54 protein-coding genes and 2 pseudogenes (2 of these 56 running past the window's edge) are annotated in these 57,671 nt (G+C 50.2%); 29 read left to right on the forward strand and 27 right to left on the reverse strand.

Annotation, left to right across the window (positions count from 1 at the left end; genetic code table 11):
- From AACU94_RS09610 to ttcA, 8 genes are all read left to right on the forward strand, one after another.
- Nucleotides 1-13, forward strand: partial view of a hypothetical protein gene (locus AACU94_RS09610; protein ID WP_000632298.1) — the final stretch only. Its footprint begins 263 nt before the window's first position; only the last 13 of its 276 coding nucleotides appear in the window; the start codon falls outside the window, past its left edge; its stop codon occupies nucleotides 11-13.
- Nucleotides 14-114: 101 nt separating this feature from the next.
- Entirely contained in the window at nucleotides 115-3,258 is a 3,144-nt protein-coding gene (recE, locus tag AACU94_RS09615) for an exodeoxyribonuclease VIII (RefSeq protein WP_000105107.1), read from the forward strand.
- 11 nt (nucleotides 3,259-3,269) lie between these two features.
- Entirely contained in the window at nucleotides 3,270-4,322 is a 1,053-nt protein-coding gene (locus AACU94_RS09620; RefSeq protein ID WP_001004418.1) for a RecT family recombinase, read from the forward strand.
- A 63-nt stretch (nucleotides 4,323-4,385) separates the two neighbouring features.
- Complete coding sequence (ralR, locus tag AACU94_RS09625) at nucleotides 4,386-4,580, forward strand: type I toxin-antitoxin system endodeoxyribonuclease toxin RalR (protein WP_032158083.1); 195 nt, start codon at nucleotides 4,386-4,388, stop codon at nucleotides 4,578-4,580.
- A complete protein-coding gene (locus AACU94_RS09630; protein WP_001602382.1) occupies nucleotides 4,573-4,761 on the forward strand; it encodes a DUF1187 family protein in 189 nt (62 codons plus the stop codon). The genes ralR and AACU94_RS09630 overlap by 8 nt, the downstream gene beginning before the upstream one ends.
- A gap of 99 nt (nucleotides 4,762-4,860) precedes the next feature.
- Nucleotides 4,861-5,076, forward strand: coding sequence for an excisionase XisR (gene xisR / locus AACU94_RS09635; protein WP_000079604.1), 216 nt, complete (start codon nucleotides 4,861-4,863; stop codon nucleotides 5,074-5,076).
- Nucleotide 5,077: 1 nt separating this feature from the next.
- Entirely contained in the window at nucleotides 5,078-6,313 is a 1,236-nt protein-coding gene (locus AACU94_RS09640) for a tyrosine-type recombinase/integrase (protein ID WP_000040841.1), read from the forward strand.
- A gap of 51 nt (nucleotides 6,314-6,364) precedes the next feature.
- Nucleotides 6,365-7,300, forward strand: coding sequence for a tRNA 2-thiocytidine(32) synthetase TtcA (ttcA, locus tag AACU94_RS09645; RefSeq protein WP_135486172.1), 936 nt, complete (start codon nucleotides 6,365-6,367; stop codon nucleotides 7,298-7,300).
- Nucleotides 7,301-7,426: 126 nt separating this feature from the next.
- On the opposite strand, the gene dbpA is transcribed toward ttcA, so the two are convergent.
- From dbpA to zntB, 3 genes are all read right to left on the reverse strand, one after another.
- Nucleotides 7,427-8,800, reverse strand: a complete 1,374-nt coding sequence (dbpA, locus tag AACU94_RS09650; protein WP_135489356.1) for an ATP-dependent RNA helicase DbpA — start codon at nucleotides 8,798-8,800, stop codon at nucleotides 7,427-7,429.
- A gap of 29 nt (nucleotides 8,801-8,829) precedes the next feature.
- The gene (gene ynaL, locus AACU94_RS09655) at nucleotides 8,830-9,003 is read right to left on the reverse strand and encodes a proline-rich small protein YnaL (RefSeq protein WP_276319618.1); all 174 of its coding nucleotides are present in this window, start codon (nucleotides 9,001-9,003) and stop codon (nucleotides 8,830-8,832) included.
- 274 nt (nucleotides 9,004-9,277) lie between these two features.
- Nucleotides 9,278-10,261: a zinc transporter ZntB gene (zntB, locus tag AACU94_RS09660; RefSeq protein ID WP_130208765.1), complete on the reverse strand. Its 984-nt coding sequence runs from the start codon at nucleotides 10,259-10,261 to the stop codon at nucleotides 9,278-9,280.
- A 256-nt stretch (nucleotides 10,262-10,517) separates the two neighbouring features.
- Here zntB and AACU94_RS09665 point away from each other — a divergent pair, with 256 nt between their 5' ends.
- Entirely contained in the window at nucleotides 10,518-11,750 is a 1,233-nt protein-coding gene (locus AACU94_RS09665; RefSeq protein WP_130216110.1) for a sensor domain-containing diguanylate cyclase, read from the forward strand.
- 30 nt (nucleotides 11,751-11,780) lie between these two features.
- Here AACU94_RS09665 and smrA read toward each other — a convergent pair whose 3' ends face one another.
- On the reverse strand, nucleotides 11,781-12,344 hold the full coding sequence (gene smrA, locus AACU94_RS09670) for a DNA endonuclease SmrA (RefSeq protein ID WP_130208769.1): 564 nt from the start codon (nucleotides 12,342-12,344) through the stop codon (nucleotides 11,781-11,783).
- A gap of 653 nt (nucleotides 12,345-12,997) precedes the next feature.
- Here smrA and AACU94_RS09680 point away from each other — a divergent pair.
- From AACU94_RS09680 to uspE, 4 genes and pseudogenes are all read left to right on the forward strand, one after another.
- A pseudogene (locus AACU94_RS09680) lies at nucleotides 12,998-13,140 on the forward strand (AbgT family transporter); the annotation flags it as partial.
- Between the two features lie 10 nt (nucleotides 13,141-13,150).
- A complete protein-coding gene (ogt, locus tag AACU94_RS09685; RefSeq protein ID WP_135486337.1) occupies nucleotides 13,151-13,666 on the forward strand; it encodes a methylated-DNA--[protein]-cysteine S-methyltransferase in 516 nt (171 codons plus the stop codon).
- Nucleotides 13,667-13,860: 194 nt separating this feature from the next.
- Complete coding sequence (fnr, locus tag AACU94_RS09690; RefSeq protein WP_000611911.1) at nucleotides 13,861-14,613, forward strand: fumarate/nitrate reduction transcriptional regulator Fnr; 753 nt, start codon at nucleotides 13,861-13,863, stop codon at nucleotides 14,611-14,613.
- Between the two features lie 150 nt (nucleotides 14,614-14,763).
- Nucleotides 14,764-15,714, forward strand: coding sequence for a universal stress protein UspE (gene uspE / locus AACU94_RS09695; RefSeq protein ID WP_130208771.1), 951 nt, complete (start codon nucleotides 14,764-14,766; stop codon nucleotides 15,712-15,714).
- Between the two features lie 50 nt (nucleotides 15,715-15,764).
- Here uspE and AACU94_RS09700 read toward each other — a convergent pair whose 3' ends face one another.
- A complete protein-coding gene (locus AACU94_RS09700) occupies nucleotides 15,765-16,022 on the reverse strand; it encodes a DUF2534 family protein (RefSeq protein ID WP_130222728.1) in 258 nt (85 codons plus the stop codon).
- Between the two features lie 243 nt (nucleotides 16,023-16,265).
- On the opposite strand from AACU94_RS09700, the gene ynaI reads away from it, so the two are divergent.
- Nucleotides 16,266-17,297, forward strand: coding sequence for a low conductance mechanosensitive channel YnaI (ynaI, locus tag AACU94_RS09705; RefSeq protein ID WP_135489357.1), 1,032 nt, complete (start codon nucleotides 16,266-16,268; stop codon nucleotides 17,295-17,297).
- A gap of 57 nt (nucleotides 17,298-17,354) precedes the next feature.
- Here the strand turns inward: ynaI and AACU94_RS09710 are convergent, their stop codons facing one another.
- The 3 genes from AACU94_RS09710 to mppA all read right to left on the reverse strand — a co-directional run bounded on the left by AACU94_RS09710 (nucleotide 17,355) and on the right by mppA (nucleotide 22,165).
- Complete coding sequence (locus tag AACU94_RS09710) at nucleotides 17,355-19,280, reverse strand: GH25 family lysozyme (RefSeq protein WP_135489358.1); 1,926 nt, start codon at nucleotides 19,278-19,280, stop codon at nucleotides 17,355-17,357.
- 3 nt (nucleotides 19,281-19,283) lie between these two features.
- Nucleotides 19,284-20,270, reverse strand: a complete 987-nt coding sequence (locus tag AACU94_RS09715) for a glycoside hydrolase family 25 protein (protein ID WP_135489359.1) — start codon at nucleotides 20,268-20,270, stop codon at nucleotides 19,284-19,286.
- Nucleotides 20,271-20,551: 281 nt separating this feature from the next.
- On the reverse strand, nucleotides 20,552-22,165 hold the full coding sequence (mppA, locus tag AACU94_RS09720) for a murein tripeptide ABC transporter substrate-binding protein MppA (RefSeq protein WP_135489360.1): 1,614 nt from the start codon (nucleotides 22,163-22,165) through the stop codon (nucleotides 20,552-20,554).
- 182 nt (nucleotides 22,166-22,347) lie between these two features.
- Here mppA and mpaA point away from each other — a divergent pair, with 182 nt between their 5' ends.
- Nucleotides 22,348-23,076, forward strand: coding sequence for a murein tripeptide amidase MpaA (gene mpaA, locus AACU94_RS09725; RefSeq protein WP_135489361.1), 729 nt, complete (start codon nucleotides 22,348-22,350; stop codon nucleotides 23,074-23,076).
- Here mpaA and ycjG read toward each other — a convergent pair.
- The gene (gene ycjG / locus AACU94_RS09730; RefSeq protein ID WP_130216096.1) at nucleotides 23,051-24,016 is read right to left on the reverse strand and encodes an L-Ala-D/L-Glu epimerase; all 966 of its coding nucleotides are present in this window, start codon (nucleotides 24,014-24,016) and stop codon (nucleotides 23,051-23,053) included. The two genes, mpaA and ycjG, sit on opposite strands and share 26 nt — an antisense overlap.
- Before the next feature lie 118 nt (nucleotides 24,017-24,134).
- Here ycjG and tpx point away from each other — a divergent pair, with 118 nt between their 5' ends.
- The gene (tpx, locus tag AACU94_RS09735) at nucleotides 24,135-24,641 is read left to right on the forward strand and encodes a thiol peroxidase (protein ID WP_130216094.1); all 507 of its coding nucleotides are present in this window, start codon (nucleotides 24,135-24,137) and stop codon (nucleotides 24,639-24,641) included.
- Between the two features lie 44 nt (nucleotides 24,642-24,685).
- Here tpx and tyrR read toward each other — a convergent pair whose 3' ends face one another.
- The 8 genes from tyrR to pspA form a co-directional block, all read right to left on the reverse strand.
- Complete coding sequence (gene tyrR / locus AACU94_RS09740) at nucleotides 24,686-26,227, reverse strand: transcriptional regulator TyrR (protein ID WP_130216092.1); 1,542 nt, start codon at nucleotides 26,225-26,227, stop codon at nucleotides 24,686-24,688.
- Nucleotides 26,228-26,373: 146 nt separating this feature from the next.
- Nucleotides 26,374-27,435: a YcjF family protein gene (locus AACU94_RS09745; RefSeq protein WP_130258939.1), complete on the reverse strand. Its 1,062-nt coding sequence runs from the start codon at nucleotides 27,433-27,435 to the stop codon at nucleotides 26,374-26,376.
- Nucleotides 27,432-28,829: a YcjX family GTP-binding protein gene (locus AACU94_RS09750; protein WP_000825763.1), complete on the reverse strand. Its 1,398-nt coding sequence runs from the start codon at nucleotides 28,827-28,829 to the stop codon at nucleotides 27,432-27,434. Before AACU94_RS09750 ends, AACU94_RS09745 begins: the two co-directional genes overlap by 4 nt.
- 118 nt (nucleotides 28,830-28,947) lie before the next feature.
- On the reverse strand, nucleotides 28,948-29,262 hold the full coding sequence (pspE, locus tag AACU94_RS09755; RefSeq protein WP_135489362.1) for a thiosulfate sulfurtransferase PspE: 315 nt from the start codon (nucleotides 29,260-29,262) through the stop codon (nucleotides 28,948-28,950).
- A 74-nt stretch (nucleotides 29,263-29,336) separates the two neighbouring features.
- Nucleotides 29,337-29,558, reverse strand: coding sequence for a phage shock protein PspD (gene pspD / locus AACU94_RS09760; protein WP_096839698.1), 222 nt, complete (start codon nucleotides 29,556-29,558; stop codon nucleotides 29,337-29,339).
- A gap of 8 nt (nucleotides 29,559-29,566) precedes the next feature.
- Nucleotides 29,567-29,926, reverse strand: coding sequence for an envelope stress response membrane protein PspC (gene pspC, locus AACU94_RS09765; RefSeq protein ID WP_000907387.1), 360 nt, complete (start codon nucleotides 29,924-29,926; stop codon nucleotides 29,567-29,569).
- A complete protein-coding gene (gene pspB / locus AACU94_RS09770; protein ID WP_001274965.1) occupies nucleotides 29,926-30,150 on the reverse strand; it encodes an envelope stress response membrane protein PspB in 225 nt (74 codons plus the stop codon). Before pspB ends, pspC begins: the two co-directional genes overlap by 1 nt.
- Nucleotides 30,151-30,203: 53 nt before the next feature.
- A complete protein-coding gene (gene pspA, locus AACU94_RS09775) occupies nucleotides 30,204-30,872 on the reverse strand; it encodes a phage shock protein PspA (protein WP_000511019.1) in 669 nt (222 codons plus the stop codon).
- 166 nt (nucleotides 30,873-31,038) lie between these two features.
- On the opposite strand from pspA, the gene pspF reads away from it, so the two are divergent.
- Nucleotides 31,039-32,016, forward strand: coding sequence for a phage shock protein operon transcriptional activator (gene pspF, locus AACU94_RS09780; RefSeq protein ID WP_023154543.1), 978 nt, complete (start codon nucleotides 31,039-31,041; stop codon nucleotides 32,014-32,016).
- Nucleotides 32,017-32,146: 130 nt separating this feature from the next.
- On the opposite strand, the gene puuE is transcribed toward pspF, so the two are convergent.
- From puuE to puuD, 5 genes are all read right to left on the reverse strand, one after another.
- Complete coding sequence (gene puuE, locus AACU94_RS09785) at nucleotides 32,147-33,412, reverse strand: 4-aminobutyrate transaminase (RefSeq protein WP_135489363.1); 1,266 nt, start codon at nucleotides 33,410-33,412, stop codon at nucleotides 32,147-32,149.
- A gap of 37 nt (nucleotides 33,413-33,449) precedes the next feature.
- The gene (puuB, locus tag AACU94_RS09790) at nucleotides 33,450-34,730 is read right to left on the reverse strand and encodes a gamma-glutamylputrescine oxidase (RefSeq protein ID WP_088376288.1); all 1,281 of its coding nucleotides are present in this window, start codon (nucleotides 34,728-34,730) and stop codon (nucleotides 33,450-33,452) included.
- Between the two features lies 1 nt (nucleotide 34,731).
- Nucleotides 34,732-36,219: an aldehyde dehydrogenase PuuC gene (puuC, locus tag AACU94_RS09795; protein ID WP_135489364.1), complete on the reverse strand. Its 1,488-nt coding sequence runs from the start codon at nucleotides 36,217-36,219 to the stop codon at nucleotides 34,732-34,734.
- A 164-nt stretch (nucleotides 36,220-36,383) separates the two neighbouring features.
- On the reverse strand, nucleotides 36,384-36,941 hold the full coding sequence (puuR, locus tag AACU94_RS09800) for an HTH-type transcriptional regulator PuuR (protein ID WP_001278727.1): 558 nt from the start codon (nucleotides 36,939-36,941) through the stop codon (nucleotides 36,384-36,386).
- A gap of 25 nt (nucleotides 36,942-36,966) precedes the next feature.
- Nucleotides 36,967-37,731, reverse strand: a complete 765-nt coding sequence (gene puuD / locus AACU94_RS09805; RefSeq protein ID WP_064527272.1) for a gamma-glutamyl-gamma-aminobutyrate hydrolase — start codon at nucleotides 37,729-37,731, stop codon at nucleotides 36,967-36,969.
- Between the two features lie 211 nt (nucleotides 37,732-37,942).
- Between puuD and puuA the strand changes: the two genes are divergently transcribed.
- The 9 genes from puuA (at nucleotide 37,943) to sapF (ending at nucleotide 47,024) form a co-directional block, all read left to right on the forward strand.
- Nucleotides 37,943-39,361 (forward strand): glutamate-putrescine ligase, encoded by a 1,419-nt coding sequence (gene puuA, locus AACU94_RS09810; RefSeq protein WP_135489365.1) that lies wholly within the window; start codon nucleotides 37,943-37,945, stop codon nucleotides 39,359-39,361.
- 148 nt (nucleotides 39,362-39,509) lie between these two features.
- The gene (locus tag AACU94_RS09815) at nucleotides 39,510-39,674 is read left to right on the forward strand and encodes a YmjE family protein (RefSeq protein WP_130216151.1); all 165 of its coding nucleotides are present in this window, start codon (nucleotides 39,510-39,512) and stop codon (nucleotides 39,672-39,674) included.
- The gene (gene puuP, locus AACU94_RS09820; RefSeq protein WP_000996861.1) at nucleotides 39,664-41,049 is read left to right on the forward strand and encodes a putrescine/proton symporter PuuP; all 1,386 of its coding nucleotides are present in this window, start codon (nucleotides 39,664-39,666) and stop codon (nucleotides 41,047-41,049) included. Before AACU94_RS09815 ends, puuP begins: the two co-directional genes overlap by 11 nt.
- A gap of 134 nt (nucleotides 41,050-41,183) precedes the next feature.
- Nucleotides 41,184-41,429, forward strand: a complete 246-nt coding sequence (locus tag AACU94_RS09825) for a YmjA family protein (protein ID WP_130208809.1) — start codon at nucleotides 41,184-41,186, stop codon at nucleotides 41,427-41,429.
- A 312-nt stretch (nucleotides 41,430-41,741) separates the two neighbouring features.
- A complete protein-coding gene (sapA, locus tag AACU94_RS09830) occupies nucleotides 41,742-43,385 on the forward strand; it encodes an ABC transporter substrate-binding protein SapA (protein WP_130208811.1) in 1,644 nt (547 codons plus the stop codon).
- Entirely contained in the window at nucleotides 43,382-44,347 is a 966-nt protein-coding gene (gene sapB / locus AACU94_RS09835; RefSeq protein WP_130258933.1) for a putrescine export ABC transporter permease SapB, read from the forward strand. Before sapA ends, sapB begins: the two co-directional genes overlap by 4 nt.
- A complete protein-coding gene (sapC, locus tag AACU94_RS09840; RefSeq protein ID WP_130208813.1) occupies nucleotides 44,334-45,224 on the forward strand; it encodes a peptide ABC transporter permease SapC in 891 nt (296 codons plus the stop codon). Before sapB ends, sapC begins: the two co-directional genes overlap by 14 nt.
- Nucleotides 45,224-46,216 carry a peptide ABC transporter ATP-binding protein SapD gene (sapD, locus tag AACU94_RS09845; protein WP_130258932.1) on the forward strand — a complete coding sequence of 331 codons (993 nt, stop codon included), beginning with the start codon at nucleotides 45,224-45,226 and terminating at the stop codon, nucleotides 46,214-46,216. Before sapC ends, sapD begins: the two co-directional genes overlap by 1 nt.
- A gap of 1 nt (nucleotide 46,217) precedes the next feature.
- Complete coding sequence (gene sapF, locus AACU94_RS09850) at nucleotides 46,218-47,024, forward strand: peptide ABC transporter ATP-binding protein SapF (protein WP_000573415.1); 807 nt, start codon at nucleotides 46,218-46,220, stop codon at nucleotides 47,022-47,024.
- A gap of 52 nt (nucleotides 47,025-47,076) precedes the next feature.
- Here the strand turns inward: sapF and AACU94_RS09855 are convergent, their stop codons facing one another.
- The 5 genes from AACU94_RS09855 to AACU94_RS09875 form a co-directional block, all read right to left on the reverse strand.
- The gene (locus AACU94_RS09855; protein ID WP_135489366.1) at nucleotides 47,077-48,240 is read right to left on the reverse strand and encodes a multidrug effflux MFS transporter; all 1,164 of its coding nucleotides are present in this window, start codon (nucleotides 48,238-48,240) and stop codon (nucleotides 47,077-47,079) included.
- Nucleotides 48,241-48,248: 8 nt separating this feature from the next.
- The gene (locus AACU94_RS09860) at nucleotides 48,249-49,622 is read right to left on the reverse strand and encodes an efflux transporter outer membrane subunit (RefSeq protein ID WP_135489367.1); all 1,374 of its coding nucleotides are present in this window, start codon (nucleotides 49,620-49,622) and stop codon (nucleotides 48,249-48,251) included.
- 3 nt (nucleotides 49,623-49,625) lie between these two features.
- Complete coding sequence (locus tag AACU94_RS09865) at nucleotides 49,626-52,733, reverse strand: efflux RND transporter permease subunit (RefSeq protein WP_167856186.1); 3,108 nt, start codon at nucleotides 52,731-52,733, stop codon at nucleotides 49,626-49,628.
- Entirely contained in the window at nucleotides 52,733-53,854 is a 1,122-nt protein-coding gene (locus AACU94_RS09870; protein ID WP_135489368.1) for an efflux RND transporter periplasmic adaptor subunit, read from the reverse strand. Before AACU94_RS09870 ends, AACU94_RS09865 begins: the two co-directional genes overlap by 1 nt.
- Nucleotides 53,855-54,005: 151 nt before the next feature.
- A complete protein-coding gene (locus AACU94_RS09875; RefSeq protein WP_130208821.1) occupies nucleotides 54,006-54,569 on the reverse strand; it encodes a TetR/AcrR family transcriptional regulator in 564 nt (187 codons plus the stop codon).
- A gap of 513 nt (nucleotides 54,570-55,082) precedes the next feature.
- Between AACU94_RS09875 and fabI the strand changes: the two are divergent.
- The 3 genes and pseudogenes from fabI to AACU94_RS09890 form a co-directional block, all read left to right on the forward strand.
- A pseudogene (fabI, locus tag AACU94_RS09880) lies at nucleotides 55,083-55,870 on the forward strand (enoyl-ACP reductase FabI).
- Between the two features lie 143 nt (nucleotides 55,871-56,013).
- Nucleotides 56,014-57,141, forward strand: coding sequence for a carboxymuconolactone decarboxylase family protein (locus AACU94_RS09885; RefSeq protein ID WP_135489369.1), 1,128 nt, complete (start codon nucleotides 56,014-56,016; stop codon nucleotides 57,139-57,141).
- Between the two features lie 67 nt (nucleotides 57,142-57,208).
- Nucleotides 57,209-57,671, forward strand: the 5' portion of a protein-coding gene (locus AACU94_RS09890) for an exoribonuclease II (RefSeq protein ID WP_135486190.1). It continues 1,472 nt past the right edge of the window; only the first 463 of its 1,935 coding nucleotides appear in the window; it begins with the start codon at nucleotides 57,209-57,211; its stop codon lies off the right edge, out of view.

The raw sequence follows: 57,671 nt of genomic DNA on the forward strand, positions 1-57,671 counted from the left end.
CGGTGAAATCTGAAAGAAATAGCCTGCGTATGGCGCAGGCTATGAACAGTGTGTATCCGGCAAGATCATTCACTGAACAAAACGAATTTTAATCTGAGTTGAGGTTAAAAAACAATGAGCACAAAACCACTCTTCCTGTTACGGAAAGCGAAAAAATCATCCGGTGAACCTGACGTCGTCCTGTGGGCAAGCGACGATTTTGAATCGACCTGTGCCACTCTGGATTACCTGCTCGTTAAGTCAGGTAAAAAACTGAGCAGCTATTTTAAACCTGTTGCCACGAATTTTCCTGTCGTTAATGACCTTCCCCCTGAAGGTGAGATCGATTTTACCTGGAGTGAACGCTATCAACTCAGCAAAGACTCCATGACCTGGGAACTAAAACCGGGAGCAGCGCCAGACGACGTTCACCATCAGGATAATGCACCGGAAATCGAAGAACCGGCGGGAGGCCAGGAAGAAAACACACAGGCAGACGCTCACGGGGATTGCCAGGATTGCGAAGTCTCTGTATCTACTTTGCGGTTCACACAGCGTCTTCTGCACATTTTTACGTATGCGGCCGGGGATCGGAAATACCTGCATCATGCCACCCGAGAACAACGCGAACACATTACTGCTCTTGAGATGGATCAGGAAAACAGCTATGTCCAGAATCTGCTGTTGGCCATACGCGGCATGGCAGAACCAACAACTCTGGATAATGCCGCCCTGCTCCGCCTGACTGATGCAATTAAGGCAGTTTTCTCTATCACGAAAAAACATCAGCCCTATGAATTTAAGAATTTCATTTCAGCCTGGCTGGATACCGAACACATTGATCGCGGTCTTCTGACAAAAGAATGGCGAAAAGGGAATCGTGTTTCACGCATCACTCGCACGGCTTCCGGTGCTAATGCTGGCGGCGGGAACCTCACCGATCGCGGCGAAGGTTTCGTCCACGATCTGACGTCACTGGCGCGCGATGTAGCCACTGGCGTACTGGCCCGTTCAATGGACGTGGACATCTATAACCTTCATCCAGCACACGCTAAACGCATTGAGGAAATTATCGCTGAAAATAAACCGCCCTTTTCTGTTTTCCGCGACAAATTCATCACTATGCCTGGCGGGCTGGATTATTCACGCGCCATCGTGGTTGCGTCCGTGAAAGAAGCACCAATTGGGATCGAGGTCATCCCCGCGCACGTCACTGAATATCTGAACAAAGTACTGACTGAAACCGATCATGCCAACCCTGATCCGGAAATCGTGGATATTGCCTGCGGTCGCTCCTCTGCCCCGATACCACAGCGTGTAACAGAAGAAGGAAAACAGGATGATGAAGAAAAACTACAACCATCTGGAACAATGGCAGATAAACAGGCAACGGCTGAAACAATGGAACCGGACGCAACTGAACATCATCAGGACACGCAGCCGCTGGATGCTCAGTCACAGGTAAACCCTGTTGATGCGGAATACCAGAAAAAGCGGGCAGAACTCCATGAAGGCAGGAAAAACATTCCGCCCAAAAATCCTGTCGATGCAGACAAATTGCTGGCGGCCTCGCGTGGTGAGTTCGTTGAAGGGATTAGCGACCCGAACGATCCGAAATGGGTTAAGGGGATCCAGACTCGCGATTCTGTGTACCAGAACCAGCCAGAAACGGAACAAAACACGCCAGAAACTGAAAAAACTAGCCCGGATGTGAAACAACCTGAGCCAGTAGTGCAACATGAACCGGAAAAAGTCTGCAATGCCTGCGGTCAGACTGGCGGGGATAGCTGCCCTGACTGTGCTGTGGTAATGGGCGACGCAACGTATCAGGAAACCTTTAATGAAGAAAATCTGGATGAATCTCAGGAAAAAGATCCGGAGGAAATGGAAGGCGCTGAACATCTGCACAAGGAGAACGCTGGCAGCGATCCGCATCACAATTGCAGTGATGAAACTGGTGAAGCGTCAGCTCCTGTAGCAACTGAAATCATGTGGCCATCATATTTCGAACCAGGCCGCTATGAAAACCTCCCGAACGAGGTTTATCACTCTGCCAATGGAATAAGCAGCACAATGCTGAAGGATGCTCGTATCAGCCTGATGTATTACCACGGACGGCACATTGCCGGAACTATTCCGAGTGAGGAAAGTGATGCATTGCTGCGTGGGCGGATCATTCACAGCTATGTTCTGGAAACGGATAAGTTCGCTGATGAATATGCTATTCCGGTACCGGTTCCTGAACATGTGGTTACCACTTCTCACGAACTGATCGCCATTATCAAAAAACACAATGCCAGTCTGCCAGCACTGATGACACCAGAGCAGATGAAAGAGTGGATCGAAAGCTACAACAGCACTCTTATCCAGCCACTGTCGGTAAGTGCTGGAGCCGAAGAAACAGGCATCCTTTACGGTTCGCTTCCGGTGGAATTCCAGCGTATTCCGGAGGAGGAGAAACATACTGCATCGGCAATGAAAGCCTGCATTAGAGAATACAATGCAACCCTCCCTCCTCTGTTGAAAACCAGTGGAACACGGGAGCAACTTCTGGAGCAAATTGAAACTATAGATCCAGAACTGGCGAAAAAAGAACGTGCTAAATCTTTGCCTTACAACATCAGTGGCACGAAAGAGCAATTAACCGAAATCGCCCGGAAAATTCGCCCGGAACTGGTTACCCTGGAGGACTGGCAAAAACGCCAGCAAGAAGAAAACGCCGGGAAAACGTTTATCAGTTCAGATATGTATGAACAGGCAAAAAATATTCACGCTGCACTGCAAAACAATACTGATGCAGCAAGGCTACTCAACCACCCGGATCGCAAATCTGAAATCAGCTATTTCGGGTTTGATGAAGAAACCGGGCTGGAAATCAGGGTCCGTCCTGATATCGAAATCCGACTGCCATACGAAAGCATTTGCGCCGACGTGAAGTCAGTCAGCCTCGGTTATGTGCGACAGGAACGACTGAAAGATCGCCTGCACCGTGAAATTATTGAGCGTGATTATCACCTCAGCGCAGCAATGTATTGCGATGTGGCAAACCTGGACAAATTTTTCTGGATCTTCGTCAACAAAGATGCTGGCTATCACTGGGTGGCAGTCGTGGAAGCCTCGCAGGAACTCCTGGAACTTGGTCGACAGGAATATCGCCGGACGCTACGACAGATAAACGAAGCCCTGGAGACAAACAACTGGCCAGCACCGATTACCGAAAGTTATACCGACGAATTAAACGACTTTGATCTTCGTCGTCTTGAAGCACTGAGCATCTGAGGAAGGACACAATGAACGAATTAACTCAACAAGAAAATATTAACTCTAACGTTGCGGTTTTCAGCCCTCAGTCCCTGGCTGCAATTCAGACATTTTCTCAGGTAATGGCTTCCGGCATGGCTACAGTACCGGAACACCTCCGGGGAAACCCATCAGACTGTATGGCCATCACCATGCAGGCGATGCAGTGGCAAATGAACCCTTACGCAGTAGCTCAGAAAACTTTCGTTGTGAATGGTGTGCTAGGGTATGAAGCGCAACTGGTTAACGCCGTAATCAGCACCCGTGGGCCGCTAACCGGGCGTATTGAATATGACTGGTTCGGACCGTGGGAAAAAATCATCGGAAAGTTTGAAATCAGGAAGAACGACAAAGGAAAGGAATATCGCGTCCCGGGATGGAAACTGGCTGATGAAAACGGGATCGGTGTTCGTGTCCAGGCAACACTACGCGGCGAAAGTAAACCGCGCGTACTGGAATTACTTCTGGCGCAGGCCAGAACACGTAACTCAACGCTATGGTCCGACGATCCTCGCCAGCAGCTTGCCTATCTGGCGCTGAAACGCTGGGCGCGCCTTTATTGCCCCGAAGTGATTCTTGGAGTGTACACCAGGGACGAACTGGACGAGCCACAGGAAAAAATCATTAACCCGGTTCAGGAACATAAAAACACATCCGCTTGCCGCGCGGAACGTGAAACAACAATTATTGAGCAGGATGCCGGGGAAAACTGGATCGATGCTTTCCGTGAACGTATTGAGCAGGCACAAAGCACCGGGGAAACAACAGCACTTCGCCAGGAAGTGGAAGAGCATAAAAATACACTTGGCGCTCTCTATACGGAACTTAAAGGAAAAGTGGTTCAGCGTCATCACCGTCTCAATGCTATTGCCCGTATTGAGAAGATGATAAATGACCTTCCTTCTTCAGGTGATCCAGAAGCAGAACAAAAATTTACTGCTCTGGAAAATACGCTGAATACTGCTCGGCCACATCTGGGTGAATTATATGAGGCGTATAAAACGACACTGACAGATATGAAACCAGAATATATCGGCTCCTGATATTTACTTTGGCGGTGTAGTCCCACCGCCATCAAAAAAATTTATTTTATGAGAGAAAAGACAATGCGGTATGAAAAAGTCAAACCATGCCCTTTTTGTGGTTGTCCATCAGTAACGGTGAAAGCCATTTCAGGATATTACCGCGTGAAGTGTAACGGATGCGAATCCCGAACCGGCTATGGTGGAAGTGAAAAAGAAGCACTCGAAAGATGGAATAAACGAACTACTGGAAATAATAATGGAGGTGTTCATGTATAAAATTACCGCCACTATTGAAAAGGAAGGAGGTTCTCCTACCAGCTGGACAAGGTACTCAACAACAAAGTTAACCAAATCGGAATGCGAAAAAATGCTCTCAGGGAAAAAAGAAGCTGGCGTTTCCAGAGAGCAGAAAGTAAAACTTATAAATTTTAATTGCGAGAAACTTCAATCTTCGTGAATTGCATTGTATTCAAATTAAAACTTCATAGCTGATTATTAATAATCAACATCGGGCGTCAATTTCAGTCTAACATTGGCGCCTGCCAGAGGTGATGCGATGGCACAAGTAATCTTTAATGAAGAGTGGATGGTTGAATACGGCCTGATGCTTCGCACTGGTCTGGGGGCCAGACAAATTGAAGCATACCGCCAGAACTGTTGGGTGGAAGGCTTCCACTTCAAACGAGTATCTCCTTTAGGGAAGCCAGACAGTAAGCGAGGGATTATCTGGTACAACTATCCAAAGATAAATCAGTTTATCAAAGACTCATGATATGTCTAAATTACCAACAGGTGTCGAGATTCGAGGTAAATACATTCGCATCTGGTTCATGTTTCGAGGAAAACGATGTCGGGAAACATTGAAAGGCTGGGAGGTTACTAATAGTAACATTAAAAAGGCCGGGAATTTAAGAGCGTTGATAGTTCATGAAATCAACTCCGGTGAATTTGAGTATTTAAGACGTTTTCCCCAGTCCAGCACTGGGGCAAAAATGGTGACAACGAGGGTCATAAAAACGTTCGGGGAGCTTTGTGATATCTGGACAAAAATTAAAGAGACAGAGTTAACAACAAACACAATGAAGAAAACGAAATCACAATTAAAAACACTCAGGATAATAATTTGTGAGAGTACCCCAATATCATATATTCGTTATAGCGATATCTTAAACTACCGGAATGAACTGCTGCATGGAGAAACGCTTTACCTGGATAATCCAAGATCCAACAAAAAAGGAAGAACAGTGCGCACAGTTGATAACTATATCGCCCTGCTCTGTTCGTTGTTACGTTTTGCGTATCAGTCGGGATTTATATCAACCAAACCATTTGAAGGAGTAAAAAAATTACAGCGAAACAGAATAAAGCCTGATCCGTTATCTAAAACAGAATTCAATGCATTAATGGAAAGTGAAAAAGGACAGAGCCAGAACTTGTGGAAATTTGCCGTTTACTCCGGGCTTCGTCACGGGGAACTGGCTGCTCTGGCGTGGGAGGATGTGGATTTCGAGAAGGGAATTGTGAATGTCAGAAGAAACCTGACGATACTTGATATGTTCGGTCCCCCAAAAACAAATGCGGGGATCCGGACGGTAACACTACTACAGCCAGCTCTTGAAGCACTGAAGGAGCAATACAAACTGACCGGGCATCATCGCAAAAGCGAAATCACTTTTTATCATCGGGAGTACGGCAGAACCGAAAAGCAAAAACTGCATTTTGTTTTCATGCCCAGGATGTGTAACGGAAAACAGAAACCTTATTACTCGGTAAGCAGTTTGGGTGCGAGATGGAATGCAGCAGTAAAACGTGCTGGTATTCGCCGCCGTAATCCGTACCATACGCGACATACTTTTGCCTGCTGGCTGTTGACGGCAGGAGCGAACCCGGCATTTATAGCCAGCCAGATGGGGCATGAAACTGCGCAGATGGTGTATGAAATTTACGGTATGTGGATTGATGACATGAACGACGAACAGGTAGCTATGTTGAATGCGCGGTTATCGTAGTTGCAAAGTTTGCCCCCAATTTGCCCCATTTAGTACCAGAGAACTGAAATAATGCAAGAAAATCAAAAGAATACGAAGAAAGAGATATACAACCTGAACAAATTGCAAAAACGTCTGCGTCGTAACGTGGGCGAAGCCATTGCTGACTTCAATATGATTGAAGATGGCGACCGCATTATGGTTTGCCTCTCTGGGGGCAAAGACAGCTATACCATGCTGGAGATCCTGCGTAATTTGCAGCAAAGCGCGCCAATCAATTTCTCGCTGGTTGCCGTTAACCTCGACCAGAAACAGCCAGGTTTCCCGGAACACGTCCTGCCGGAGTATCTCGATAAGCTGGGCGTTGAGTATAAGATTGTTGAAGAGAATACTTACGGGATCGTAAAAGAGAAAATCCCTGAAGGAAAAACCACCTGCTCGCTCTGCTCTCGTCTGCGTCGCGGTATCCTTTATCGCACCGCAACAGAACTGGGAGCCACGAAAATCGCACTGGGTCACCACCGCGACGATATCCTGCAAACGCTGTTCTTAAATATGTTCTACGGTGGCAAGATGAAGGGGATGCCACCGAAACTGATGAGCGATGATGGCAAACATATCGTGATTCGTCCGCTGGCCTACTGCCGCGAAAAAGATATTCAGCGTTTTGCCGATGCGAAAGCGTTCCCGATTATTCCATGTAACCTGTGCGGTTCACAGCCTAACCTGCAACGTCAGGTGATTGCCGATATGCTCCGCGACTGGGATAAGCGTTATCCGGGACGTATCGAGACCATGTTCAGCGCGATGCAGAATGTGGTGCCGTCTCATCTGTGCGATACCAGTCTTTTCGATTTCAAAGGCATTACCCACGGTTCAGAAGTGGTTAACGGCGGTGATCTGGCGTTTGATCGCGAAGAGCTCCCACTACAACCGGCGGGCTGGCAGCCTGAAGAAGACGAAAATCAGCTGGATGAACTGCGCCTGAATGTGGTTGAAGTGAAATAATCAGAATAGCGCCCGATACGCAAGCTTATCGGGCTACTCATGTAGGCCGGATAAGACGCGGTCCGCGTCGCATCCGGCAATGCCGAAGAAGATGTTTATCCTTGCATCAGGCAATTCAACATTTCGTTATTTTAACAGCCGTACCCGGCAAGTTTTTCCTTTAATCTTGCCGCCCTGTAACTGCTTCCATGTCTTATGAGCAACAGCCTGTCGCACTGCGACATAGACATGCGCTGGGTGCACGGTGATTTTGCCAATATCCGCACCATCAAGCCCGATATCTCCTGTCAGCGCGCCTAATACATCACCCGGACGCATTTTGGCTTTTTTCCCGCCATCGATACACAACGTTGCCATTTCTGCCTCCAGCGACACAATGTCCCTGCTGGCTGGTAACGTTTGCCAGTTAAGTTTCATCTGCAACATGTCGGCAATGATATTGGCGCGCTGTGCTTCTTCTGGCGCACAGAAACTGATTGCCAGACCGCTATTCCCGGCACGCGCCGTACGCCCGATACGATGCACATGAACTTCAGGACCCCACGCCAGCTCAAAGTTCACCACCAGCTCAAGCGATTTAATATCCAGACCACGCGCAGCGACATCGGTCGCTACCAGCACACGAGCGCTACCGTTGGCAAAACGAACCAACGTCTGGTCGCGATCGCGCTGTTCCAGATCGCCATGTAATGACAATGCACTTTGCCCTACTTCATTCAGTGCATCACACACAGTCTGGCAATCTTTTTTGGTGTTACAAAACACCACACAAGACGCTGGCTGATGCAAACTTAATAACCGTTGCAACAACGGAATTTTGCCCTTGCTGGATGTCTCATAAAATTGTTGTTCAACAGGCGGCAGAGCATCTGTTGTGTCTATTTCAATCGCCAGGGGATCTCGTTGTACACGACCGCTAATCGCGGCGATCGCTTCCGGCCAGGTGGCAGAGAAGAGAAGCGTCTGGCGAGAAGCTGGCGCAAAACCAATGACTTCATCAATTGCGTCGCTAAACCCCATATCCAGCATACGGTCGGCTTCATCCATGACCAACGTATTCAACGCATCTAACGAAACAGTGCCTTTTTGCAGGTGATCCAGCAAACGCCCCGGCGTTGCCACGATGATATGCGGCGCGTGTTGCAGTGAATCGCGCTGAATGCCAAACGGCTGACCGCCGCATAAGGTCAAGATCTTGGTATTTGGTAGAAAACGCGCCAGCCGACGTAACTCCCCTGCGACTTGATCCGCCAGTTCACGAGTCGGACACAGCACTAAAGCCTGAGTCTGAAACAGCGACGCATCAATTTGCTGTAACAACCCGAGGCCAAATGCTGCGGTTTTTCCGCTGCCGGTTTTCGCCTGCACGCGAACATCTCTTCCAGCAAGGATCGCCGGAAGTGCGGCGGCCTGCACCGGTGTCATGGTTAAGTAACCCAACTCATTAAGGTTAGTGAGCTGGGCGGGAGGCAAAACGTTCAGGGTAGAAAAAGCGGTCACAATCTATTCTCGTGGTCATCAGCGCAAAGTTAGCAGGCGCGTATCCTCGCAGATCTACGCTCACGTTGCGACAATTTAATCGGTTCTTCATCGGGCGGCGGGTCGGGCATAGGTTGTGGACGAGGGATTGGATCGGGGACTGGGACGGGATCGCCAGGAATCGGTTCAGGGACAGGAATTTGCAAATAAATGAGTGTCATCATATTTCCCTTTGGTCATTGGGTAGACTCTTAAAGGGTAGACGTTGACAGATAACAGACAAAAAAAAGCCGACTTATCTAAGTCGGCGTCGTACGAATCAATTGTGCTATGCAGTAATTCAAAAAAGGAAGTAAGACAATATGGAGCGCAACGCCCATCGCTTGACGTTGCATTCACCTGCGTGAAAGATATTGCCCTGAATGGGTAGAGAGTTTATTGACCTCGCTCAAATTTTACGGCGTTTTTGTATACAGAAACCCGGTGAAATTGCTTTTGTTACAACCATTTACTACGATGCAACCATAAAGCAACACCACCAATAAGAACAACTAACAGAATACAAAAAAGCGAAAAACCAAATTGCCATCCTCCACCTGGAATACCGCCGAGGTTAACGCCAAATAGCCCGGTTAAAAATGTACTGGGTAAAAAGACCATTGCCATCAATGACATTGTGTAAGTACGGCGGGCTAAATTTTCCTGCATCACTTGGGCGATTTCGTCCGCCATCACGCCAGTTCTCGCAATGCACGCGTCAATCTCATCCAGACCGCGCCCAAGACGGTCAGCAATATCCTGCATTCGGCGCCGTTGATCGTCATTCATCCAGGGCAGGCGCTCACTGGCAAGGCGAGCATAAACATCTCGCTGCGGCGCCATATAGCGACGCATAACAATGAGTTGTTTCCGTAGTAGTGCCAGGAAACCGCGCGGCGGAATTTGTTGATCAAGTAAATTATCTTCCAGGTCGATAATTTTATCGTGCAGTTGCTCTATAAACTCATTGGAGTGATCGGTTAATGCATCACACACATCCACCAGCCAGCCTCCGCAATCAGTCGGGCCGGTCCCCTCTTCCAGATCGCTAACTACATCGTCTAACGCCAGTACTTTACGTTGTCGGGTCGAGACAATGAACCGACCGTCCATATAAACACGCATGGCGACCAGCTGGTCGGGACGTTCATCAGTACTGCCATTAATGCAGCGCAACGTAATCAACGTCCCTTCACCAAGACGGCTGACTCTGGGTCGCGTGCTTTCCCCTGCCAGCGCGTCACGCACGTTATTTGGTAGCAATGGTGTCGTTGCCAGCCACTGCGCGCTGTCATGGTGCACATAATTAAGGTGGAGCCAGCAGGGATGCTCTTCATCTATCTCATCTGTATTTTCCAGCGGTTTAACGCCGCCTTTACCATCCAACATCCAGGCAAATACTGCATCCGGTACATTTATGTCCGCTCCCTTAATCGTTTCCACAGTGCCTCCATTATCAATGCTTTATTTTGTAGTCTAGTCTTCTGGTCATCTTACGCAACATCTCCTCACCCCATTACCCTGAAATGATTAATAAAATCCTGTCAAAACTAAATACAGAAAGCAAAATACTTTTCATGATTAGAAAAGGGGTAAAGTGTTAAATAGCGTCTATCATTATCAGAATTATCTGATCATTTGTGGTGGCATTTTTGCGATCAGATAACACTAGAAAATTGATAAAAATAACGGGATTTCAATGACTACGCACAACTTCAATACCCTGGACTTATTAACCAGTCCTGTCTGGATCGTTTCCCCCTTCGAGGAACGGTTAATTTATGCCAATAGCGCTGCGCAACTGTTGATGCAAGAACTCACTTTTAGTCAGCTACGAACCGGCCTCTATTCCGTCTCCTCCCAAAACGAACTACCAAAATATCTCGTAGACCTGCATAACCAACTCGATATTGTAGAAATTCTCACGGTCAAGCGTAATGGTGAAGAGACAGCACTAAGCTGTCGGTTAACCCTCAAAGAGATTAGTGATACTGGGGAAGTGATCATATTTGAAGGGATGGAGACACCCGCAAGTCTGGGCTTAAAAGCCAGCCGATCTGCAAATTATCAGCGTAAAAAACAAGGGTTTTATGCGCGTTTTTTTCTGACTAATTCCGCGCCAATGCTATTGATAGATCCCTCGCGTGATGGCCAAATTGTCGACGCCAATGTGGCCGCACTCAATTTCTATGGCTATAACCATGAAACAATCTGTCAGAAACACACCTGGGAAATTAATATTCTTGGGCGTCGCGTGATGCCTGTCATGCATGAAATTTCGCGTTTACCCGGCGGACATAAACCTCTTAACTTTGTCCATAAGCTGGCAGATGGTTCCACTCGCCATGTGCAAACTTATGCCGGGCCAATTGAGATTTATGGCGACAAGTTAATGTTATGCATCGTGCATGACATTACCGAGCAAAAAAGGCTGGAACAACAACTGGAACACGCGGCTCACCATGACGCGTTGACGGGGTTACTTAACCGCCGACAATTTTATCACATCACCGAGCAAGGCCAGATGCAGCATCTCGCAATCGCTCAGGATTACAGTTTGCTGCTTATCGACACCGATCGTTTTAAGCATATTAATGACCTGTACGGTCACCAGAAAGGTGATGAAGTTTTATGCACTCTGGCACGTACGCTCGAAAGCTGCGCTCGCAAAGGCGATATGGTGTTTCGATGGGGAGGTGAAGAGTTCGTCTTGTTATTACCCAGAACTCCGCTGGATACCGCAATTTCTCTCGCTGAAACTATCCGATTGAGCGTGGCAAAAGTGAGTATTTCTGGCTTACCGCGTTTTACGGTCAGCATTGGCGTGGCACATCACGAAGGCAATGAAGGCATCGATGAACTGTTTAAACGCGTAGATGATGCGTTGTATCGGGCGAAAAATGACGGACGCAACCGCGTACTGGCGGCTTGATATTTTCAATAGCGCGGAAGCGTCAATGAATTATCGACTGCGTTTAGCGTGGCGCTCCCAGTTTTCTTGTTTCGCCTGCGCTGTTTTACGCAGTGCAACGTAACACGCCCCGCTGCCGCCATGATGCGGTAGCGCGGTGCAATAAGCCTGTACATCATCAAACTCTGTCAGCCAACGTGCGACATAACTACGGACAATGTTGGCGTGAGACTTATCTTCTCTGCCTTTGCCGTGAATAATAAGTACATTACGCAAACCATCCGCCCGCGCCTGATGAATAAAACTAAACACCATTTTGCGGCACTCTTCCACCGACTGGCGAAGTAAATTCAGGCTAGCCTGTTGCGGATATTTGCCGCTGCGTAGCTTATCGATCACCCCATGTTGCAAACCTTCCCGACGAAATTCCAGGGGCTGATTTAGCGGGATGATGTCGAGAAATCCTGTGGTGAGGAAATTATCAAGTTGCAGCGTGTCTATACGCTGTGGCGCGCGTTGGTTACGCACAGGATGCCAGTGGACATCAGTAGCGCGTTTCAGTGGTTGGACATCTTCCATGGCGTCAAGAAACAGCGATTTGTCGTCAAGGTTCATGTAACCTCCTATGTACCTTCGCACGTCGTGATCCAGACGGGTTAATTGTTCATATATCTGATGCTTGCTGCATCGTTCACTTCGCAAGTTGAAACAACATCTTGCTCCATACAGGCTAGTGTCTCCGCAGGCGGGGCATTTTATACCAGCCTGGTTGCAGTATCGAACAGTTTAGGCCGGGAGTGAGCCTGCACAGGCCCTAATTAAGGCGATTTGTCCATCAAGCAACCAATATATGATGACGGTAATTTGTTGCACGTCGCCTGAAATATACTTAAGCAAATCATTCTGCAATATGTTTAAACGCCGCACAGGTTAATCACCCGCTAAATTCACCAGTCGATTAACGATGCATGATTATTCAATCACGAGATGAACGTTTTAACTTATATTTTCGTGAAATCTGTCACTGAAGAAAATTGGCAACTGATGGGCAAAACCGTTATAACACTGTCACCGGCTGACAGGAAGCAGGCCGGATTCAAGACGCGGATGCACTGCTGTGTGTACTGTAGAGTCTGGCGGATGTCGACAGACTCTATTTTTTTATTCATTTGTCTGCATTGCAGAAAACCACATTCTCGCTGGTGTCGGGAGAAGTAACGAAGCGGCAGACGCATTTAGCCCGGAAATCCACTTCAGCGCTATCGATCAAACCGGAAACTAATCCAGGTACCTACTATTCATTAGTCGTACCGTACCCTCTTATCTTCTTGTGGTATGGCTGCTAATGTTGCTTGCGTGGTATCTTGTCGGTCTTCTGATTAGTCCGGGGGTTTACCCACATTTATCTTAAGAGAGAACGGATGCTGAGATTACTTGAAGAAAAAATTGCCACGCCACTGGGTCCTCTGTGGGTTATTTGCGATGAACAATTTCGTCTGCGGGCGGTTGAGTGGGAAGAGTATAGCGATCGCATGGTGCAATTGCTGGACATCCATTATCGCAAAGAAGGTTATGAGCGTATTTCCGCCAGCAATCCCGGCGGGTTAAGCGATAAACTTCGTGATTATTTTGCCGGTAATCTAAGCATTATTGATTCCCTACCCACTGCCACCGGCGGTACGCCATTTCAACGGGAAGTATGGAAAACGCTACGCACTATCCCGTGTGGACAGGTAATGCATTACGGTCAACTGGCAGAACAACTAGGCCGCCCAGGGGCCGCGCGTGCCGTCGGCGCAGCCAACGGTGCAAACCCAATCAGTATTGTGGTGCCTTGTCACCGGGTCATTGGCCGAAACGGCACGATGACAGGATATGCAGGCGGAGTGCAGCGAAAAGAGTGGCTATTGCGCCATGAAGGTTATCTTTTACTGTAAACATTAAGCAATTTGTGCCTGCGTGTTCACAGTTTTACGTAAAGTTACCCTTAACAATCTAAGGTTTTTCAATTAGATAGACATAAATTTACATCTATTATCGGAATTCTCCGCTGTTAAGGTTTGCTTAGACTTACTTGCTCCCTAAAAAGATGTTAAAATTGACAAATATCAATTACGGCTTGAGCAGACCTATGATCCCGGAAAAGCGAATTATACGGCGCATTCAGTCTGGCGGTTGTGCTATCCATTGCCAGGATTGCAGCATCAGTCAGCTTTGCATCCCGTTCACACTCAACGAACATGAGCTTGATCAGCTTGATAATATCATTGAGCGAAAGAAGCCTATTCAGAAAGGCCAGACGCTGTTTAAGGCTGGTGATGAACTTAAATCGCTTTATGCCATCCGCTCCGGTACGATTAAAAGTTATACCATTACAGAGCAAGGCGACGAGCAAATCACTGGCTTTCATTTAGCAGGCGATCTGGTGGGTTTCGATGCCATAGGCAGCGGTCATCATCCAAGCTTCGCCCAGGCGCTGGAAACCTCGATGGTGTGTGAAATTCCGTTCGAAACGCTGGACGATCTGTCCGGTAAAATGCCAAATTTGCGCCAACAAATGATGCGTTTGATGAGCGGCGAAATTAAAGGCGATCAGGACATGATCCTGCTGTTGTCGAAGAAAAATGCCGAAGAACGTCTGGCTGCATTTATCTATAATCTGTCCCGTCGTTTTGCCCAACGCGGCTTCTCCCCTCGTGAATTCCGCCTGACGATGACTCGTGGCGATATCGGTAACTATCTGGGCCTGACAGTTGAAACCATCAGCCGTCTGCTGGGGCGCTTCCAGAAAAGCGGCATGCTGGCAGTCAAAGGTAAATATATCACCATCGAAAATAACGATGCGCTGGCCCAACTAGCCGGTCATACACGCAACGTCGCCTGATTTTTCCGCATAACTCACTATCCTTCTGTCATATCATTAAATTTTTCTCATTTATTGATCTGGCAGAAGGTTCATCACTGTTTCATTCACCAGATCCAGGTTACTCTTTTAATACAAACTGCATTGACAGTTGTTGTAAGGAGACTCTGTATGGCTATGTATCAGAACATGCTTGTTGTTATCGATCCTAATCAGGACGATCAACCCGCATTACGGCGAGCTGTTTATTTGCATCAACGGATTGGTGGCAAAATTAAAGCCTTTTTGCCTATTTATGACTTCTCTTACGAGATGACTACCCTACTCTCTCCGGACGAGCGGACCGCCATGCGTCAGGGCGTCATTAGTCAGCGTACTGCGTGGATCCACGAGCAGGCGAAATATTATCTTAACGCTGGCGTTCCCATTGAAATTAAAGTGGTCTGGCATAACCGTCCTTTCGAAGCCATCATTCAGGAAGTACTTAGCGGTGGACACGATCTGGTGCTAAAAATGGCGCACCAACATGACCGCCTGGAAGCGGTGATTTTTACTCCAACAGACTGGCACCTGTTACGCAAATGCCCGAGCCCGGTGTGGATGGTGAAAGACCAACCGTGGCCGGAAGGGGGTAAGGCACTGGTGGCGGTGAATCTCGCCAGCGAAGAGCCGTATCATAATGCGCTCAATGAAAAACTGGTGAAAGAGACGATCGAACTGGCGGACCAGGTCAACCACACCGAGGTACATCTGGTTGGTGCTTATCCAGTAACCCCCATCAATATTGCAATTGAACTGCCGGAATTTGATCCAAGCGTTTATAACGATGCTATTCGCGGGCAACATTTATTGGCGATGAAAGCCCTGCGGCAGAAATTCAGCATTGACGAGAAAATGACGCATGTCGAAAAAGGTCTACCGGAAGAAGTGATTCCCGATTTAGCGGAGCATTTACAGGCAGGGATTGTGGTTCTGGGAACCGTAGGACGCACTGGTATTTCTGCGGCATTCCTTGGCAATACGGCGGAACAAGTGATTGATCATCTTCGCTGCGACCTGCTGGTGATTAAACCCGACCAATACCAGACACCTGTCGAACTGGATGACGAAGACGACGATTAATCGTTCGTCACTTGCTTTCAAGGCCCGAAGTTACGGGCCTTTTCTTTTACTTACTTCTCATCTCCGCCGAGGAAATAAATACCCAGCGGGATTGCCAGTAACACGGTAAAGACCAGACTATAGACAAAAATCATCGATGACTGAATCACATACATTGATGTCGTCCATTCGGACAGCGGGATATTGTATTGTTCAATAACACCACCGATAGTCGCGCGAGTCACTACCGACGCCGCAATAATGAAAACCGCCAACAAACCTATGAGAAACTTTCTCCCCTTCGCTGACTTCAGTTTCGCCATGATCATAATGTAATCCTTTTGCAGATAAACCCTTTGTTACTTGTGTGTAACAATACCATGACATTTTGGTGTTGTCTGCCCTGAAAGCAATAGATTGTCGCGTAACATATCATCAACTCGTTGATAAATTAGCTAATGTTGCTACTTCCTTCCCCGTCTATTGATGATATGCATGAATTATCGCGATAAAATAACCCCGCCAGGGGTTTCCGGCATGACGTCAACAATCTGGAGGAGCCTGATAAAACAATGATCGCTGAACTGTTTACAAATAATGCGCTTAATCTGGTCATTATTTTCGGTAGCTGCGCAGCATTGATTCTTATGAGCTTTTGGTTTCGCCGTGGAAATCATAAAAGAAAAGGATTCTTATTCCACGCAGTGCAATTTTTAATCTACACCATAATTATCAGTGCTGTTGGTAGCATCATTAATTATGTCATCGAAAACTACAAACTCAAATTTATCACACCGGACGCCGTTGATTTTATCTGTACGTCGCTGATAGCCCTTATCCTGACGGTTAAGTTATTCCTTCTAATCAATCAGTTTGAACGGAAGCAGATTAAAAAAGGCCGCGATATTACCAGTGCACGGATTATGTCGCGGATCATTAAAATCAGCATTATCATCGTCATTGTTCTGCTCTATGGCGAACATTTCGGCATGAGCCTTTCAGGCTTGCTGACTTTTGGCGGTATTGGTGGCCTTGCAGTGGGTATGGCCGGTAAAGACATTCTGAGTAACTTCTTTTCCGGCATTATGCTCTATTTTGATCGCCCCTTTAGTATTGGCGACTGGATCCGTTCTCCTGATAGAAATATCGAAGGAACGGTGGCAGAAATTGGCTGGCGAATGACTAAAATCACCACATTTGATCATCGTCCGCTGTACGTGCCGAACTCACTGTTTTCGTCTATCAGCGTTGAAAACCCCGGTCGAATGACCAACCGTCGTATTACTACGACCATTGGTTTACGTTATGAAGATGCGGCTAAAGTGGGCGCTATTGTCGAAGCGGTACGCGAAATGCTTAAAAATCATCCCGCCATCGACCAGCAGCAAACCCTATTGGTTTATTTCAACCAGTTTGCCGATTCGTCGCTAAATATTATGGTTTATTGTTTTACTAAAACCACGGTTTGGGCCGAATGGCTTGCCGCCCAGCAGGACGTATATTTGAAAATTATCGATATTGTACAGTCGCATGGCGCAGATTTTGCCTTCCCCAGCCAGACATTGTATATGGAGAATAACACACTACCAGAACAGGTGAAGTAATAACCTGCAAAAACTGGATGGCGATATGCTTATTCGCCATCCAGTCTTATTTATTATTCAATTAACAGCAGCCAGCGCGACATTATTCTCGCCAGCTTTAAACTGAACATATTGTTCCTCAGTACCAAAGAAAACTTCTGACTCTGTGCTGTGACCAATGCCCGGCACCTTTTCGTTTCCTGAATATTGCCAAAGTGTCCAGGGATTACGCCCCTCGAGTTTCACACCAGCTTGTCCCCAATACCCCATCCACACCATATACTGGTCGAACCGACTATCCATGAAATGGGACAAATTATTATGATTGCCATAAAATATGGGTGTTTTGTGATAATTTTGGTAGATTAAATCGGCAAAACGCAAAATATCATTACGTGCATTAGCCATTCCCGATTTTTTAAAGCAGTTTAGTTGAGTTGTATCTTCACCTTCAGGATTTACCAATAAAATGCCGGGCGGTAACATTTTCGGCTCTGCAGGCAGGAGACTTTTTGCCGTTTCCAATTGCGCCTCAGGTGTGCGACAAAAATCAAATTTGAAATAACCTCCACGGTCAAATTTGGAATCAGCTAATTGTTTCCAGTGAGACTTAAATGATGAATCGGGACCTCTCCAGCCAACCACTCTCGCATACACAAAACGCGCAGACGATTTTTCCTGGAATAATTTCCAGTCTATTTCACCATCGTTAGAAGAAATATCATGCCCGTGAATCGGGTAAATTTCCGGCGTTTTAAAAATACGAATGTCAGGACGGTTGGGAATTGCACTTACGGGGCCATAAGGAATCTCAATTGATTTATTATTTTTTTCCTGATTATCTGCGGGGACAGGGGCTGACTTATCAATCGAGAATGAGGCCACATCAATATTCGTAAACTCCCCTGCTTTACCCGCAGCCAGCTGAGTCTTATTATCCAGACGATTTGCCGCAGGTTCATTGATGAAGAAGAATCCCCCTGGACCCGCGGGCATTTCTGTTGCACCTATCCAGGCATCGCTTAAATGTAATCCCTTACCTTGTTCATCCAGTTTTTCATTAATATCTGAATATTGATCGTTAACATAGATAAATAAACTCAACGTTCTGGTTATTCCTGCGTAGTATTCCTTTTTTCCATCTACCTTTACCATATACGATTTACCAAAACGTTCGTCGGCAACGCCATTCGTTACTCCTTTGATAATTGTATCGAAAAAGACACTGCCGCGCTTTGCCTCCAGTGAGTAAACCTCTGTTTTATCATCACCGGCAGCTATTGCATAAGCACCAGGATTACTGTACGAGTTAGAATTACCCGCGCCGATAGTCATGCCATACAAGCCAGAACCAAAGCAAGCATTGACTAAGGTCAGAACATGGAAATAACGCTTTGCCAGAATATTAAGTTGTGTGTTCAGAGCTGGCATTTCATACATGCCTTTTGAACCATCAATATCCGTAGCGTTGCTCAATACAAATGCAGGTGCTTTATCAGAATTACCATTTTGAGTGCCAAAACGACCATGACCTGAATAAGCAATTAACAAGCGAGCTTTCTTATCAAACATCATCCCTCTGGCAGGTAAATATTCCTTTAAAAAATAATTAATATTATCTAATGAAGCTTCCTGATCTCTTAGTAGAATAACCTCATCAAACTTCTGTCCGTTGATCAGAAAATCAGCCATTCTTTGGCCATCCACCGCGGCTGCCGGAATATCTGCGTGTAATAGTGGATATTTTGAAATTGCAATAATCAACCCGATGGAGCGCGTTTTCGCTGCATCCTGATCGGGTATTTTTAACGCATCACTGATCCGGATATCCAGTTTCCCTGGGTTCTCTGGCCCATAGTGGACAAAAAAATGACAATATTCATCAGGGACCATTGCGCCATTTTTGCAAATGTCATCTGCGCGGACATCATTCATTCCCAGTGATATTCCTGCAATTAACAGCCCCAGGACCGTTTTACATAAATTTGGCCATCGCCTGTTCATGATTTAAAACTCCTGCACACCCAGAGTGGAATAAAACTCAGCGGTCGGGCCCTTGTATATACTGGCATCGAATTTCTTACTTGATCCCAAATTAAGCTGCGCAGCATCGGTAAACTGCCAGATTGCCCATTTTGTCTGATTAATTGAACGCGGCGTTTCACTGGCCTGTGCCTGATTAGAATAATCAGCCAGCCACAGATTATGTTCTTCAACCTGGGCAAAACTTTTTTCTCCGCCGACGGCATCTTTCCACCACGCCCGCGCAGTGTAGATAACCGGTTTACGCCCTAAATCGGCTTCTACCTGCGCGGTGAATGCCTTGATCATCGTGATTATTTCAGTGGGTTTACGCTTCTGCCAGCGGTCCTTACCTGTTGATGAATCTACATCCCACTCAACATCCACCGCCGGTGGCATATCCGTTGCACGTAATCCCCCGTTAGCTTTAATAATTTTAACAAACGTCATCGCCTGCTTGCGTCCCCATGTTTCAGCGTCGTCTGCCGGAGTGCCGCTGGAAAGAAAATGATATGCTCCACGGTGTAATTTTACTCCCCGTTCCGTAGCCCCGGCCCGTTGCCAGAAACCGGCAAATTCGGGATCAACATAACGCGTTCCTTGACTGGACTTCATATACAAGAACACAGACTTATTTTTTGCCAACAGTTCGATCGGGAAGTTTTTACCGTTATGATGGCTGATATCCACTCCAAATAAAGAACTGGGTCGTGGTTGATTCAATACCGAATCGTAAGCAACATCAGCCGGGAATTTAAAATATTTTTTTACCGCAAAGGAATCAAACTCTTTATCACGAGAAGGATCCGATTCCAGTATTTTTACAAACAATTCTTGTCGTGAGAGATCATTCGTTAAGTTTTCCAGCCCCAACGACGTGGCATCGGGCAGTGATTCTGCGGCCAGACTTAAAGAAGGATAATGAAGGAGTAATAACGAGATAACTAATGGAATAGCTAAGGATTTTTTCATTTTACCACCCCATTTTAGCTGTGTGTCTGTTTGCGAATGAAAATTTTCACAAGGAACGCAATACATCTTGCGTTGTAAAGAAAAGTAAAGCACAGCTTATATTGGGAGTATGTAATACACCTTTTAAATAAAATGTTTGATTATTATTTATGCTGGGCATTGGCAGAAAAATTCAAATAATTATCTTGGATGTGATTTTTTATAGGGGAAATTTTAAAAAAGAAGGTATTTTATCGGGGTTGTTAAATCTGGCGCGCATAAACGCGCCAGATGACATCATATTAATGCTTCACAATATACATTGTGCGGCTATAGGCCACATCTTCCGGGTTATTAATTGGATAACCTTTCAACCACGGTTTGATTAATCGCCCATTGGTATACTGGTAAATCGGTGCAATAGGCGCTTGTTCTATGAGAATTTTCTCTGCCGCGTTGTAATCAGCATTGCGCGCTTTAACGGTATTTTCAGTCGATGCCTGGGCCAGCACTTTATCGTATGCCGGATTATTAAAACGTGAAATATTTCCCGAGTGCGTTGACGTTAACAGCGTCAGGAAGGTAGACGGTTCATTATAGTCCCCAACCCATGATGCGCGGATAACGTCAAAATTACCGGTGTTACGGCTATCGATATAAGTTTTCCATTCCTGATTTTGCAATTTGACGTCCACACCGAGATTCTTTTTCCACATCGATGCTACGGCAATCGCAATTTTCTGATGGTTTTCTGAAGTGTTATACAACAGCGTCAGCTTCAGCGGTTTTTGCGGACCATAACCGGCTGCGCTCAACAAAGTTTTTGCCTGCGCATTCAGTTCTTCCTGACTCATTTGTTCAAACGGCGAAGGCTCCGGCGTAAATCCGGCAGTAACATCTGGCGTAAAATGCCATGCTGGTTTTTCACCGGTGCCTAATACTTTTTCCGTCATCAGGCGGCGGTCAATCGTCATACTTAATGCCAAACGAACGCGTTGATCTGCCGTCGGACCTTTTTGCGTATTGAAGGCATAATAATAAGTCCCCAGCTGCGGCGGTGTATAAACCTGCCCTGGAATATCCTTCAACAGCTTTTGATACATATTTTTCGGGAAGGACTCAGTGATATCAATATCACCTGCAAGATAACGTTTCGTGGCAGCGGACTCCTGGTTAATCGGCAGGAAAGTCACTTTTTGCAGTACCGTTTTTGCGTTATCCCAATAATGGGTATTCGGTACAACCACCAGCTTTTCATTCACTACGCGTTCTTTAAGCACATATGCGCCGTTGCCGATAAGTTTCCCTGGTTTTGTCCAATCTTTACCGCTTTCAACGTTGGCTTTTTGCACCGGGAAGAAGGCAAAGTTGGCCGTCAAATTAACAAACCACGGCAATGGCTTATCAAGCTGGATTTTCAGGGTATGGGCATCAACGGCAGTGACGCCAAGTTGGCCAGGCGTGGCTTTACCATCAATAATCGCCTGAGCATTGTTTACCCCCGCCAGCGCGGCAAACCAGGCAAATGGGGACAACGTTTTCGGGTCTACCAGACGTTGCCAGCTATAGACAAAATCCTGCGCTGTAACCGGTGTGCCGTCTGCCCATTTAGCATCATCGCGCAGGGTAAAGGTCCAGATACGGTTGTCATTACTTTTCCACCGGGTGGCGACGCCGGGGACAATCTCCCCTTTTTCATTCTGATTCACGAGTCCTTCAAACAAATCGCGAATCACCTGAATCTCCGGCAAACCAACCGCTTTCGCGGGATCCAATGATGCAGGCTCATCCTTAATATGACGCACCAGCTCCTGCTTGTCTGCCAGTACTGTGCCGCCCGGAACATCAGCAGCATACGAAAGAGAAATGCTGCTGACTAACAGCGCACAACAAGTTACTGAAACAGAGTGCTTCATAAGTTACCCTCAAACCGACGTTAATATTGATGCGTAATTATTTGTTTCTCCTTGAAGAAATGCAAACAACTTCCGGCAAAAAAGTGATACAAGATCGATAACATATCGTTGTCGAAAAGGATTTGATAATCCACAAAATTTGCACAACACTGCCTGTAATACTTCTATTGTCAGAGACGATTATGACCGTGACTCGCCCACGCGCCGAACGGGGCGCTTTCCCCCCAGGAACTGAACATTACGGACGTTCATTATTGGGCGCGCCGCTGCTCTGGTTTCCCGCCCATGCCGCCAATAGCGAAAGTGGTTTGATTCTTGCGGGTACCCACGGCGATGAGAATTCTTCCGTCGTCGCCCTCTCCTGCGCATTACGCACATTAACACCGTCTCTGCGCCGCCATCATGTTGTGCTGTGTGTGAATCCCGACGGTTGCCAGTTGGGTCTACGTGCCAATGCCAATGGTGTGGATTTAAACCGAAACTTTCCCGCGGCGAACTGGAAGGAAGGAGAAACGGTTTATCGCTGGAACAGCGCCGCCGAAGAGCGCGACGTTGTTTTGCTGACCGGAGATAAACCAGGCTCTGAACCTGAAACCCAGGCGTTATGCCAGCTCATTCATCGCATTCAACCCGCCTGGGTCGTCTCGTTCCACGATCCTCTGGCATGTATTGAAGATCCCAGACACAGTGAATTAGGTGAATGGCTGGCTCAGGCGTTTGAATTGCCGCTGGTAACCAGCGTCGGCTACGACACCCCCGGTTCCTTTGGCAGTTGGTGTGCAGACCTGAACTTACACTGTATCACTGCTGAGTTTCCCCCCATCTCCGCCGATGAGGCCAGCGAAAAATATCTTTTTGCGATGGCGAATTTACTGCGCTGGCATCCTAAAGATGCAATTCGCCGGTCGTAAACTGAAGAGCCGGTTCCACATCCACCGCCAGCCAGGTCGGCCCGTCGAGATCGGCGAAGCTGACCTGCGGCGCCAGCGGTAATGCTGCGCTAATGGCGCGTGAGGTGCATAACATGCAGCCCAACATCAGGCTGAAACCTTGTGCACGCGCTTCTGTTGCCAGCGCCAACGCTTCCGTCAGGCCGCCGGTTTTATCAAGCTTGATATTAACCATCTCATAGCGCCCTTTCAGCGCCTTCAGGTTGCTACGGGTATGACAACTTTCATCTGCGCAAATGGGCAATGGATGAATAAAATTCTCCAGCGCTGCATCGTCCTGAGCCGGCAGCGGTTGCTCCAGCATTGCGACGCCTAGATCGGCGAGCAGCTGGCATCGAGCCGCCAGTCCTTCCGCACGCCAGGATTCATTAGCATCAACAATTAACGTCGCATCCGGCACTGCCGCGCGAATCGCCACCATCCGCTCGCTGATAAGATGATTATCCAACTTCACTTTTAGCAGCTTAGCCCCAGCCTGCCATAATGCTGCGGCACTGCCTGCCATCTGATCCGGCGTACCGATCACTACGGTCTGCGCAGTGGTGATCGTTTCAGGAAGAGAGATACCGGTAAATACAGCCAGCGTCTGCTGCTGTTGTCTTGCGGCCAGATCCCACAGCGCACAATCCAGCGCATTACGCGCCGCACCGGCAGGCAGAACTTTTTGCAACTCTGCGCGCGTCAGCCCTTTTTCCAGTTGTGGGACTACGCTCATTATTTGCGCCATAACTGAGGCATCACTTTCGCCATAGCGCGGATAAGGCGTACATTCGCCCGTACCTTTGACGCCATCTTCTTCCAGTTCAACCACCACCACGCGCGCTTCACTGCGGCTTCCCCGCGCAATAACAAACGGGGTATGTAACGGCCAGGCTTCCTCAAATACCTTAACGGTTCTCATCTTTACTCCTTGTTGCCGCGGTGGTCTGCGGATTAAGCGCAAATAGCGATTGCTGTGTTATTGACAGTTAGCATAAACTAGGCGTGACGTTAACTATATGTAAACAGGAAAGATAATCATGTCACAAATCGTTCATTTCCAGGGCAACCCGGTTACAGTCGCCAATTCCATCCCGCAAGCGGGTAGCAAAGCGCAGACTTTTACTCTCGTGGCAAAAGATCTGTCTGACGTCACCCTCGGTCAGTTTGCAGGTAAACGCAAAGTGCTGAACATTTTCCCGAGCATTGATACCGGTGTTTGCGCCGCATCAGTACGTAAGTTTAACCAACTGGCAACCGAAATCGACAACACGGTTGTGCTGTGCATTTCCGCCGATCTGCCGTTTGCCCAGTCTCGTTTCTGCGGCGCGGAAGGTCTGAACAACGTTATCACTCTCTCCACTTTCCGTAACGCTGAATTCCTGCAAGCTTACGGCGTTGAGATCGCTGAAGGTCCACTGAAAGGTCTGGCGGCACGTGCGGTTGTCGTAATTGATGAAAATGATAATGTGATTTTCAGCCAGCTGGTAAATGAAATCACCACCGAGCCGGATTACGAAGCAGCTCTCTCGGTACTGAAAGCGTAAATTATTATGCCTGATGGTATTGCGCCATCAGGCATTTATCCCACTTATTCTTCGTTCTTCTTCTGGCTCAATCCATATTCCCGCAATTTGTTGGCAATCGCGGTGTGTGAAACGCCCAAACGTTTTGCCAGTTTGCGCGTACTGGGGTAATTGCGATAAAGCTGGGTTAATACCGAACGTTCAAAACGGCTGGTGATTTCGTCCAGCGAACCTTCCATTGCATCTTCACCAACGGCTACAGTTGCAGCGTCATAATCCGGCAGCAAAATATCCTGCGGACGCAGTTCATAACCTTCCAGTTGCGTCAGTGCGCGGTAAATGGCGTTTTTCAACTGCCGCACGTTACCCGGCCATGCATAACGCGTGAGCACAGTATTTAGATCTGCAGCTAATTTCGGACGCGGCACGCCCTGCTCGTCAGCAAATCGGGCAACAAATAGCTCGGTTAACGGCATGATGTCCTGCGGACAGTCCCGCAGCGGCGGCAGATTTAACGTCAGCACGTTCAGACGATAATAGAGATCTTCGCGGAACACGCCTTTTTGCACCAGCTCGACCAGATTCTTCTGCGTCGCGCAAATTACCCGCACATCCACATGCACTTCGTGGTCTTCCCCTACTCGACGGAAAGTGCCATCGTTGAGAAAACGCAATAATTTTGCCTGCATTCGTGGCGACATCTCGCCAATCTCATCCAGCAAAACCGAACCGCCGTTCGCCTGTTCAAAGAATCCTTTTTTCCCCTCCGGCGCATGCCCGAAGAGTTCGCTCTCAACAGCATCTTCTGGAATAGAAGCACAGTTCAGCGCCAGATAAGGTTTACTCGCACGCGGGCTTGCCTGATGACAAGCGTAAGCAAAGAGATCTTTACCCGTGCCGGTATCACCCGTGATCAGCAGCGGTGCGCTTAACATTGCTAACTTTTGCGCCTGCTCTACCGCATGCTTCATTTTAGGACTGATGGCGACAATCTGACTGAAGGCGCTGACATCCTGGGCAGCCACATTTTGCAACTGACGGCCCATACGGATTGTTGAGCGCAGCATCACTACCGCACCGGTCAGGACATGCTGGTCGTTTTCATCCTGAAGATAGACAGGCGTTATTTCCATCAGGAAATTTTGTCCATTAATCACTACATGTTCGTTATGCGAATCCTGCGGGTCGCTCTCAAGCCAACGTAAAAAATTAAATCCGTTAATCAATTGCGCAGCGGTATGATTACGTAAGCGCTCCAGTTTTTGCCCGAATAGCTGACAGCTCGCCGGATTTGCCATGTCCACCTTGCTTTTCATATCGACAGAAAGCACGGGTTCAGGCAATGCTTCAAGCAATGCGCTCAACGCCTGATGTTCTCGCTCGGAAGGCATCCACGGCACAGTGCGCACATCGGTAACGCCCGCAATACGGCGTATTTCCGCCATCAAACTGCTGAAACTGTCAAAATCCAGTTCGGCAAAATTCAGGTAAATCCGCCCGATTGGGTCAATCTCAATACCGCGTAAATCGATGCCTCTTAGCACCAGTAGGTCGAGCAATTCGCGGGTCAGACCGAGTCGGTCTTCACAAAAGACTTCCAGACGCATGGGAACCTTCACATGAAAAAGAACAATAAATATGATGATATGACACTATTCGAGTAGCAGGAAGGTTTCTGTCAACAAACATTGACACAACGATGGATAAACGGGCACTTCGGCGTAAAGCTATCCGATCAGCGCCCGAATGTGCACTATTTTTCGCCGGACGTTTTGCTCTTTTGTAACGTCTCTTTTACCTGACCGATGAGCTGACGACGGAAATCACCCAAACGTGGTTTGTCATTGTCAATCCACGGCAGCGGGCGGCAAAGTTCCATCGCTTTGATCCCCAGTCGTGCGGTCAGTAACCCGGCACCTATTCCCTGAGCGGCGCGAGTAGACAAGCGCGCGGCGAGATCCTGCGACATCCAGTCCATCCCCACTTCACGCACCAGTTCGCTGGCACCCGCGAAAGCGATATTCAGCAAGACCAGTTTAAACAGGCGCAGACGGCTGTAATACCCCAGTTCAATGCCATACAGCGTGGCGATGCGATTAATCAAACGCAGATTGCGCCAGGCGATAAACGCCATGTCCACCAGCGCCAGCGGGCTGACCGCAATCATCAACGTCGATTCCGCCGCCGAACGACTGATTTCGCGCCGCGCCTGGGCATCTAAAATCGGCTGGACCAGGTGAGCATACAAACTAACCACTTCACGATCGTTCTGCGTTTCATGGATTGAGGCATACCAGCGTTGCAGCGCCGGATGTGACTGATCGATTCCCGCCTGCTGCGCCAGTTTTTCGCAAAATGCGCGGCCTTTACCCGTGCCGTGGCTGTGCAACAAATCGCGCGCTTCGTCGCGTTCGTGCGCACGCTGGCGCAAGCGCCATAAGCGCCGCCACTCTGTTACCACAGAACCTACGCCAGCACCGATAATCAATGCCCCAGCGGCACATCCACCCAACGCTACCCAGTCCTGGGTTTGCCAGGCATTCATTGTCCACTGCACGCCCTGACCGACAACGCTTGCGCCAAACAGAGCCAGCCCGCCCATCACCATTTTGCGCCACAGACTGCGTTTCGGACGTAACGCGGCATCCATTACCGCTTCGACTTGCCCCTCTTCTTCCTGCGCTTCGTCGAGCGTTGCCGGGGCAAAATTTTGCGCCTGATTTTCGTCAAAGGTCTGCTGCGCCCTGAATTTTGGACTCTGATCGACCTCCAGCGGACCGTCGAAATCAATACGTGGTTTTAACGGTTCGGTCATCGCAATTTATCTCCTATTAAAAATTCCAGCGCAGCATCAAGACGAATATGCGGTAGCGGTTTGTCGACATCCATTACCTGCGGACGAAACGCTTCAAACTGGAAGCCTTGCTTATCCCAGAACGCCTGACCGGGCAAACGTGCGGGAACTTCGCCAGGATAAACAGTGAGCGGTGCGCCATCGCTGAGTCGATTACCGCGCAGCGCCGGGATTTTCTCACCGTTAACATCAATAATGCCGCTGGTGGTCGCCTGAACTGACGCCAGCCCCAGGCAGTCCATGCTGATCCCTTCGAACGCCGCATTTTGCCAGGCATCCTGAATCAGTTGTTGCAGTAATGAAACCATATTGGCGTGCTGATCGATGGTCACATGGTCCGCTTTAGTGGCAGCAAACAATAGCTTATCGATAACCGGCGAAAACAAACGCCGGAACAGGGTACGCTGCCCGTAGTGGAAACTTTGCATCAGCTGCGTCAGCGCCAGACGCATATCATTAAATGCCTGTGGCCCACTGTTGAGAGGTTGCAGGCAATCCACCAGCACAATCTGGCGGTCAAAGCGCAGAAAATGATTCTTATAGAACCCCTTCACCACTTTCTCGCAGTAATAATTAAACCGCTCGCGCAGCATTCCGGCGTTGGTGTGTTTATCAGCCTGCGCCAGTTTGGACTCTCCCCAGGCATCGACATCTGGCCATGGGAAGAATTGCAGCGCGGGCGCTCCTGCCATATCGCCAGGCAAAACAAAGCGCCCTGGCTGAATAAAGTGCAGCCCCTGCTGTTTACAGTGGTGGAGATAATCGGTCCACGCGGCGGCAATGTCTGCCAGTCGGTTTTCGTCGGCAGGCGCTAACGGATCCAGGCCTTCGCACATCATTCGCCATTTCGCCGACCATTCGCCGCGCTGACCATTGAGTAAGCCCGTCATCTGCCGCGACCAACTTAAGTAATCTTGTGCCAGCATCGGCAGGTCGAGCAGCCATTCGCCGGGATAATCCACAATCTCCAGATACAGCGTAGAGGTATCTTTGAAGTGACGCAGCAGTGAATCATTCGATTTAAAACGTAGCGCCAGGCGGATTTCACTGACGCCGCGCGTTGGCGTCGGCCAGGCGGGAGGATCGCCATATAACTGCGCCAGCCCTTCATCATAGGTGAAGCGCGGAATGCCAAAGTCACGCTGGGGAATGCGTTTTACGCCCAGCAGGCGCTCTTCACGCACCGCACTTAATAGCGGCAAACGTGCTCCGGCATGAATATTGAGCAACTGATTAACCATCGCGGTGATAAACGCTGTTTTGCCGCTGCGGCTAAGTCCGGTTACAGCGAGGCGCAGATGTCTGTCGACACCCCGATTCACCAGCGCATTGAGTTCATTTTTAAGTCGCTTCATTGCTGTCCTGTGCCAGAAAGCCGTAGAAAGGATTAGATACTGGAGATAATAATGTGGGTTAATTTTGATTTATCAAATGAATAAGCGGCGTTATTTACACCGCTCAGGCAATAATTTGTTAACCTTTGACCTTCGGCATTTCGATATCTTTCAGGCCTCCGACGTTCTCAACGTGGATATATCCCATCTCGTTGAGGATCTCTTTTGCCTGCCCGGACTGGCGTCCGGCGTTGCAATACACTTTCACGGTGTCGTTTTTATCCGGAACGGCGGTGGCAATGCGCTCTTTCACTTCCTTCAGGGGAATATTGATGGCCCCCTGAACGTGCTCTTGCTGATACTGCTCTGGAACACGAACATCTATCCAGTGTTCAGCGGCGAAAACAGGCAGTGAAAACACCAGAGTCAGAGCAAGTAAGCCTTTTTTAAACATATAAGTGTCCTTCTATGGATGAAAATTGCCATCCATTATACGCCTGAGATCTAACAATTTTTGCGGAACTCCCCTCACCTTTTATAACGCTGCGCCAGTTTATTGGCAGCCCGACTTAATAGCGGTTCCAGCGCCACAGCCAGCAACATTTTCAGCGGTCGGCGAGCAACTGATTTTATCGCCCAACCAGCCACACCCGCCGGGCCATAGCGCAGTGCGGTAAGAAGTACCAGCTTGCCTGCTAATTTGAAACCAGGCTTCATCTTTTGCCCGGCCTGTTGCCAGCGAGTATTCATAACTTTCCTCACAGTTGACGGAAACGACTACGTAGCGTGAAGGTGTCGGAAGTGACATAACGTTCCATCTCGCGTAAACGCGTTTCACTGGCCGCCAGTTCACGGTCGACTTCATCCAGCAATTCGCTGCTGGAAGGTAGCTGCTCACCAAAGGCCATGTTGTCAGGCATTGGATCAAGCGCAAATGACAAAATGATGTAAGCAACAAGGGTAAACAGCGCCAGGCCGAAGAAAATCGACAGCACCACCAGAATACGTACCAGTTTTACCGGTACATCAAAATAGTTAGCAATCCCGGCACAGACCCCGCGAACCATGCCCTGTTGTGGAATACGCCATAATTTTTTATTGAGATTAATACCCGCCATTAGCGATCCCTCCAGTTCGGATGTTCAGCATCAAGAATGGATTCCAGCGCCTGAATACGCTCGCGCATCCGTTTTGCTTCATCAGCCAGTTGCGCTAATCGCTGTTGTTCGCTTTGCGAAAGCTCTCCACGACTGGAGCGGTTGCTGTAATGCAGCCATAACCAAATTGGTAAAACAAACAGCACAAAGATGGTTAACGGAATAGCCAGAAATAGCGCGCTCATAAGTACTCCTTAAGGGATGAGCGGCGGCGTGTTCGGACGCCGCCTGGATGTTATTATTGATTGTCTTGCTTCATTTTGGCTTTTAATTGTGCCAGTTGCTCGCTGATTGCATCATCAGCTTTCAGCTCGGCAAACTGATCATCCAGCGATTTTTGTTTGCCGAAACTGTGGCTTTCCGCTTCTGCTTCCATCTGGTCGATACGGCGCTCGAAAGATTCGAAACGGGCCATCGCTTCATCCAGTTTGCCACTGTCCAACTGACGACGCACATCGCGCGACGAGTTTGCGGCCTGATGACGCAACATCAATGCCTGCTGGCGAGCACGAGTTTCGCTCAATTTGTTTTCCAACTCGCCAATCTCTTTCTTCATACGCACCAGCGTATCGTCCACCAGCGTCACTTCATGTTCCAGGGACTTAATCAGATCGGTCAGTTTCTGCTTTTCAATTAACGCCGCACGCGCCAGGTCTTCTCTATCTTTCAGCAGCGCCAGTTCGGCTTTTTCCTGCCACTCAACTTCACGCGCCGACGCTTGTTCAATACGGCGAGTCAGCTGTTTCTTTTCCGCCAGCGCACGTGCCGAAGTAGAACGCACTTCAACCAGCGTGTCTTCCATTTCCTGGATCATCAGACGCACCAGTTTCTGCGGATCTTCCGCTTTCTCTAACAGAGCGTTGATGTTGGCATTCACGATGTCGGCAAAGCGAGAAAAAATACCCATAATGTTGTCCTCTTGATTTCTTCGTTCAGGATTGTCCTGCTGAACTGTTAATACAATTTGCGTGCCAATTTTTTATCTTTTTGATTTATAAAGATCTGATTGAAGATTCAACAGCAACATGCCAGGATGAATTAGCGAATTACACTAACAAGTGGCGAATTTCATCATGGCAGAATACAAAGATAATTTACTCGGTGAGGCGAACAGCTTTCTCGAAGTGCTGGAACAGGTTTCGCATCTCGCACCGCTGGACAAACCGGTGCTCATCATCGGCGAGCGCGGAACAGGTAAAGAGCTGATCGCCAGCCGTCTGCATTATCTCTCCTCTCGTTGGCAAGGGCCGTTTATTTCCCTTAACTGCGCGGCGTTAAATGAAAATCTGCTGGATTCCGAACTGTTTGGTCACGAAGCGGGTGCGTTTACCGGTGCGCAAAAACGTCATCCAGGGAGATTTGAACGTGCCGACGGCGGTACGCTATTTCTTGATGAACTCGCTACAGCACCGATGATGGTGCAGGAAAAATTATTGCGCGTGATTGAGTACGGTGAACTGGAGCGCGTTGGCGGCAGCCAGCCATTACAGGTGAATGTACGGTTGGTATGCGCGACGAATGCCGATCTCCCGGCGATGGTCAATGAAGGTACTTTTCGCGCTGACCTGCTCGACCGGCTGGCTTTCGATGTAGTGCAACTGCCACCACTGCGCGAGCGCGAAAGCGACATTATGTTGATGGCAGAACACTTTGCCATCCAGATGTGTCGGGAAATCAAGCTGCCTCTGTTCCCGGGTTTTACCGAGCACGCCAGAGAAACATTGCTGAATTATCGCTGGCCGGGAAATATTCGTGAATTGAAAAACGTGGTGGAACGTTCAGTGTATCGCCACGGCACCAGCGATTATCCGCTTGATGACATCATTATTGATCCCTTTAAACGGCGTCCACCTGAAGAAGCCATCGCCGTTTCAGAAACCACCTCGCTTCCGACGCTGCCGCTGGATTTACGTGAGTTTCAAATGCAGCAGGAAAAAGAGTTGCTGCAACTCAGTTTGCAACAAGGGAAATATAACCAGAAACGCGCAGCTGAATTGCTGGGGTTAACCTACCATCAGTTCCGCGCGTTGTTGAAAAAGCACCAGATTTAGCGAAGTTGGGCAATGCGATTCGCCGGATGCGGCGTGAACGCTTTATCCGGCATACATAATCAATACGTCGTTTGCAGGCCTGATAAGCGCAGCGCATCAGGCCTTATTGTGTTGACCCTGCTTATGCGTATTAATCTCTCAGCGCATCCTGCAAAATTTTCATTGCCGCATCGAATTGCGCATCCGGGATGGTCAGCGGATACAGGAAACGAATCACGTTGCCATACGCGCCGCAGGTCAGCAGTAGCAGCCCCTGCGCCAGCGCGCGTTGCTGGATTTTCTGTGCAATCGCCGCTGACGGTTCGCCCGTTTGCGGATCGTTAAACTCTGCCGCAATCATCGACCCCAGACCGCGTACCGCAGCAATGGCCGTAACGCTTTCTTTAGCATCAATCAGCGTTTGCGTCAGACGCTGGCCCAGTTGATTCGCGCGTTCGCAGAGTGATTCTTTGTCGATAATGTTGAGCACCGCGTGCGCGGCAGCCACCGCCAGCGGGTTCCCGGCGTAGGTGCCGCCAAGCCCGCCCGGCGCGGGCGCGTCCATAATATTCGCGTTACCGACCACGCCCGAAAGCGGCATCCCGCCCGCGAGGCTTTTCGCCATCGTCATTAAATCCGGCTTATCGCCGTAGTGATCCATCGCAAACAGCTTACCGGTACGCGCAAAACCGCTTTGCACTTCATCGGCAATCATCACAATGCCATGCTCGTCGCACAGGCGGCGAATCGCAGAAACCAACTCTTTTGGCGCCACGTTAAAACCGCCTTCGCCCTGCACCGGTTCGAAAATAATCGCCGCCACCTGCTTCGCTTCAATGTCCGATTTAAACAAGCGTTCGATGGCATCAAGGGAATCTTGCGTCGAAATGCCATGCAGTTCTGACGGATACGGCACGTGATACACCGAACCGGGGAACGGGCCGAAGCCGATTTTGTACGGCGCGACTTTTCCGGTCAGCGCCATGGTCATATACGTGCGACCGTGGAAGCCGCCGCTAAACGCAATCACGCCAGGGCGTCCGGTATGGGCGCGGGCGATTTTCACCGCATTTTCCACCGCTTCCGCGCCGGTGGTGAAGAACGCGGTTTTAGCCTGCCCGCTCACCGGGGCAAGGGCGTTAATTTTCTCCGCCAGCGTGACGTAGCTTTCGTACGGCACAATCTGGTACGCGGTGTGGGTAAACTGTTGCAGTTGCTGCTCCACCGCTGCGACCAGTTCAGGGTGGCGATGCCCGGTATTCAGCACCGCAATGCCTGCGGCGAAATCGATGTACTCGTTGCCCTCAACATCCTTCAGCGTGGCGTTTTCAGCCGACTGGGCGAAGAAGTTACACATCACGCCAACCCCGCGCGGGGTGGCAGAAAGACGACGCTGATGGAATTCATTGTTGCTCATGTTTCACACCTTTTGACTCTTCACGGTTAATCGGAAATTAAACGCCCAGACGATCGCGCAGGCTGTAATAAGCCGCGCCCATCGCGGTAAACGGTACGCGCAGCGTGCGCCCGCCGGGGAACGGGTAATGCGGCAGATTGGCGAAGGCGTCGAAACGCTCGGCGTCACCGCGCAGCAGTTCGGCAATCAAGCGCCCTGCAAGATGGGTACAGGTCACGCCGTGGCCGCTGTAGCCCTGCATGTAATAGATGTTGGTATCGAGGCGACCAAACTGCGGCATACGCGACAGGGTCAGCAGGAAGTTGCCCGTCCAGCGGTAATCAATTTTCACGCCCTTCAGCTGCGGGAAGGTTTTCAGCAGTTTCGGCACCACAAGACGCTCAACGTCATCCGGGTCGCGCGCGCCGTACACCACACCGCCGCCGTACAGCAGGCGGTTGTCGGCGGTAAGACGGTAGTAATCAAGCAGATAATTACAGTCTTCAACGCAGTAGTTTTTCGGGATCAGCGAACGGGCTAAATCTTCTGACAGCCGCTCGGTGGTGATCACCTGCGTACCGCACGGCATGCTGCGTTTCGCCAGTTCCGGCTCCACTTTATCGCCCAGGTACGCATTCCCGGCGACAATCACATACTTCGCCGTCACCTGGCCTTTGGCAGTACGCACCACGGCGGGCGTAGTGTGCTGGATCTGAGTCACCGCAGAAAGCTCATACACACGCCCGCCGTTGAGACGAATGGCATCGGCTTCACCAATGGCGAGGTTCAGGGGGTGAATATGCCCGCCGCTGTGATCCAGCAGCGCGCCGGTATAGCGATCGCTGGCGACTTCGCGGCGAATGGCGTTGGCGTCCAGCATCTCCAGCTGTTTATTACCGTAGCGTTCCCAGTTCTCTTTCTGCTCTTCGAGCGTGGCGAGCTGTTTATCATTCATCGCTACAAACAGGCCGCCGGGGCGGTAGTCGCAGTCAATCTGATAACGTTTGATGCGCTCGCGGATGATTTCTCCACCCTCAAACATCATGCTGCCAAGCATACGGGCAGTGTCCATGCCGTAGCTTTTTTCGATAACGTCGATGTCGCGGCTGTAGGAGTTTACAAGCTGGCCGCCGTTGCGCCCGCTGGCGCCAAAGCCGATACGTGAGGCTTCGAGAACCACCACGTCAAAGCCCGCTTCTGCCAGATGCAGCGCGGAGGAAAGCCCGGTATAGCCGCCGCCGACCACGCAAACGTCGCAGGAAATCGACTCATTCAGCGTGTCGAAAGGCGCATATTTATTCGCACTGGCGGCGTAATAACTGCTGGTATGTTCGGTCATTTCAGGCCTCCAGGCTTATCCAGATGGTTTTCAGTTCAGTGAATTTTTCAAGGGCATGCAGGGATTTATCGCGACCGTTGCCGCTCTGCTTATAGCCGCCAAACGGCACGGTCATATCGCCGTCGTTGTAGTTATTGACGAAGACGGAACCGGCTTTCAGGCGGCGGCTCATGCGGTGCGCGCGGGAGAGGTCGCGCGTCCACACCGCCGCGCCGAGCCCGTACTGGCTGTCGTTGGCAAGCTGTAGCGCCTGGTCTTCTGATGTGAAACGCGTGACCACCAACACCGGGCCGAAAATCTCTTCGCGACTTAAGGACGCATTCGGGTCTACATCCACAAAAATGGTCGGGCCGATGGCAGCAGCCAGTTCGGCATTACGACCATCCAGCAGCAGTTGCCCTTTACCTTCGCCTTCACGAATAAAGGTGTGTACCGAGTCGGCGTGGGCGCAGTCGATTAAGGTGCCCATGGTGGTTGCGGGATCAAGTGGATGGCCCGGCTGCCAGTTTTGCGCCTGCTGTTTTAACAGGGCTAAGAATTCATCGGCGATACTCTCTTCCAGCAACAAACGCGTTCCGGCGATGCATACCTGGCCCTGGTTGTAGAAGATGCCTGCGGCGGTGGCGCTCGCCGCTTTTTGCAGATCCGGGCAATCAGCGAAAACGATGTTTGCGCTTTTGCCGCCCGCTTCCAGCCAGACGCGTTTCATGTTGCTGTCACCTGCATCTTTCAGCAGCTGTTTCCCGGTGCGGGTTGAACCAGTAAAGGCAATGGCGTCGATATCGTTATGACGAGACAGCGCCTGGCCCGCTTCATGACCAAAACCCGTCACCACGTTCAACACACCATCCGGCAAGCCTGCCTCTTTCGCCAGCCCGGCGAGACGAATCGCACTGAGCGGTGATTTTTCAGACGGTTTTAGAATCACGCTGTTCCCCGCCGCCAGCGCCGGGCCGAGTTTCCAGCAAGTCAGCAGCAGCGGGAAGTTCCACGGCACGATGGCGGCAATCACGCCGACCGGTTCACGCACGATCATCGCCAGCTCATGGCTACTGGTGGTCGCCACTTCGCCATACACTTTGTCGATCGCTTCGGCGTACCAGCGAATGGCGCGCGCCGCGCCGGGAATATCATCACGCAGACTGTGACGAATCGGTTTGCCGGTATCGAGAGTTTCCAGCAGTGCCAGCTCTTCGGCGTGGGCTTCCATTAAATCGGCGAGTTTATTCAGCACCGCTTTACGTTTTGCCGGGGCAGCCTGCGACCAGTCACCGCGTTCAAATACGCTGCGCGCCGCACTCACCGCACGGTCAATATCGGCACTCTTGCCGCGCGCAATATTCGCCAGCGGTGCCTGAGTGACGGGGTCAAACGTTTCAAAGGTTTCATTTTCCGCTGCAGCAGAATATTCACCGTTAATAAATAAGCGGGTTTCAATGGCGAGACTTAACGCTTTATCCTGCCAGTAAGCCAGATGATGAAAATTCATTATGACTCCTGTTTCACGTCTATCAGATATATGCAGTTTGTGAACGTCAGGGCGCAGAGATCCCCGGGCGATGAGCCCGTTTATTTCCGGCGACATTCTTTATAGATTGCCTTTATAGCTAGCCGGGTGGCGTTTCGCTTACCCGGCCTATAAAAACAAAAAGATTAAAACGTGGTGGGCGTATGGGCGCTGATAATTCGGCAAATGCCTGCCGACGTATTACTGAAACTGTGCGGGATGCCGGTATTAATGGCATAACTTTGCCCCGCGACGAGGTGGTAATCCTGACCATTAATCGTCAGAACAATTTCACCTTCCAGTACAGTGCCTATTTCCTCACCCTGATGCTTAATTCTTTCCCCAGTGGTTGTGCCCGGCTGGTACGTTTCAAAGATCATCGCCAGCGTGCGATTCGGGTTACCGTTATGCACCAGCTTCATCGACACACCCTGACTGCCCATCTCAATTAAGTCGTCCTGATTAATGACGACCTGCGGTTCATCAGGTTTTTCCGGCTCGGAAAAGAATTCCGAGAGTGACAGACCATACACCTTCAGCAGCTTTTGCAGCGTACTGATGGCAGGACTGACTTTATCTTGTTCTATCGTACTGATAGCACTGTGAGTCAGCCCGGAGAGTTCGGCGGCACGACGTTGTGAAAGCCCCTGCTGCTGGCGGATTTCTGACAAGCGTTTTCCTGGCGCCAGTCCCTCATCACTCATATTTGCATTTCCTTAACTGTAGTGGTCAGAGTCGCTGTTTTTCAGCGATATGGTTCTGACAAGCGGTGATAAAGCCCTCGAACAATATACGCGAAAGCGCGTACTCGCTACTGTTCCATTCCGGGTGCCACTGTACGCCCAGCGCGAAAGGATGATTGATGACGCTCACCGCCTCAACCAGGCCATCCGGTGAGCGAGCTTCAACACGCAACTGCGGGCTAACGACCTTCGCCCCTTGTCCATGCAGAGAGTTTACCCAAAAGTTGCTACATTCAGGTAACAATGCAGACAGTAATCCCCCCTCTTCAACCTGAACTTCGTGCGACGGCGCATATTGCTGCTCCACCGGCAGTTCGGGATCTTCACGATGCTCCAGCAATTCAGGCTGTTCGCACAGTTTGCGATGCAACGAACCACCGGTTGCTACCACCAGTTCCTGTAACCCCCGGCAGATGGCGAAAATGGGGATGCGCCTTTCGAGTGCGGCATTAATTAACGCCATGCTCAGAAGATCACGCCCGGGATCGGCGTCAGGCTCATCGCCGTTTTCACCATATAGGTGCGGCTGCACATTGCTGGGGCTACCTGGAAGATAAATGCCATCGAGTTTAGGCAGCAGTTCTTCAAGTAATGACGGTTCCGCCAGCGCATGTGGCAGCGCAATCGGCAAACCGCCCGCGTGGATGATGGCATTCAGGTACTTTTCTTGCAGAGTCTGGGTCGTATGACCCTTAAGCCTGTTCCTGCACATTACGACACCGATAACCGGATTGTTCATTATATTTTCCATGCTCAATCTCACAAAGTGGACTAAATTATCGCCATTACTGCGGTTTAAATGACCTTTATGTTCAATATTTTTTCAATCTAGCAGTGGGTTTTCATTTTTGCAAACTCAATTTAACATTTGACAAACATTTAGTTTGCATACAGATTCGAATGGTGGTCATTATATTTTACGCTTTGCTAACGAGCGGAAAACAAACCAAAGGCGAAGAATCATGGAAACCAATATCGTTGAAGTAGAGAACTTTGTTCAGCAGTCAGAAGAGAGGCGGGGTAGCGCCTTTACGCAGGAAGTGAAACGCTACCTGGAGCGCTACCCGAATACGCAATATGTTGATGTTTTACTTACCGATTTGAATGGTTGTTTCCGTGGGAAACGCATTCCTGTTTCAAGTCTGCAGAAGCTGGAGAAAGGGTGTTATTTTCCGGCTTCGGTGTTTGCAATGGATATTCTGGGCAATGTCGTAGAAGAAGCGGGCCTGGGTCAGGAAATGGGTGAACCAGATCGTACTTGTGTGCCAATACTCGGTACCTTAACCCCTTCTGCCGCCGATCCAGAGTTTATCGGTCAGATACTCCTGACCATGGTCGATGAAGATGGCGCTCCCTTTGACGTTGAGCCGCGGAACGTACTTAACCGCCTGTGGCAGCAGCTACGCCAGCGCGGATTGTTCCCGGTTGTAGCGGTAGAGCTGGAGTTCTATTTACTGGATCGTCAGCGCGACGCTGAAGGGTATCTGCAACCGCCCTGCGCGCCCGGCACCGATGACCGCAATACACAAAGCCAGGTTTACTCGGTTGATAACCTCAACCACTTCGCCGATGTGCTCAATGATATTGATGAACTGGCGCAGTTACAGTTAATTCCCGCCGACGGTGCGGTCGCCGAAGCCTCGCCGGGTCAGTTTGAAATCAACCTTTACCATACCGATAACGTGCTGGAAGCCTGCGATGATGCGCTGGCGCTAAAACGCCTGGTGCGTCTGATGGCAGAAAAGCATAAGATGCACGCCACTTTTATGGCGAAGCCGTATGAAGAGCACGCGGGCAGCGGGATGCATATCCATATCAGTATGCAAAATAATCGTGGCGAGAACGTGCTTTCTGACGCAGAAGGCGAAGATTCGCCGCTGCTGAAAAAGATGCTCGCCGGGATGATCGACCTGATGCCGTCATCAATGGCGCTGCTGGCGCCGAACGTGAATTCCTATCGCCGCTTCCAGCCAGGCATGTATGTGCCAACGCAGGCGTCGTGGGGCCATAACAACCGCACCGTCGCCCTGCGTATTCCGTGCGGCGATCGTCATAACCACCGCGTGGAATATCGCGTGGCAGGTGCCGATGCCAACCCATATCTGGTGATGGCAGCGATTTTTGCCGGTATTTTGCATGGCCTTGATAACGAACTGCCGTTGCAGGAAGAAGTAGAAGGCAACGGGCTGGAGCAGGAAGGCTTACCCTTCCCGATTCGCCAGAGCGATGCCCTGTGGGAATTTATCAAGAACGATCATTTGCGCCGCTATTTAGGCGAGCGTTTTTGCCATGTGTATCACGCCTGTAAAAATGATGAGTTGTTGCAGTTTGAGCGCCTCATCACAGAAACAGAAATTGAGTGGATGTTGAAAAACGCATAGTACCCCTTGCGGGGTTGTTTCATCGGCCTGAGCGGAGCCAGGCCTGACATTTGCTGGTAATCCAGACATTTCCCGGATGTCGCGTTATGGAGCGCAGGCGGCAACGGGCTTCCGTTAACGATTAAGACTGTGACGAGGAAATGAGATGATGCCGATGATTAAATCCCCGCATGGCGAGGGAGGCTGCGTGTGCGCCCTCCCTGCGACTGACTGGACTCCGCCCCCTTTGCTTCCCTTGCTAAAAAGGTTTGATTTCAGGTCGACACGACCGCAAACCTTATTACGCAGGGGAGGCAGCAATTATGGCTATTAATTCACCACTGAATATTGCTGCGCAACCTGGCAAAACCCGTCTGCGAAAATCATTGAAGTTGTGGCAGGTGGTGATGATGGGTCTGGCCTATCTCACGCCAATGACCGTGTTCGATACGTTTGGCATCGTTTCCGGTATTAGCGACGGTCACGTTCCGGCATCGTATTTGCTGGCGCTGGCGGGCGTGCTGTTTACCGCTATCAGCTACGGCAAACTGGTTCGCCAGTTCCCGGAGGCCGGTTCGGCCTATACCTACGCGCAAAAGTCGATTAACCCGCACGTCGGTTTTATGGTCGGCTGGTCATCGCTGCTGGATTACCTCTTTTTGCCGATGATCAACGTCTTGTTGGCGAAGATCTATCTCTCCGCCCTCTTCCCGGAAGTGCCACCGTGGGTGTGGGTGGTGACGTTCGTCGCCATCTTAACTGCCGCGAACCTGAAGAGCGTCAACCTGGTCGCCAACTTCAATACCCTGTTTGTGCTGGTGCAAATCTCCATCATGGTGGTGTTTATCTTCCTGGTGGTTCAGGGACTGCATAAAGGAGAAGGCGTTGGCACCGTCTGGTCACTTCAGCCGTTTATCAGCGAGAACGCGCACCTGATCCCGATTATTACCGGGGCGACGATCGTCTGTTTCTCGTTCCTCGGTTTCGATGCAGTGACCACACTTTCGGAAGAGACGCCAGACGCCGCACGCGTGATCCCGAAAGCCATCTTCCTGACGGCGGTCTACGGTGGCGTTATCTTTATCGCGGCGTCGTTCTTTATGCAGCTGTTCTTTCCCGATATCAGCCGTTTTAAAGACCCGGACGCCGCACTGCCTGAAATTGCGCTGTACGTCGGCGGCAAGCTGTTCCAGTCGATTTTCCTCTGCACTACGTTTGTGAACACGTTAGCGTCTGGCCTGGCATCACACGCCAGCGTGTCGCGTCTGTTGTATGTGATGGGGCGTGACAATGTGTTCCCGGAGCGCGTGTTTGGCTATGTGCACCCGAAATGGCGGACTCCGGCACTGAACGTCATTATGGTCGGGATTGTCGCGATGTCGGCGCTGTTCTTTGATTTAGTTACCGCCACAGCGTTAATTAACTTCGGCGCGTTGGTAGCGTTTACCTTCGTTAACCTGTCGGTGTTCAACCACTTCTGGCGGCGCAAAGGAATGAATAAAAGCTGGAAGGAACACTTCCACTATTTATTAATGCCGCTGGTTGGCGCACTGACGGTGGGCGTGCTGTGGATTAACCTCGAAGCCACCTCGCTGACGCTGGGTCTGGTATGGGCTTCGTTGGGCGGCGCATATTTGTGGTATTTGATCCGCCGCTATCGCAAAGTGCCGTTGTATGAGGGTGACAGAACGCCGGTGAGCGAAACGTAATATCCAGGATGCACGGCGCATTATCCTGCCTGAGGGTAATGCGCCGCGCCATTAACTATAAAAAGATGTATGACCCGGATCACGAGTGCTATCATCCGCCCTTATGCTTAGCGCATTAACTCCAGGGGCAAACAATGAACCACGATATCCCATTAAAATATTTCGATATTGCCGATGAATACGCAACTGAATGCGCAGAACCTGTCGCAGACGCAGAACGCACACCGCTGGCCCATTACTTCCAGTTACTACTCACCCGTTTGATGAACAATGAAGAGATCAGCGAAGAAGCCCAGCATGACATGGCCGCTGAAGCGGGGATTAATCCCGCGCGCATTGATGAAATCGCAGAGTTTTTGAATCAATGGGGTAATGAATAATTATTTAATTGCAGACGCTCGGTCAGTATCGTTGCCCGGATAAAGCGTTCACGGCGCATCCGGCTATAAATGACACGCACCGCAGCCTGCTTTAATGGGTTTCTCACGATCGTACCGCTCTGCTCCTCGCTAAGTTGTTCTGTGAGTTATAGTTATAGAGAAATCACGGGTACGAATGTTGAACAGATGGCGACGCTACCTGTTCAACGACCAACCACACGGCCCTCATTACGACCCCTGAACACAAACGGTAATGGCAAATGTCATTAAATATTAGTAAGATAGCCTCTTTACATAAAATCCCTTAATATTATGCGCCAGGTATTATCGTCTCTTTTGGTGATTGCTGGACTTGTGAGTGGTCAGGCAATAGCCGCGCCTGAATCCCCCCCGCATGCTGATATCCGCGACAGCGGTTTTGTCTATTGCGTCAGCGGGCAAGTCAACACCTTTAACCCATCCAAAGCGAGCAGTGGGTTAATTGTCGATACCCTTGCCGCCCAGTTTTATGATCGACTGCTGGATGTCGATCCGTATACCTATCGCCTGATGCCGGAACTTGCCGAAAGCTGGGAAGTGCTCGACAACGGCGCGACATATCGCTTCCACCTGCGTCGCGATGTCCCGTTTCAAAAAACCGCCTGGTTTACTCCCACTCGCAAAATGAATGCCGATGATGTGGTGTTTACCTTCCAACGGATTTTTGACCGCAATAACCCGTGGCATAACGTCAACGGCAGTAACTTCCCCTATTTCGACAGTCTGCAATTTGCCGATAACGTTAAAAGTGTCCGCAAGCTGGATAATCACACCGTTGAGTTCCGTCTCGCCCAGCCGGATGCATCCTTCTTATGGCACCTGGCGACCCACTATGCGTCGGTAATGTCTGCCGAATACGCCCAGAAATTAGAGAAAGAAGATCGCCAGGAACAACTCGACCGTCAACCGGTCGGTACCGGGCCCTATCAATTGTCGGAATACCGCGCCGGGCAATATATTCGCTTACAACGTCATGATGAGTTCTGGCGTGGCAAACCGTTGATGCCACAGGTGGTGGTGGATTTAGGCTCCGGCGGTACCGGACGATTGTCGAAACTCCTGACCGGTGAATGCGACGTTCTGGCCTGGCCTGCCGCCAGCCAGTTATCCATTTTGCGCGACGACCCGCGTTTGCGTTTAACGCTGCGCCCGGGGATGAACGTCGCCTATCTGGCATTTAACACCGCCAAACCGCCACTAAATAATCCAGCTGTCCGCCATGCGCTGGCACTGGCGATCAATAACCAGCGCCTGATGCAATCCATCTATTATGGTACGGCTGAAACTGCGGCCTCTATTTTACCGCGCGCCTCGTGGGCTTATGACAACGAGGCTAAAATTACTGAATACAACCCAGCAAAATCGCGCGAACAACTGAAAGCGTTGGGGCTGGAAAACTTAACGCTGAAACTGTGGGTACCGACACGATCGCAGGCATGGAACCCCAGTCCGCTGAAAACTGCCGAACTGATTCAAGCGGATATGGCGCAGGTTGGCGTGAAAGTGGTGATTGTGCCGGTAGAAGGTCGTTTTCAGGAGGCGCGATTGATGGATATGAGCCATGATCTGACGTTATCTGGTTGGGCGACGGACAGTAACGACCCGGACAGTTTCTTCCGTCCGTTACTGAGCTGCGCGGCTATTCACTCGCAAACCAACCTTGCCCACTGGTGCGATCCGAAATTCGACAGCGTGTTGCGTAATGCCCTCTCCTCGCAACAACTGGCGGCGCGTATTGAAGCCTATGATGAAGCGCAAAGCATTCTGGCGCAGGAACTGCCCATTCTGCCGCTGGCCTCATCACTGCGCTTGCAGGCCTACCGTTACGATATTAAAGGTCTGGTACTGAGCCCGTTCGGTAACGCCTCCTTCGCGGGGGTGTATCGCGAGAAGCAAGAAGAGGTGAAAAAACCATGATTATCTTCACCTTACGTCGTATTTTGTTATTAATCGTCACCTTGTTCCTGCTGACCTTTGTTGGCTTCAGTTTGAGCTATTTCACGCCACACGCGCCGTTACAAGGCGCGTCACTGTGGAATGCCTGGGTGTTCTGGTTTAATGGCCTGATCCACTGGGATTTTGGTGTTTCCAGCATTAACGGCCAGCCTATTGCCGAACAGTTAAAAGAAGTCTTTCCGGCAACGATGGAGTTGTGCATCCTCGCTTTCGGTTTTGCGCTGATTGTCGGGATCCCGGTGGGCATGATTGCCGGGATTACACGCCATAAGTGGCAGGATAACTTGATCAACGCCATCGCCTTGCTGGGCTTTTCCATCCCGGTGTTCTGGCTGGCGCTTCTGTTGACGCTGTTTTGTTCACTCACGCTAGGTTGGCTGCCCGTTTCAGGGCGTTTCGATCTGCTCTATGAAGTGAAACCGAATACCGGCTTTGCGTTAATTGATGCCTGGCTTTCGGACTCACCGTGGCGAGACGAAATGATCATGAGCGCACTTCGCCATATGGTGCTACCGGTGATCACCCTGTCGGTTGCGCCAACAACTGAAGTGATCCGATTGATGCGTATCAGCACCATCGAAGTCTATGACCAAAACTATGTGAAAGCGGCGGCGACTCGCGGTTTGTCGCGCTTTACTATTTTGCGTCGCCACGTGCTGCATAACGCGTTACCTCCGGTTATTCCTCGCCTGGGCTTGCAGTTTTCCACCATGCTGACGCTGGCGATGATCACCGAAATGGTTTTTAGCTGGCCGGGTTTAGGGCGCTGGTTAATTAACGCCATCCGCCAGCAGGATTACGCAGCCATTTCCGCCGGAGTGATGGTGTGCGGTTCATTGGTCATTATTATTAACGTGATATCTGATATTTTGGGTGCCATGGCTAACCCTCTGAAACATAAGGAATGGTATGCCTTACGATAGCGTATACAGCGAGAAGCGCCCGCCGGGCACGCTGCGTACTGCCTGGCGCAAATTCTATGGAGACGCCGCCGCGATGGTCGGCCTGTACGGCTGCGCGGGGCTGGCGGTGCTGTGTATTTTTGGTAGCTGGTTTGCGCCTTACGGCATCGACCAGCAATTTCTTGGTTATCAATTGTTGCCGCCGTCATGGTCACGCTATGGCGAAGTCTCGTTCTTCCTTGGGACCGACGACCTGGGACGCGACGTTTTAAGCCGTTTATTGAGTGGCGCAGCACCTACCGTCGGGGGCGCATTTGTGGTGACGCTCGCCGCGACGATTTGTGGTCTGGTACTTGGCACCTTCGCCGGGGCAACGCACGGTCTGCGCTCAGCGGTGCTTAACCATATTCTGGATACTTTGCTGGCGATTCCGTCCCTGCTGTTGGCGATTATCGTAGTAGCATTTGCCGGACCGAGTTTATCGCACGCCATGTTTGCCGTCTGGTTGGCACTGCTGCCGCGTATGGTACGTTCGATTTACAGCATGGTTCATGACGAACTGGAAAAAGAGTACGTTATCGCCGCCCGTCTGGATGGCGCAACGACGCTGAATATTCTCTGGTTTGCGGTAATGCCTAACATCACCGCCGGACTGGTCACCGAGATCACTCGCGCATTGTCGATGGCAATTCTCGATATCGCCGCGCTGGGCTTTCTTGACCTCGGCGCGCAACTCCCCTCGCCTGAATGGGGCGCGATGCTTGGTGACGCGCTGGAACTGATTTATGTCGCCCCGTGGACCGTAATGCTTCCTGGCGCGGCAATTATGATTAGCGTGTTGTTGGTTAACCTCCTTGGCGATGGCGTTCGTCGTGCGATTATTGCGGGGGTGGAATAATGCCATTATTGGATATTCGTAACCTGACCATTGAATTTAAAACCGGTGATGAGTGGGTTAAAGCCGTCGACCGCGTGAGTATGACCTTAACCGAAGGCGAGATTCGCGGTCTTGTTGGCGAATCCGGCTCCGGCAAAAGTTTGATTGCGAAAGCGATTTGTGGGGTGAATAAAGATAACTGGCGTGTTACCGCTGACCGAATGCGTTTTGATGATATCGATTTGCTGCGTCTCTCCGCACGCGAACGGCGCAAACTGGTTGGACACAACGTGTCGATGATCTTTCAGGAACCGCAATCGTGTCTTGACCCTTCAGAACGTGTGGGTCGCCAGTTGATGCAGAACATCCCGGCCTGGACCTATAAAGGCCGTTGGTGGCAGCGTTTTGGCTGGCGCAAACGTCGCGCCATTGAGTTGCTACACCGCGTGGGGATTAAAGATCATAAAGATGCGATGCGCAGTTTCCCGTACGAGTTGACCGAAGGTGAATGCCAGAAAGTGATGATTGCCATCGCACTGGCGAATCAACCGCGTCTGCTGATTGCCGACGAACCGACCAACTCGATGGAGCCAACAACACAGGCGCAAATTTTCCGCCTGTTGACGCGTCTCAACCAAAACAGCAACACCACTATTTTGCTTATCAGTCATGACTTACAAATGCTTAGCCAATGGGCGGATAAAATTAACGTGCTTTATTGTGGCCAGACAGTGGAATCCGCGCCAAGTAAGGAGCTGGTGACAATGCCGCATCATCCTTACACCCAGGCGCTGATACGCGCGATACCGGACTTTGGCAGTGCGATGCCGCATAAAAGCCGCCTCAATACCCTGCCGGGCGCAATCCCACTGCTGGAACAATTACCGATTGGTTGTCGTCTGGGACCGCGTTGCCCTTATGCACAACGAGAATGCATTGTGACGCCACGTTTGATGGGGGCGAAAAATCATCTCTATGCCTGTCATTTCCCGCTGAACATGGAGAAAGAGTGAGATGATAGAAACTCTGCTCGAAGTGCGTAATTTAAGCAAAACGTTCCGCTACAGGACCGGCTGGTTTCGCCGTCAGACAGTCGAAGCGGTAAAACCATTGAGCTTTACGCTGCGTGAACGCCAGACACTGGCGATTATTGGTGAGAACGGTTCCGGTAAATCGACGCTGGCAAAGATGCTGGCAGGAATGATTGAGCCAACCAGCGGCGAGTTATTGATTGACGATCATCCTCTGCATTTTGGCGATTATTCCTTCCGAAGCCAGCGTATTCGCATGATATTTCAGGATCCGTCGACTTCATTGAATCCACGTCAACGTATTTCGCAGATCCTTGATTTTCCACTGCGTTTGAACACAGACCTGGAACCGGAACAGCGCCGCAAACAGATTATTGAAACGATGCGTATGGTTGGGCTGCTACCGGATCACGTCAGTTACTATCCGCATATGTTGGCCCCCGGGCAAAAACAGCGTCTTGGTCTGGCGCGCGCGCTGATATTGCGCCCAAAAGTGATTATTGCCGATGAAGCCCTCGCCTCGCTGGATATGTCGATGCGCTCGCAGCTAATTAACCTGATGCTGGAGCTACAAGAGAAACAGGGTATTTCTTATATTTATGTTACCCAGCATATCGGAATGATGAAGCACATCAGCGACCAGGTGCTGGTCATGCATCAGGGAGAAGTTGTCGAACGCGGTAGCACTGCGGATGTGTTGGCATCGCCGCTGCACGAACTCACCAAACGGCTAATTTCCGGCCACTTTGGCGAAGCATTGACGGCGGATGCGTGGCGTAAAGATCGTTAGTATCCGGTACCTCATTCTGACAGGGGAAATCCCCGTCAGAATGAGGTATTCATTACTTTTGATTGTCGATTCTGGTGAAAGCAACCAGCAATGCCAGCGTATAACACACCGTAATTGCCAGGCTCATTTTTAACAGTGTTTCTCCGCCAAGCCCCGACAATGGCGCGGCTATACCGCCGAAGACAAACATGCTCATCCCCATCAACGCAGACGCCGTTCCAGATTCTTGCGTCCCTACTGCACTCATAGCCTCTGCCCCGCCAACAGTGCCGATGCCGCTACAAAATGCGATGGTGAAAAATAATGCCACCAGTGCCGGAATGGGCAATTGTATCCATGCGCATAAGACCGTGAGCAATGCACACAAAATTGCCGCTATCAGGCCACTTCTCAGCAATGTCATCGCGTTAATCCGTCGCGCCAGGCGCGAGAAGATCCATGAAGCGATGATAAGTCCGATGCCGTTAAGGCCAAATACCAGGCTAAATTGCATTGGACTAAAGCCAAATTCCTTCTGCAACACGAACGACGAAGAGCCGATGTACGCAAACAAGCCTGCCAGCATAAAACTTTGAATCAGGCAAAGGCGCATAAAACGGCGGTTCTGCACCACGCTTCGTCCGGTTAATAGCAATGATGAGCCCCTTTTATTTTCTGGCAATGTCTCATTGATAAATAACAGGCAGCCCAGCAACAGTACGGTGCTAATTTCAGCCATCACCCAGAATAAAGTGCGCCAGTCAAACGTGCTGACAATGTACCCGCCCAGCACTGGCGACAACACCGGTGCCAGGCCATTCACCGTCATTAACAGCGCAAAGAACTGGGTCAGCGTTACTCCCTGATATTTGTCACGAGCAATAGAACGAGAGAGCACCGAACCACCTGCCCCCGCGATCCCTTGAATAAAACGCCAGACCACCAGCCAGTAAATATTGTTCGTTGTCGCGCACAAAATGGAAGAAACAATAAATAATAGCAACGACAAGATTAACGGACGTTTACGCCCTATTTTGTCGCTCAGAGGGCCAAATAACAGTTGTCCGACGCCAAGACCGATCAGTGATGCAGTCAGCGTTAATTGCGTTATGGTCGTGGTTGCCGCCAGTTGCTCAGACATCTCCGGCAATGCCGGCAAATAAAGATCGGTACACATCGGGCCGATACCGGCTAAAAGACCAAGAATCAACGCCCATGAAAGAGAGACTCTAGCCATACTATTCCTTACTTGAGTGATGACATGCCGCCGCCCAGCGACTGCCAGATCGTGATCCGGTTCGTAAAATCAGTCAGTTGCAATGCCAGCAGCTCCTGCTGTGCGCTCCACAAGCTGCGCTGTGCCGTCAACACGGTCAGGTAATCACCAACACCCGCCTGATAACGACGCAGGCCAACATCGACCGTTTGTTGTTCAGCTTTAACATACTGACGCTGTGCATCCAGTTGCTCTTCAAGCGTGGTCCGCCGCGCCAGTGCGTTAGCAACATCTTTAAACGCGCTCTGAACTGTTTTTTCATAGGTGGCAATGAGCCCGCGCTTTTGTGCTTCTGCGTAACGAAGCTGCGCCAGATTACTACCGCCGGTGAACAGCGGTAATGTTACCGATGGCGCAAATGACCAGACCTGCATTCCGTGGCTGAACAGCGATGACAATGCGTCACTGCCAACACCAGCGCTGGCAGTCAGCGAAATCGTCGGGAAAAAGTTAGCCCGCGCGGCGCCAATATCGGCATTGGCGCTCTTCAGATTATGTTCTGCTTCCTGGATATCCGGGCGACGCAGCAGAACGTCAGATGACACTCCCGCAGGAACCAGGCTTATCATCTGTTCCGACAGACTTTCCAGTGTTCCCGGTAGCAGATTTTCCGCAAGCGTTGTACCTGCCAGTAAGTTCAGTGCATTTTTATCCTGCATCACTTGTGTCTGATAGCTGGCAACGCTGGCGCGCGCTTGCTGATAAACACTCATCGCCTCACTGACATCTGTCGCTGCCGCCGTGCCAACCTGTTGCTGGCGCTGGATAATTTTCAATGAGTTTTCTGCACTGGCCATCGTTTCTTTTGCCAGGGCCAGGTTGCTGTTATCGGCCGCCAGGGTCAGCCAGGCGGTGCTGATTTCAGCAATCAGCGTTAAACGGGTGTTCTGAGCTGTAAATTCACTGGCAAGCCAGGTTTCTCGCGCCGCCCGAGATAAACTCTGATTACGACCAAACAGATCTAACGTAAAACTGGACACCGTGCCGTCAGCCTCGGCAGTGGTTCCCGTACCATTCGCCAGCGAACGACTGCGTGTCGAACTTAAGGCCGCATTCACCGTCGGGAATAACGACGCATTAGTTTGCCCATAGAGCGCCCGTGCAGAGTCAATATCAGCAATCGCTTTTTGCACATCGCGGTTACTGTTCAGTGCAATGGTTACTACCTGCTGCAATCGGGGATCGTGGATCACCTGCTGCCAGCCATGGCTGATTGCCTTCCCCTGGCCCTGTGCTCCCGGCAAGGTCGCCGGGATTGGGGATTCAGGCGTGCTGTAGTGAGGATCGAGCGAGACACATCCCGCACTCAACAGCACCAGAAAAATAAGAGAACGACGCAACATAACTTACTCCTGACGGCGCGGTTTACTGGCAAACAAACGTTTCACCAGTACAAAAAACAGAGGAACGAAGAAAATAGCCAGCAACGTAGCGGTCAGCGTACCGCCAATAATGCCCGTACCAATGGCGATACGGCTGTTCGCACCTGCGCCGGTCGCCATCGCCAGCGGCATTACCCCCGCAATAAACGCCAGCGAGGTCATGATGATTGGGCGTAAACGAGTCTGCGCCGCGCGTAATGCCGCCCGACTCAGGGAATGGCCCTCAGCAACTGCCGCTTCAGCAAATTCCACAATCAGAATGGCGTTTTTCGACGACAAGCCGATAGTGGTTAATAGCGCCACCTGGAAGTAAACATCGTTGTTTAAATCACGCATCCAGGCCGCCAGCGCAGCGCCAAGAAGCCCCAGAGGGATCACCAGAATGACCGAGAACGGGACTGACCAGCTTTCGTACAGGGCTGCAAGACAGAGGAAAACCACCAGAATAGAGACTGCGTACAGACTTAATGCCTGACCACTGGCCAATTTCTCCTGCAATGACAAACCACTCCAGGCCCAGGTCGTTCCCGCAGGAAGACTGTTTGCCAGAGCTTCCATTTTTGCCATCGCGTCGCCAGAACTAAAACCACTCGCGTTTTCGCCCTGAATTTCATAAGCCGCAGAACCGTTGTAGCGAACTAGTTTTTCCGGGCCATAGATCCAACGTGTAGTGGCAAAAGCAGAGAACGGCGTCATGGCGTTATCGCTACCGCGCACAAACCATTTCCCTAAATCTGACGGCGCGGAACGAAATTCACTGTCGCCCTGAATGTAAACTTTCTTCACACGACCACGGTCAATAAAGTCATTCACATAAGTACCGCCCCACGCGCTTGCCAGCGTGTCGGTGACATCACTTAAGCTCAACCCCAGCGATACGGCTTTATTGTTATCGATATCTACCTGCAATTGCGGCATTTGCGGCAGGTCATTGGCACGTACAGAAATCAGCTCAGGGCTTTGATTAGCCTGCTCAATCAACTGATTACGCATTTTAAGCAAGGTTTCGCGGTCAGTCGCACCACTTGCCATTAATTCAAACGTAAAGCCATTGCTATGCCCCAGACCATCAACTGCAGGCGGCGTCATCGCAAATACCGTTGCATCACGAATTGCCCCCAACTCTTTGGTTGCCCGTAAGGCGATAGCCTGGGCGGTATTTTCTGCCCCTTTACGTTGTGACCAGTTTTTCAACGAGACAAACGCCATCCCGGTATTCTGTCCGCTGCCGCTAAAACTGAAACCATCAACGGTAAAGATGACATCGGTATTTGCTTTCTCGTTAATCAGGAACCAGTCAACAATCTGGCGATTCACTTCTGCTGTACGAGCTGCGGTCGCCCCAGCTGGCAACGTGTACTGCACCATGATTTCGCCCTGGTCTTCAGTGGGTAAGAAACTGCCCGGCAGTTTCCACATCATCAGGGCCATTCCACCACCCAGCACGACATAAACACCCATTGTTCGGGCAGCACGGCGCAGGACATAAATTACGCCTCGCTGATATTTATCCTCAGTACGGCGGTAAAAGCGGTTAAATGCGCCGAAAAAGCCTTTTTTATGCGGCGGAACATGCTGGAGGACGGAACCGCACAGCGCGGGAGTCAAGGTCAATGCTACCACCACGGAAAGCAGCATTGCGGAGATAATGGTTATCGAAAACTGACGATAAATTACTCCCGTAGATCCCCCAAAGAAGGCCATCGGCAGGAATACGGCTGACAACACCAGCGCAATGGCAACCAGTGCGCCAGAAATCTCGCCCATTGATTTTTCCGTGGCTTCACGCGCGGGCAACCCTTCGTCACGCATAATGCGTTCGACGTTCTCCACTACCACAATGGCATCGTCCACCAGCAAGCCGATCGCCAGCACCATTGCAAACAACGTCAGGGTATTAATCGAATAGCCAAACAACGCAAGAACGCCGAATGTGCCCAGCAAAACGACGGGGACAGCTAACGCCGGAATCAGTGTGGCACGCAGGTTTTGCAGGAATAAATACATCACGCAAACCACCAGTACGATGGCTTCAAACAGCGTCTGAATTACGTCCTCTACGGAGATTTTAATAAATTCAGTGCTGTCTTTCGGGTATGCGATGTCGTATCCCTGCGGCATGTTCCGCTGGAATTCGGCAATCTTATCCTTGACCAGCGTCGCCGTATTCAGCGCATTCGCACCGGGCGAAAGCATTACAGCAACCCCGGCAGACGGGTGACCGTTAAGTTTGCCGATAGCGGTATAATCTTCACTGCCCATCTCAACGCGAGCCACATCTTTTATACGAACAACTGCGCCGTCTGACTGGCTTTTCACGATAATATTTTTGAACTGATCCACCGTCTGCAAACGAGACTGCGCACGTACCGTTGCGGTCAGTTGCTGAGTATCCGGTGAAGGCAATGCCCCTATTTTCCCGGCAGTAACCTGCACGTTTTGCGCTTCAATAGCACTTTGCACGTCTGAAGGCATCAGCGAGTAAGACGCCAGTTTGGCCGGGTCGAGCCAGATGCGCATAGCGTATTCCGCGCCAAAGACTTGCAGACTCCCCACACCTTCAACACGCGCCAGGGGGTCCTGAAGATTACTCACCAGCCAGTCAGCAATATCGGAACTGGTCGATTTATCGGTAGTGTCATACACGGCAGCAATCAGCAAAAAGTTGCTTTGTGATTTTTCCACTGTGACGCCAGTTTGCTGCACTTCACTCGGTAAGCGCGACTCCGCCTGCTGAATTTTATTCTGCACCTGAACCTGTGCAGTGTCGGGATCGGTACCTTGTTCAAAGGTCACATTAATACTGACCGAACCATCAGAGCTGCTGGTTGAGCTGAAATAGAGCAAATTATCCAGCCCGGTGAGTTGCTGTTCGATAACCTGGGTCACGCTGTTCTCCAGCGTTTCGGCTGAAGCACCGGTATAAGTGGCTGATATTTTAATGGTCGGCGGCGCAACGTCAGGATATTGCGCGACGGGTAATGTGCGAATGGCCAGAATACCCGCCAACATAATCAAAATGGCGATAACCCAGGCAAAGACCGGACGGCGAACAAAAAAGCGCGAAAACATCAGGCGTTGCCTCCATTAGCCTGAACTTCAACAGCCTTGACGGTCTGCCCTGAAGTGACTTTGGCGGAACCTTCAACAATCAGTCGGTCGCCGTTATGCAGGCCGTTCAGCACCAACCATTTATCACCATACGTTTCTCCCGTTTCGAGCGTTCGCTGCTCTACTTTATTGTCTTTATTTACCACCAGCGCAGTTGCATTGCCTTTAGCATCGCGCGTGACGCCCTGTTGAGGCGCGAGAATAGCGTCTTCCATCACGCCTTCATCGACACGAGCGCGAACAAACATGCCTGGTAATAATTGTTGTTGTGGATTGGGGAAAATCGCCCGTAATGTCACCGAGCCGGTAGACTCATCCACAGCGACTTCGGTGAGTTCCAGACGCCCTTTTTCGCTGTAGGTTGTGCCATCTTCCAGAATAAGTGAGACGCTCATGGTGTCACTGTTGGTCGCCAGTGACTGTTTGCGCAGACGTAATAAATCGGCACTGGAGCGAGTGAGGTCGACATACATTGTATCCAGACCACGAATAGTCGTTAACGCTGTATCCTGCGACGCGGTCACCAGTGCGCCAGGGGTCACCGACGAAATGCCAATACGCCCCGAAATCGGCGCGGTTACCGTGGTCCAGTCAAGATTAATGCGCGCGGTTTCCAGTGCGGCTTTTTTCGCTTCAACACTGGCTTTATCTTGTGCGCAGGTAGACTGAGCATCATCAGCATCCTGTTGTGACACACCGTTATCTTTCACCAGTCGGGCATAACGCTGCGCTTTCTGGCAATCGGCTTTTACCAGTGCCTGTGCCTGTTGTAATGCTGCCCGGGCTTCATTCCATGCCGCCCGATAACTGGCCGCATCAATTTGGTACAATGGTTGTCCGGCCTTAACTAAATCGCCTTCAGTAAATAGGCGTTTCTGGATAATTCCCCCAACCTGCGGACGTACTTCAGCACTGAGTGCCGCACTGGTGCGTCCGGTTAATTCACTGACTACCGAAACCGGTTGAGATTTGAGCGTAACAACGCCCACTTCTGTTTCCGACGGGGATGAATTGTTATTTTGCGTATTATCACAACCAGATAAGAGTAGCATTGCCACTACAGACGTTGCTATATACTTCATTATTTTCTCCAGGGTGAACAATACCCTCCCCATTAAAATTAATGAGGATATGTCAGGGATATTCAGATATAACGAACCCGCATCGCGAAATGAATTTCGCAATGAAATAAGGGGGATTAATATCCCCCACTATCGGTTAATTCTTTTCTTATTAATTTATCAACATACTGACAATGTCCTGATATATTTTTTGCAGACGTTGGGGATCGCTTTTTTGCGGTGTTAAGCGACGATAAACCGTACCTTCCATCATGGTGGCAAGCACTTCAACGCAGCAACGAATGTGCTCATCGCTAAGATGGGGATGCATTCTTTTCATATGTGCACAACCGTTAGCGAACATTCTGGCGTCAGCTTCCTCGAGCATCGCCATCACCCGTGGGTTGCGTGTGGCTTCTGCAGCCACTTCCAGCATCAACGCGTCGTCGTCCTCATTTAAGGATTTCCGCAAAGCAAGAACTTCCGGGAAGTGATCGGTACGCGCGTCAATGTCCATCTGGGCAATACGAAAGTCGATGATACGGCGAACCATCTCTTCAATAATGGCGTCTTTATTGGCGAAGTAACGATATATCTGACCCACGCTAAGCTGAGCTTCGCTGGCAATTTGCGACATACTGGCGGCGTGAAACCCGCAGCGACGAAAACACCGACGGGCGGCGTTAATGATTTCATCCTGACGCTGTTTGTGACGTATCTCCAGCTTGCTGGTCATTTCTGTCTCCTGTCCTTTCACTTAGTGAGAACGATCATTCTCATTTTTGCCAATTATACATTTCTCCAAAGTGAGGGAAAGTATTTTTATCTTATTCATGGTGTATATTCTGATAATGAAGAGATTGTGGAGATTCTGTGAAGATAGTTGACAATATTAAATTGGGGCTATTTGTCAGAGATAAGACAGCGACTGATTGGCGCCAGATTATTAATCGCCGATGACACAACAAACGCCGGACCTGATAAATCCGCGTCTGTTTTATCATCAAACTTACCGGAAGTAATACGAATAGTTTTAAAGCCAGACGCTATAAGATATTTCCACAATCGGCCCCTTGCAGGCGTCGCAAAATGCTCTGGACTGCTGATTCTCTCCGGTACAGAAAGCGCAACTATAGCCACCCACAGCCAGGTTGATTATAATAACCGTTTATCTGTTCGTACTGTTTACTAAAACGACGAATCGCCTGATTTTCAGGCACAACAAGCATCAACAATAAGGATTAAAGCTATGGGTTTTCTTTCCGGTAAGCGCATTCTGGTAACCGGTGTTGCCAGCAAACTGTCCATCGCCTACGGTATCGCTCAGGCGATGCACCGCGAAGGAGCTGAACTGGCATTCACCTACCAGAACGACAAACTGAAAGGCCGCGTAGAAGAATTTGCCGCTCAATTAGGTTCTGACATCGTTCTGCAGTGCGATGTTGCCGAAGATGCCAGCATCGACACCATGTTCGCTGAACTGGGTAAAGTTTGGCCGAAATTTGACGGTTTCGTACACTCTATTGGTTTTGCACCTGGCGATCAGCTGGATGGCGACTATGTTAACGCCGTAACGCGTGAAGCTTCAAAATTGCCCACGACATTAGCTCCTACAGCTTCGTTGCAATGGCAAAAGCTTGCCGCTCCATGCTGAATCCGGGCTCTGCTCTGCTGACCCTTTCCTACCTGGGCGCTGAGCGCGCTATCCCGAACTACAACGTTATGGGTCTGGCAAAAGCATCTCTGGAAGCTAACGTGCGCTATATGGCTAACGCGATGGGGCCGGAAGGTGTGCGTGTTAACGCCATTTCCGCAGGTCCGATCCGTACGCTGGCCGCTTCCGGCATCAAAGACTTCCGTAAAATGCTGGCACACTGCGAAGCCGTTACGCCGATTCGTCGTACCGTTACCATCGAAGATGTGGGTAACTCCGCAGCGTTCCTGTGCTCCGATCTCTCTGCCGGTATCTCCGGTGAAGTGGTCCACGTTGACGGCGGTTTCAGCATCGCTGCAATGAACGAACTGGAACTGAAATAATCGTTCTGTTGGTCAAGATGGGCGGCGTTCTGCCGCCCATTTTCTCTGTTATACCTTTCTGATATTTGTTATCGCCGATCCGTCTTTCTCCCCTTCCCGCCTTGCGTCAGGATAACGATTTCCGTTATGACCAAGGAGCGCCCATGGAACAACGCCATAGTTCAGGCAAAAGCCACTGGTATCATGAAATCCAATCCAGCACTTCAGAGCATAACGTTCTGCCACTTGTACCCGAAGCCGCAAAGGTCAACGACCCTTTTTTGCTCGACGTGATTCTTGAGGAACAAACGCTGGCCCCCTTTCAGTCATGGCTGGCACCCGCACGTGCACTCGCCGGAGCGTTGTTCCCGGATCAGCTGGCCGTGACCCGCTTGCAGACATTCACCGCTTATGAACGCCTGTCTACAGCCCTGACGGTTGCTCAGGTCTGCGGCGTCCAGCGGTTGTGCAACTACTATTCCGCGCGCCTGACACCACTTCCCGGACCGGATCCCTCCAGGGAAAGTAATCATCGGCTGGCGCAAATCACACAATATGCCCGCCAACTGGCCTTCTCTCCATCTATTATCGACGGTCGGTCCCGTGAGCATCTTAAAGATGTCGGCCTTACCGCCTGGGATTGTGTGTTCATTAACCAAATTATTGGCTTTGTCGGTTTTCAGGCGCGAGTGATTGCCACATTGCAGGCTTATCTCGAGCAACCCGTTCGTTGGCTACCCGGTCTGGAGATGCAAAACTACGCCGATGCCTCACTGTTTGCGAATGAATCAACTCGCTGGCGTACCTGCTACGCCGTAGAAAAATTACCTGAAGATGCAGTGAATAGTTCGTCGGTTGAACTCAGCCAACTGACCGAAATACTCAATCTTCACCCCGCTCTACTTTCACGCCTTGAGGAGCTATTCGCCAGCACATTGGTTAGCGCCGAAACCAACCATCAACTTGCGACGTTGTTAACCGCGCGGATTAATGGCAGCGCCGCTTGCTTCGCTAGCCAAACATATTCAACAGCAGAATATAAAGAAGCAATCCTCATTCTACGTCAGGGTGAAAATGAAATTAATCGGTGGGCTGATAGCCATTGTGTTGAGCGCGCTACCGTTCAGGCGATACAATGGCTGACCCGAGCACCCGATCGCTTTAGCGCCGCCCAGTTCAGCCCATTACTCGAACACGAAATATCATCAACGCAGGTTATTAATTTGTTGGTATGGAGCGGGCTTTGTGGCTGGATCAATCGCTTAAAAATCGCGTTGGGTGAAACATATTAACCTTGCTGCGTCAGACAGAATCGCGTAAAACTGTCAGCCGCTCTAATGGCCACCAAAATAGACAATTATGTTTCAGGACAACCCGCTGCTAGCGCAGCTTAAACAGCAACTGCATTCCCAGACGCCCCGCGCTGAAGGGGTGGTAAAAGCCACTGAAAAAGGCTTTGGCTTCCTGGAAGTCGATGCACAGAAAAGTTATTTCATTCCGCCGCCGCAAATGAAAAAAGTGATGCATGGCGACAGAATTATCGCAGTCATCCACAGCGAAAAAGATCGTGAATCTGCCGAACCAGAAGAACTGGTTGAACCTTTTCTAACCCGCTTCGTGGGTAAAGTTCAGGGCAAGAATGACCGTCTGGCCATTGTCCCTGATCATCCATTATTGAAAGATGCCATTCCTTGCCGCGCAGCCCGTGGCCTGACACATGAATTCAAAGAAGGCGACTGGGCAGTTGCCGAAATGCGCCGTCATCCATTGAAAGGCGATCGTTCTTTCTATGCAGAACTCACGCAGTACATCACTTTTGGCG

It is taken from the genome of Escherichia sp. E4702 (assembly GCF_963883545.1).
Taxonomy (GTDB): Bacteria; Pseudomonadota; Gammaproteobacteria; order Enterobacterales; family Enterobacteriaceae; genus Escherichia.

Bases quoted from the DNA above. Each gene is read 5' to 3' on its own strand.
- recE (WP_000105107.1), top strand. From the start codon at position 115: ATGAGCACAAAACCACTCTTCCTGTTACGGAAAGCGAAAAAATCATCC.
- AACU94_RS09620 (WP_001004418.1), top strand. From the start codon at position 3,270: ATGAACGAATTAACTCAACAAGAAAATATTAACTCTAACGTTGCGGTT.
- ralR (WP_032158083.1), top strand. From the start codon at position 4,386: ATGCGGTATGAAAAAGTCAAACCATGCCCTTTTTGTGGTTGTCCATCA.
- AACU94_RS09630 (WP_001602382.1), top strand. From the start codon at position 4,573: ATGTATAAAATTACCGCCACTATTGAAAAGGAAGGAGGTTCTCCTACC.
- xisR (WP_000079604.1), top strand. From the start codon at position 4,861: ATGGCACAAGTAATCTTTAATGAAGAGTGGATGGTTGAATACGGCCTG.
- AACU94_RS09640 (WP_000040841.1), top strand. From the start codon at position 5,078: ATGTCTAAATTACCAACAGGTGTCGAGATTCGAGGTAAATACATTCGC.
- ttcA (WP_135486172.1), top strand. From the start codon at position 6,365: ATGCAAGAAAATCAAAAGAATACGAAGAAAGAGATATACAACCTGAAC.
- ynaL (WP_276319618.1), bottom strand. From the start codon at position 9,003: ATGATGACACTCATTTATTTGCAAATTCCTGTCCCTGAACCGATTCCT.
- AACU94_RS09665 (WP_130216110.1), top strand. From the start codon at position 10,518: ATGACTACGCACAACTTCAATACCCTGGACTTATTAACCAGTCCTGTC.
- smrA (WP_130208769.1), bottom strand. From the start codon at position 12,344: ATGAACCTTGACGACAAATCGCTGTTTCTTGACGCCATGGAAGATGTC.
- ogt (WP_135486337.1), top strand. From the start codon at position 13,151: ATGCTGAGATTACTTGAAGAAAAAATTGCCACGCCACTGGGTCCTCTG.
- fnr (WP_000611911.1), top strand. From the start codon at position 13,861: ATGATCCCGGAAAAGCGAATTATACGGCGCATTCAGTCTGGCGGTTGT.
- uspE (WP_130208771.1), top strand. From the start codon at position 14,764: ATGGCTATGTATCAGAACATGCTTGTTGTTATCGATCCTAATCAGGAC.
- AACU94_RS09700 (WP_130222728.1), bottom strand. From the start codon at position 16,022: ATGATCATGGCGAAACTGAAGTCAGCGAAGGGGAGAAAGTTTCTCATA.
- ynaI (WP_135489357.1), top strand. From the start codon at position 16,266: ATGATCGCTGAACTGTTTACAAATAATGCGCTTAATCTGGTCATTATT.
- AACU94_RS09710 (WP_135489358.1), bottom strand. From the start codon at position 19,280: ATGAACAGGCGATGGCCAAATTTATGTAAAACGGTCCTGGGGCTGTTA.
- AACU94_RS09715 (WP_135489359.1), bottom strand. From the start codon at position 20,270: ATGAAAAAATCCTTAGCTATTCCATTAGTTATCTCGTTATTACTCCTT.
- mppA (WP_135489360.1), bottom strand. From the start codon at position 22,165: ATGAAGCACTCTGTTTCAGTAACTTGTTGTGCGCTGTTAGTCAGCAGC.
- mpaA (WP_135489361.1), top strand. From the start codon at position 22,348: ATGACCGTGACTCGCCCACGCGCCGAACGGGGCGCTTTCCCCCCAGGA.
- ycjG (WP_130216096.1), bottom strand. From the start codon at position 24,016: ATGAGAACCGTTAAGGTATTTGAGGAAGCCTGGCCGTTACATACCCCG.
- tpx (WP_130216094.1), top strand. From the start codon at position 24,135: ATGTCACAAATCGTTCATTTCCAGGGCAACCCGGTTACAGTCGCCAAT.
- tyrR (WP_130216092.1), bottom strand. From the start codon at position 26,227: ATGCGTCTGGAAGTCTTTTGTGAAGACCGACTCGGTCTGACCCGCGAA.
- AACU94_RS09745 (WP_130258939.1), bottom strand. From the start codon at position 27,435: ATGACCGAACCGTTAAAACCACGTATTGATTTCGACGGTCCGCTGGAG.
- AACU94_RS09750 (WP_000825763.1), bottom strand. From the start codon at position 28,829: ATGAAGCGACTTAAAAATGAACTCAATGCGCTGGTGAATCGGGGTGTC.
- pspE (WP_135489362.1), bottom strand. From the start codon at position 29,262: ATGTTTAAAAAAGGCTTACTTGCTCTGACTCTGGTGTTTTCACTGCCT.
- pspD (WP_096839698.1), bottom strand. From the start codon at position 29,558: ATGAATACTCGCTGGCAACAGGCCGGGCAAAAGATGAAGCCTGGTTTC.
- pspC (WP_000907387.1), bottom strand. From the start codon at position 29,926: ATGGCGGGTATTAATCTCAATAAAAAATTATGGCGTATTCCACAACAG.
- pspB (WP_001274965.1), bottom strand. From the start codon at position 30,150: ATGAGCGCGCTATTTCTGGCTATTCCGTTAACCATCTTTGTGCTGTTT.
- pspA (WP_000511019.1), bottom strand. From the start codon at position 30,872: ATGGGTATTTTTTCTCGCTTTGCCGACATCGTGAATGCCAACATCAAC.
- pspF (WP_023154543.1), top strand. From the start codon at position 31,039: ATGGCAGAATACAAAGATAATTTACTCGGTGAGGCGAACAGCTTTCTC.
- puuE (WP_135489363.1), bottom strand. From the start codon at position 33,412: ATGAGCAACAATGAATTCCATCAGCGTCGTCTTTCTGCCACCCCGCGC.
- puuB (WP_088376288.1), bottom strand. From the start codon at position 34,730: ATGACCGAACATACCAGCAGTTATTACGCCGCCAGTGCGAATAAATAT.
- puuC (WP_135489364.1), bottom strand. From the start codon at position 36,219: ATGAATTTTCATCATCTGGCTTACTGGCAGGATAAAGCGTTAAGTCTC.
- puuR (WP_001278727.1), bottom strand. From the start codon at position 36,941: ATGAGTGATGAGGGACTGGCGCCAGGAAAACGCTTGTCAGAAATCCGC.
- puuD (WP_064527272.1), bottom strand. From the start codon at position 37,731: ATGGAAAATATAATGAACAATCCGGTTATCGGTGTCGTAATGTGCAGG.
- puuA (WP_135489365.1), top strand. From the start codon at position 37,943: ATGGAAACCAATATCGTTGAAGTAGAGAACTTTGTTCAGCAGTCAGAA.
- AACU94_RS09815 (WP_130216151.1), top strand. From the start codon at position 39,510: ATGCCGATGATTAAATCCCCGCATGGCGAGGGAGGCTGCGTGTGCGCC.
- puuP (WP_000996861.1), top strand. From the start codon at position 39,664: ATGGCTATTAATTCACCACTGAATATTGCTGCGCAACCTGGCAAAACC.
- AACU94_RS09825 (WP_130208809.1), top strand. From the start codon at position 41,184: ATGAACCACGATATCCCATTAAAATATTTCGATATTGCCGATGAATAC.
- sapA (WP_130208811.1), top strand. From the start codon at position 41,742: ATGCGCCAGGTATTATCGTCTCTTTTGGTGATTGCTGGACTTGTGAGT.
- sapB (WP_130258933.1), top strand. From the start codon at position 43,382: ATGATTATCTTCACCTTACGTCGTATTTTGTTATTAATCGTCACCTTG.
- sapC (WP_130208813.1), top strand. From the start codon at position 44,334: ATGCCTTACGATAGCGTATACAGCGAGAAGCGCCCGCCGGGCACGCTG.
- sapD (WP_130258932.1), top strand. From the start codon at position 45,224: ATGCCATTATTGGATATTCGTAACCTGACCATTGAATTTAAAACCGGT.
- sapF (WP_000573415.1), top strand. From the start codon at position 46,218: ATGATAGAAACTCTGCTCGAAGTGCGTAATTTAAGCAAAACGTTCCGC.
- AACU94_RS09855 (WP_135489366.1), bottom strand. From the start codon at position 48,240: ATGGCTAGAGTCTCTCTTTCATGGGCGTTGATTCTTGGTCTTTTAGCC.
- AACU94_RS09860 (WP_135489367.1), bottom strand. From the start codon at position 49,622: ATGTTGCGTCGTTCTCTTATTTTTCTGGTGCTGTTGAGTGCGGGATGT.
- AACU94_RS09865 (WP_167856186.1), bottom strand. From the start codon at position 52,733: ATGTTTTCGCGCTTTTTTGTTCGCCGTCCGGTCTTTGCCTGGGTTATC.
- AACU94_RS09870 (WP_135489368.1), bottom strand. From the start codon at position 53,854: ATGAAGTATATAGCAACGTCTGTAGTGGCAATGCTACTCTTATCTGGT.
- AACU94_RS09875 (WP_130208821.1), bottom strand. From the start codon at position 54,569: ATGACCAGCAAGCTGGAGATACGTCACAAACAGCGTCAGGATGAAATC.
- AACU94_RS09885 (WP_135489369.1), top strand. From the start codon at position 56,014: ATGGAACAACGCCATAGTTCAGGCAAAAGCCACTGGTATCATGAAATC.